This is a genomic window from Alphaproteobacteria bacterium, assembly GCA_015231795.1.
Lineage (GTDB): Bacteria > Pseudomonadota > Alphaproteobacteria > Rhodospirillales > WMHbin7 > WMHbin7.
In genome coordinates, this window is sequence record JADGAX010000007.1 from 114,798 (window position 1) to 172,468 (window position 57,671).

49 protein-coding genes (2 of these 49 cut by a window edge) are annotated in these 57,671 nt (G+C 60.5%); 25 read left to right on the forward strand and 24 right to left on the reverse strand.

The annotated features are described in order from the left end of the window. Window positions 1–862, forward strand: the 3' portion of a protein-coding gene (locus tag HQL44_14270) for a hypothetical protein (protein ID MBF0269747.1). The gene continues 704 nt to the left of window position 1, outside the view; 862 of the gene's 1,566 nt are visible here — the last part of the coding sequence; the start codon falls outside the window, past its left edge; its stop codon occupies window positions 860–862. Here the strand turns inward: HQL44_14270 and HQL44_14275 are convergent. Genes HQL44_14275 through HQL44_14300 form a run of 6 tightly spaced genes read right to left on the reverse strand, consistent with a single transcriptional unit; the run spans window position 846 to window position 7,492 of the window. Continuing rightward, window positions 846–1,811, reverse strand: coding sequence for a tetraacyldisaccharide 4'-kinase (locus tag HQL44_14275; GenBank protein MBF0269748.1), 966 nt, complete (start codon window positions 1,809–1,811; stop codon window positions 846–848). The genes HQL44_14270 and HQL44_14275 overlap by 17 nt on opposite strands. Further along, window positions 1,798–3,066 (reverse strand): 3-deoxy-D-manno-octulosonic acid transferase, encoded by a 1,269-nt coding sequence (locus HQL44_14280; GenBank protein ID MBF0269749.1) that lies wholly within the window; start codon window positions 3,064–3,066, stop codon window positions 1,798–1,800. The genes HQL44_14275 and HQL44_14280 overlap by 14 nt, the downstream gene beginning before the upstream one ends. Beyond that, complete coding sequence (locus HQL44_14285; GenBank protein MBF0269750.1) at window positions 3,063–3,803, reverse strand: lysophospholipid acyltransferase family protein; 741 nt, start codon at window positions 3,801–3,803, stop codon at window positions 3,063–3,065. The genes HQL44_14280 and HQL44_14285 overlap by 4 nt, the downstream gene beginning before the upstream one ends. Beyond that, the gene (msbA, locus tag HQL44_14290) at window positions 3,800–5,626 is read right to left on the reverse strand and encodes a lipid A export permease/ATP-binding protein MsbA (GenBank protein ID MBF0269751.1); all 1,827 of its coding nucleotides are present in this window, start codon (window positions 5,624–5,626) and stop codon (window positions 3,800–3,802) included. Before msbA ends, HQL44_14285 begins: the two co-directional genes overlap by 4 nt. A 19-nt stretch (window positions 5,627–5,645) precedes the next feature. Continuing rightward, the gene (locus HQL44_14295) at window positions 5,646–6,707 is read right to left on the reverse strand and encodes a glycosyltransferase family 1 protein (GenBank protein ID MBF0269752.1); all 1,062 of its coding nucleotides are present in this window, start codon (window positions 6,705–6,707) and stop codon (window positions 5,646–5,648) included. Next, entirely contained in the window at window positions 6,635–7,492 is an 858-nt protein-coding gene (locus HQL44_14300; protein MBF0269753.1) for a UDP-2,3-diacylglucosamine diphosphatase, read from the reverse strand. Before HQL44_14300 ends, HQL44_14295 begins: the two co-directional genes overlap by 73 nt. Before the next feature lie 206 nt (window positions 7,493–7,698). Between HQL44_14300 and HQL44_14305 the strand changes: the two genes are divergently transcribed. Then, window positions 7,699–8,595, forward strand: coding sequence for a YegS/Rv2252/BmrU family lipid kinase (locus HQL44_14305; GenBank protein ID MBF0269754.1), 897 nt, complete (start codon window positions 7,699–7,701; stop codon window positions 8,593–8,595). A 3-nt stretch (window positions 8,596–8,598) separates the two neighbouring features. On the opposite strand, the gene HQL44_14310 is transcribed toward HQL44_14305, so the two are convergent. The 4 genes from HQL44_14310 to glgB are packed head-to-tail and all read right to left on the reverse strand — an operon-like array spanning window position 8,599 to window position 16,482. After that, window positions 8,599–9,933: a TldD/PmbA family protein gene (locus tag HQL44_14310; GenBank protein ID MBF0269755.1), complete on the reverse strand. Its 1,335-nt coding sequence runs from the start codon at window positions 9,931–9,933 to the stop codon at window positions 8,599–8,601. A gap of 8 nt (window positions 9,934–9,941) precedes the next feature. Beyond that, the gene (gene malQ, locus HQL44_14315) at window positions 9,942–12,140 is read right to left on the reverse strand and encodes a 4-alpha-glucanotransferase (protein ID MBF0269756.1); all 2,199 of its coding nucleotides are present in this window, start codon (window positions 12,138–12,140) and stop codon (window positions 9,942–9,944) included. Further along, on the reverse strand, window positions 12,137–14,272 hold the full coding sequence (gene glgX, locus HQL44_14320) for a glycogen debranching protein GlgX (protein MBF0269757.1): 2,136 nt from the start codon (window positions 14,270–14,272) through the stop codon (window positions 12,137–12,139). Before glgX ends, malQ begins: the two co-directional genes overlap by 4 nt. After that, the gene (glgB, locus tag HQL44_14325; protein MBF0269758.1) at window positions 14,269–16,482 is read right to left on the reverse strand and encodes a 1,4-alpha-glucan branching protein GlgB; all 2,214 of its coding nucleotides are present in this window, start codon (window positions 16,480–16,482) and stop codon (window positions 14,269–14,271) included. The genes glgX and glgB overlap by 4 nt, the downstream gene beginning before the upstream one ends. Window positions 16,483–16,748: 266 nt before the next feature. On the opposite strand from glgB, the gene HQL44_14330 reads away from it, so the two are divergent. After that, on the forward strand, window positions 16,749–16,937 hold the full coding sequence (locus HQL44_14330) for a hypothetical protein (GenBank protein ID MBF0269759.1): 189 nt from the start codon (window positions 16,749–16,751) through the stop codon (window positions 16,935–16,937). A 98-nt stretch (window positions 16,938–17,035) separates the two neighbouring features. On the opposite strand, the gene HQL44_14335 is transcribed toward HQL44_14330, so the two are convergent. Next, window positions 17,036–17,545 carry a cold shock domain-containing protein gene (locus HQL44_14335; GenBank protein ID MBF0269760.1) on the reverse strand — a complete coding sequence of 170 codons (510 nt, stop codon included), beginning with the start codon at window positions 17,543–17,545 and terminating at the stop codon, window positions 17,036–17,038. Between the two features lie 293 nt (window positions 17,546–17,838). On the opposite strand from HQL44_14335, the gene HQL44_14340 reads away from it, so the two are divergent. From HQL44_14340 to HQL44_14355, 4 genes are all read left to right on the forward strand, one after another. Beyond that, a complete protein-coding gene (locus HQL44_14340; protein MBF0269761.1) occupies window positions 17,839–18,522 on the forward strand; it encodes an SCP2 sterol-binding domain-containing protein in 684 nt (227 codons plus the stop codon). After that, window positions 18,519–19,517 carry a U32 family peptidase gene (locus tag HQL44_14345; protein MBF0269762.1) on the forward strand — a complete coding sequence of 333 codons (999 nt, stop codon included), beginning with the start codon at window positions 18,519–18,521 and terminating at the stop codon, window positions 19,515–19,517. The genes HQL44_14340 and HQL44_14345 overlap by 4 nt, the downstream gene beginning before the upstream one ends. After that, window positions 19,514–20,422 carry a U32 family peptidase gene (locus HQL44_14350; GenBank protein ID MBF0269763.1) on the forward strand — a complete coding sequence of 303 codons (909 nt, stop codon included), beginning with the start codon at window positions 19,514–19,516 and terminating at the stop codon, window positions 20,420–20,422. Before HQL44_14345 ends, HQL44_14350 begins: the two co-directional genes overlap by 4 nt. A gap of 131 nt (window positions 20,423–20,553) precedes the next feature. Continuing rightward, complete coding sequence (locus tag HQL44_14355) at window positions 20,554–22,572, forward strand: HAMP domain-containing protein (protein ID MBF0269764.1); 2,019 nt, start codon at window positions 20,554–20,556, stop codon at window positions 22,570–22,572. Here HQL44_14355 and HQL44_14360 read toward each other — a convergent pair whose 3' ends face one another. Then, a complete protein-coding gene (locus HQL44_14360) occupies window positions 22,573–22,935 on the reverse strand; it encodes a nucleotide pyrophosphohydrolase (GenBank protein ID MBF0269765.1) in 363 nt (120 codons plus the stop codon). It abuts the gene before it with no gap. A 243-nt stretch (window positions 22,936–23,178) separates the two neighbouring features. On the opposite strand from HQL44_14360, the gene aprB reads away from it, so the two are divergent. From aprB to HQL44_14380, 4 genes are all read left to right on the forward strand, one after another. Then, window positions 23,179–23,601: an adenylyl-sulfate reductase subunit beta gene (gene aprB, locus HQL44_14365; GenBank protein ID MBF0269766.1), complete on the forward strand. Its 423-nt coding sequence runs from the start codon at window positions 23,179–23,181 to the stop codon at window positions 23,599–23,601. A 28-nt stretch (window positions 23,602–23,629) separates the two neighbouring features. Further along, the gene (locus HQL44_14370) at window positions 23,630–25,549 is read left to right on the forward strand and encodes an adenylyl-sulfate reductase subunit alpha (protein ID MBF0269767.1); all 1,920 of its coding nucleotides are present in this window, start codon (window positions 23,630–23,632) and stop codon (window positions 25,547–25,549) included. 94 nt (window positions 25,550–25,643) lie between these two features. Next, on the forward strand, window positions 25,644–26,606 hold the full coding sequence (locus HQL44_14375) for a YkgJ family cysteine cluster protein (GenBank protein MBF0269768.1): 963 nt from the start codon (window positions 25,644–25,646) through the stop codon (window positions 26,604–26,606). 127 nt (window positions 26,607–26,733) lie between these two features. Continuing rightward, window positions 26,734–28,050 carry a diguanylate cyclase gene (locus tag HQL44_14380; protein ID MBF0269769.1) on the forward strand — a complete coding sequence of 439 codons (1,317 nt, stop codon included), beginning with the start codon at window positions 26,734–26,736 and terminating at the stop codon, window positions 28,048–28,050. Here HQL44_14380 and HQL44_14385 read toward each other — a convergent pair. The 3 genes from HQL44_14385 to HQL44_14395 all read right to left on the reverse strand — a co-directional run bounded on the left by HQL44_14385 (window position 28,047) and on the right by HQL44_14395 (window position 31,863). Continuing rightward, window positions 28,047–29,744, reverse strand: coding sequence for a diguanylate cyclase (locus tag HQL44_14385; protein ID MBF0269770.1), 1,698 nt, complete (start codon window positions 29,742–29,744; stop codon window positions 28,047–28,049). The genes HQL44_14380 and HQL44_14385 overlap by 4 nt on opposite strands. Before the next feature lie 170 nt (window positions 29,745–29,914). Further along, window positions 29,915–30,877, reverse strand: coding sequence for a flippase-like domain-containing protein (locus tag HQL44_14390; protein MBF0269771.1), 963 nt, complete (start codon window positions 30,875–30,877; stop codon window positions 29,915–29,917). Beyond that, window positions 30,874–31,863 (reverse strand): NAD-dependent epimerase/dehydratase family protein, encoded by a 990-nt coding sequence (locus tag HQL44_14395; protein ID MBF0269772.1) that lies wholly within the window; start codon window positions 31,861–31,863, stop codon window positions 30,874–30,876. The genes HQL44_14390 and HQL44_14395 overlap by 4 nt, the downstream gene beginning before the upstream one ends. Window positions 31,864–31,960: 97 nt before the next feature. Here HQL44_14395 and ispH point away from each other — a divergent pair, with 97 nt between their 5' ends. Beyond that, entirely contained in the window at window positions 31,961–32,929 is a 969-nt protein-coding gene (gene ispH / locus HQL44_14400) for a 4-hydroxy-3-methylbut-2-enyl diphosphate reductase (GenBank protein MBF0269773.1), read from the forward strand. Next, a complete protein-coding gene (gene hpnH / locus HQL44_14405; protein ID MBF0269774.1) occupies window positions 32,926–33,948 on the forward strand; it encodes an adenosyl-hopene transferase HpnH in 1,023 nt (340 codons plus the stop codon). The genes ispH and hpnH overlap by 4 nt, the downstream gene beginning before the upstream one ends. A gap of 2 nt (window positions 33,949–33,950) precedes the next feature. Here hpnH and HQL44_14410 read toward each other — a convergent pair whose 3' ends face one another. Together HQL44_14410 and HQL44_14415 are read right to left on the reverse strand one after the other, a co-directional pair. Then, entirely contained in the window at window positions 33,951–35,327 is a 1,377-nt protein-coding gene (locus HQL44_14410) for a HAMP domain-containing protein (GenBank protein ID MBF0269775.1), read from the reverse strand. Continuing rightward, a complete protein-coding gene (locus HQL44_14415; GenBank protein MBF0269776.1) occupies window positions 35,324–36,052 on the reverse strand; it encodes a response regulator in 729 nt (242 codons plus the stop codon). The genes HQL44_14410 and HQL44_14415 overlap by 4 nt, the downstream gene beginning before the upstream one ends. Before the next feature lie 145 nt (window positions 36,053–36,197). On the opposite strand from HQL44_14415, the gene HQL44_14420 reads away from it, so the two are divergent. Beyond that, complete coding sequence (locus tag HQL44_14420; protein MBF0269777.1) at window positions 36,198–36,656, forward strand: Spy/CpxP family protein refolding chaperone; 459 nt, start codon at window positions 36,198–36,200, stop codon at window positions 36,654–36,656. An 84-nt stretch (window positions 36,657–36,740) separates the two neighbouring features. Here the strand turns inward: HQL44_14420 and HQL44_14425 are convergent, their stop codons facing one another. From HQL44_14425 to hpnD, 4 genes are all read right to left on the reverse strand, one after another. Then, entirely contained in the window at window positions 36,741–37,379 is a 639-nt protein-coding gene (locus HQL44_14425) for a phosphorylase (protein ID MBF0269778.1), read from the reverse strand. After that, window positions 37,369–39,351, reverse strand: a complete 1,983-nt coding sequence (gene shc / locus HQL44_14430) for a squalene--hopene cyclase (GenBank protein ID MBF0269779.1) — start codon at window positions 39,349–39,351, stop codon at window positions 37,369–37,371. Before shc ends, HQL44_14425 begins: the two co-directional genes overlap by 11 nt. A 486-nt stretch (window positions 39,352–39,837) precedes the next feature. Further along, a complete protein-coding gene (locus HQL44_14435) occupies window positions 39,838–40,263 on the reverse strand; it encodes a DUF2946 family protein (protein ID MBF0269780.1) in 426 nt (141 codons plus the stop codon). Between the two features lie 86 nt (window positions 40,264–40,349). Continuing rightward, complete coding sequence (gene hpnD, locus HQL44_14440) at window positions 40,350–42,404, reverse strand: presqualene diphosphate synthase HpnD (GenBank protein MBF0269781.1); 2,055 nt, start codon at window positions 42,402–42,404, stop codon at window positions 40,350–40,352. A 131-nt stretch (window positions 42,405–42,535) separates the two neighbouring features. Between hpnD and HQL44_14445 the strand changes: the two genes are divergently transcribed. Continuing rightward, the gene (locus HQL44_14445; GenBank protein MBF0269782.1) at window positions 42,536–44,326 is read left to right on the forward strand and encodes a diguanylate cyclase; all 1,791 of its coding nucleotides are present in this window, start codon (window positions 42,536–42,538) and stop codon (window positions 44,324–44,326) included. Here the strand turns inward: HQL44_14445 and HQL44_14450 are convergent. After that, on the reverse strand, window positions 44,319–46,334 hold the full coding sequence (locus HQL44_14450; protein ID MBF0269783.1) for a diguanylate cyclase: 2,016 nt from the start codon (window positions 46,332–46,334) through the stop codon (window positions 44,319–44,321). The genes HQL44_14445 and HQL44_14450 overlap by 8 nt on opposite strands. 132 nt (window positions 46,335–46,466) lie before the next feature. Then, window positions 46,467–46,838, reverse strand: a complete 372-nt coding sequence (locus HQL44_14455) for a hypothetical protein (protein ID MBF0269784.1) — start codon at window positions 46,836–46,838, stop codon at window positions 46,467–46,469. Between the two features lie 204 nt (window positions 46,839–47,042). Here HQL44_14455 and HQL44_14460 point away from each other — a divergent pair, with 204 nt between their 5' ends. The 9 genes from HQL44_14460 to HQL44_14500 all read left to right on the forward strand — a co-directional run bounded on the left by HQL44_14460 (window position 47,043) and on the right by HQL44_14500 (window position 55,573). Next, entirely contained in the window at window positions 47,043–48,152 is a 1,110-nt protein-coding gene (locus HQL44_14460; protein MBF0269785.1) for a 4Fe-4S dicluster domain-containing protein, read from the forward strand. A 4-nt stretch (window positions 48,153–48,156) separates the two neighbouring features. Further along, complete coding sequence (locus tag HQL44_14465; GenBank protein ID MBF0269786.1) at window positions 48,157–48,633, forward strand: cyclic nucleotide-binding domain-containing protein; 477 nt, start codon at window positions 48,157–48,159, stop codon at window positions 48,631–48,633. 4 nt (window positions 48,634–48,637) lie between these two features. Beyond that, on the forward strand, window positions 48,638–49,483 hold the full coding sequence (locus HQL44_14470; GenBank protein MBF0269787.1) for an FAD/NAD(P)-binding protein: 846 nt from the start codon (window positions 48,638–48,640) through the stop codon (window positions 49,481–49,483). Between the two features lie 2 nt (window positions 49,484–49,485). Further along, window positions 49,486–50,265 (forward strand): oxidoreductase, encoded by a 780-nt coding sequence (locus HQL44_14475; GenBank protein MBF0269788.1) that lies wholly within the window; start codon window positions 49,486–49,488, stop codon window positions 50,263–50,265. After that, on the forward strand, window positions 50,258–51,553 hold the full coding sequence (locus tag HQL44_14480; protein ID MBF0269789.1) for a Ni/Fe hydrogenase subunit alpha: 1,296 nt from the start codon (window positions 50,258–50,260) through the stop codon (window positions 51,551–51,553). The genes HQL44_14475 and HQL44_14480 overlap by 8 nt, the downstream gene beginning before the upstream one ends. Further along, entirely contained in the window at window positions 51,540–52,004 is a 465-nt protein-coding gene (locus HQL44_14485; protein ID MBF0269790.1) for a hydrogenase maturation protease, read from the forward strand. The genes HQL44_14480 and HQL44_14485 overlap by 14 nt, the downstream gene beginning before the upstream one ends. A gap of 50 nt (window positions 52,005–52,054) precedes the next feature. Then, window positions 52,055–52,462, forward strand: coding sequence for a response regulator (locus tag HQL44_14490; protein MBF0269791.1), 408 nt, complete (start codon window positions 52,055–52,057; stop codon window positions 52,460–52,462). A gap of 26 nt (window positions 52,463–52,488) precedes the next feature. Beyond that, window positions 52,489–55,002, forward strand: coding sequence for an EAL domain-containing protein (locus HQL44_14495; GenBank protein MBF0269792.1), 2,514 nt, complete (start codon window positions 52,489–52,491; stop codon window positions 55,000–55,002). Window positions 55,003–55,066: 64 nt separating this feature from the next. Next, window positions 55,067–55,573, forward strand: coding sequence for a hypothetical protein (locus tag HQL44_14500; GenBank protein MBF0269793.1), 507 nt, complete (start codon window positions 55,067–55,069; stop codon window positions 55,571–55,573). Between the two features lie 27 nt (window positions 55,574–55,600). Here HQL44_14500 and HQL44_14505 read toward each other — a convergent pair whose 3' ends face one another. Further along, window positions 55,601–56,935, reverse strand: a complete 1,335-nt coding sequence (locus tag HQL44_14505) for an SPOR domain-containing protein (protein ID MBF0269794.1) — start codon at window positions 56,933–56,935, stop codon at window positions 55,601–55,603. Window positions 56,936–57,118: 183 nt separating this feature from the next. Here HQL44_14505 and HQL44_14510 point away from each other — a divergent pair, with 183 nt between their 5' ends. Further along, window positions 57,119–57,671, forward strand: partial view of a CHAD domain-containing protein gene (locus tag HQL44_14510; GenBank protein MBF0269795.1) — the 5' portion only. The gene runs 935 nt beyond the window's last position; 553 of the gene's 1,488 nt are visible here — the first part of the coding sequence; it begins with the start codon at window positions 57,119–57,121; the stop codon falls past the right edge of the window.

Genomic DNA, 57,671 nt, shown 5'->3' on the forward strand with positions numbered 1-57,671 from the left:
GCCAGCGGCTGGCAACTGGGATGTGTCGGCGGCCTATTTCGCCCGTATGATCCAGGGTAGTGGTTCCTATGGCGGCGGCGCAGCCACCTTCGTCGATTGGGCCGCCTATCCCGGCAACTTGGCCAAGGTCTTCGCAGGCAAACCCGTATTCTTGGCTCTTCTCGTTCTGTCCCTGTTGGCCTTGGCTTTCAGGTGGCGTTTGGGGGTTGCGCGCAGCACTTCCTGGCGGGCGCTGGAAGGGATTGTGGCCGCGCAGGTGGCGATGGCGCTGCTGGTCGCCAAACACCCTATCGCCTATTACATGGTGGCGGCGGTGTCGCTAATTGGCGTTCAGGCCGCCTTGCTGATCGTGCTGGGCGAGGAGCTGACAGGCGCTAGGCGCTGGTGGCGTCCGGCGATGGCTGGCCTTCTGATCGCGCTGGGGATCAGCCGCATCGGCGCCATTTACAAGGATGCGACCGAATTGGCCGATTGGCGGGACAAGGCGCAGTCGCTTGACATGCAGGCTTATGATTCTTGCACCCAGGTCTATTTCGATTTCGCCACCAGCCCGACTTACGCCCTTTATATGGGCGACATGATGGCGAAATGGCGGTGGGCCGAACGCCTTGCCAGGATGTATCCAGCATCCAATCAAGTGTTCATGAATTTCTTCACCGGCGATCCCAGACGTTGGGGCGAACGGATCGATCTGCAAGCAGAAATCGCCAAACGTCCGTGCCTGGCTTTGCGCGGCGCATGGGACGGGGCGATGAAAAGTTACCTTTCGAAACTGGCGCCGGATGCGAAAATAACTGGCCAGTGTCTGGCGGGGCAGGAATTTCTGCTGACTGTCGGCATCGAAGCTAAATGCAGCCGTTGAGAAGGCGCGCAGGCGCGTTTTCGTCTTCCCAGCGAAGCGTTATGTTCAAGACTTCGACGCGATCCTGAATATCCTTGGGCAGACGCACATGGTCCTTGGCGGTGGTGACCAGCCTTGCCTGCAAGTCCTTGGCCTGCTCGAGCAATGCCTCGATTTCGCATTCGGTGTAGGCGTGATGATCGGGGAAGGGGAAGGCCATCGCGATCTTCGCCCCTTGTTCTTGCAAGGTGGCGAAAAATTTCTGAGGGCGTCCGATTCCCGCAAAGGCGACCACGGATGAATCCTTAAAGGAAACGTTGGTCGCGTCGGCGATGATGCTGGCCTTGAAGACCGGCAAGGCACCCATCCGCGACAAGACATCGCATTTATCCTGACCGATCAGCACGACCGCCTTGGCGCGCTTGACGCCGTCGGCCACGGGTTCGCGCAAAGGCCCTGAAGGAATGACGCGACCGTTGCCGAAACCCGTTTCGCCATCGACGACAAGGATCGGCAAATCCTGGAACAGGCTGGGATTCTGAAAGCCATCATCCATCACGACGACATCAGCGCCTTTTGCAATGGCGGCATGGGCGCCCTTTGCCCGGTCGGATGATATCCAGGTGGGAGCGATGGCGGCGTGCAGCAGCGCTTCGTCGCCGACTTCCCTGGCCGTGTGGCGGGCGGGATCAACTTGCAAAGGGCCAGTCTCGCAGCCGCCATAGCCGCGCAGCAAGATGGCCGGTCTTTTGCCAAGTGCCTGCAGATGGCGGACCAAGGATTGCACGACAGGCGTTTTGCCCGCTCCCCCCGCCACCAGATTGCCGACGCAAATCACGGGCACGCTGGCTTTCTCAGGTCTGGAGAAAGCGCGCTTCATGCGCCCTCCCGCCGCATAGAGACAGCCCAGCGGGGCCAAAATGTTTCCCCAGGCGCTTTGTTTATGCTGCCAGAAATCAGGCGCGCGCATTCATGCGCTCCAGAAGCGGCGACAAGGCTGCTAGAATGCGATTGAGCACGCCCGCCTCGTTGCCTGCAAAGGACAAAGCCGCATCGGCCAAGCCCCGGCGCTCGATCTCGTGATCGAGAAGATGGGATACTTCGCGGATCAAACCTTGCTCGTCGGCAACTTCGCGGGCGGCGCCCGCCACCAGCAGCCGGTAGGCCACATCGCGGAAATTGTCCATTTTCGGCCCCATCAGGACGGCAACGCCCAGCTTCGCCGGTTCGATGGGATTTTGGCCGCCCGAGGACAAGATGGATTTTCCCATGAAGGCGATGTGGGTCAGCCGGTAGAACAGGCCCATTTCACCCATCGTGTCCGCCAGATGGATATCCGTCTGGGCTGTTATTTCATCTTGCTTCGAGCGTCTGGCGACAACCAGACCCATGTCGCGCAGATCGCTGGCGATCTCGTCGGCGCGTTCCGGATGCCTGGGTGCGATCAAGGTCAACAGGTTGGCGTGACGCGATTTCAAGGCCAGATGCACGCGCCCGGCCATCATCTCCTCGCCCGCATGGGTGCTGGCGGCGATCCAACTGGGGCGATGCAGATGCGAGCTTTCCAAAAGGCGCAACTCGTCGGAATCGACGGGCAATTGCGGGGCGGAGAATTTCAGGTTGCCGGGTGTTGCGACGCGCCTGGCGCCCAGGGCATGCAGGCGTTGGCTGTCTTCTTCCGTCTGTCCAAGGCACAGGTCAAAGGCGCCCAACAGATGCCGCGCCAGGTTGGAGAAGCGCCGCCAATTGGCAAAACTTCTGTCCGAGACGCGCCCGTTGATCAGCGCCATCGGGATGCCGCGATTGGCCGTTTCGGCAATCAGATTCGGCCATAATTCCGATTCCAACCACAGGGCCAGATCGGGTTTCCAGTGGTCGAGAAAACGGCGTACCCAAGGTGCCCGGTCGACGGGCACGAACTGGTGAATGGCGTTGGCGGGAAGGCGGCTGGCCATCATACGAGCCGAGGTGACGGTGCCGGTAGTCATCAGTACCGTTTGGCGCGCCGCCAGCTTCTCGATCAGGGGCAGCGAGGACAGCGCCTCGCCCACCGACGCGCCGTGAATCCAAATCAGCTTGCCTTGCGGGCGCTCATGCGTATAGCGGCCCATGCGCTCGGGCATGCGCAACGGGTCTTCCTTGCCTCGGCGCTTGCGGCCAGCCAGATAAACCGGCAGCGCGGGGCCGATGGTGGTCGTCAAACCGCGATAGAGGCGCAGCATCATGGCGAAGCCTCGTTGTTCAGGGGGGCCGGTTCGATGGGAACAAGGCCCATGCGGCGGTCGGCTTCAGCGCTAATGACGTTCAGACGGTCTTCAAGCAGTTGGTTGAGGGCCGCGATCTGATCCTTGTCGGCATCCCGTGGAACCTCGACCGGTTCGCCCCAGACGAATACTATACCCTTTCCGAAGGGTCGGGGCAGCAGGAAACGATCCCAGGTGTTCATGAAACGGCTGGGGGCGGCGGAATAGGTGACAGGCAAGATCGGCACACCGGAAAGGCGCGCGATGTTGATGACGCCGTCACTGCAGCGCATGCGTGGACCCTTGGGGCCATCGGGCGTGATCCCGACGCACCCGCCTTCCTTGATCTTTTTGATGATGGCGCGCACGGCCGGACCGGCGCCGCGCGTCGTGGACCCGTTGATGGAATCAATGCCCAAATGGGCCACCGTGCGTGAGATCAGCAATCCGTCGCGATGCTGCGATGCCAGCATATGGAACGAGTGTTTTTTTGGCCAAATATAGGGCATCATCAAAATGCGACCGTGCCAGAACGCCATGATGAACGGCTTGCCCTGGCTCCAGAACGCTTCGGGGATATGGATGTTTTCCGTCGTCACCTTCTGGGTGGCGTGGATCAGGCGGATGTAATTGGCCGCCAGCCAGCAGGCCAGATAGCGGACGACATCGCTTCTCAGAATGCTTTTCCTCAGCCGCTTGTAAAATTCCCGGGCCGTCATGGCGAAGCGCTGCCGTTGGCATGCGGGATGGCCTGCAAGGCATGCAGGCGGGCATAAAGCCCGTTTTGCTCAAGCAGGCCAGCATGCGTCCCGCTTTCGGCGACGCGGCCCTGATCGATCACGAAAATCTTGTCGGCATGGGTGATGGTGGACAGACGGTGCGCGATTACCAAGGTGGTGCGGCCTTGCATCAGCTTGTCGAGCGCCGTTTGCACGGCGCGCTCGGATTCGGTGTCGAGCGCGCTGGTGGCTTCGTCAAGCAGCAAGATGGGGGCGTTGCGCAGCATGGCCCTGGCGATGGCAAGCCGCTGGCGCTGGCCGCCCGACAGTTTCACGCCATGTTCGCCCACCGTGGTGTCGTAGCCTTGGGGAAGGGCCGTGATGAAGTCGTGCGCCGCCGCCGCCCTTGCCGCCGCCTCGATCTCGTCTTGCGAGGCGCCCAGGCGGCCATAGGCGATGTTGGCGCGGATGGTGTCGTCGAACAGCACCACTTCCTGGCTGACCAAGGCCATTGATGAACGCAGGCTGGCCAGTTGCACCTTTTGCACATCCTGGCCGTCGATGGCGATGGTTCCTTCCTGCACGTCGTAGAAGCGGGGAATCAAATTCTGGATGGTCGATTTTCCAGCACCCGAAGGCCCCACCAACGCCACCGTCGCCCCTGCGGGAACCTCCATCGACAAGCCGTGCAACGCGCCTTTCTCGGCATTGTAGGCGAAGTGCACATTCTGGAAGCGAATGGCGCCCCCCTTGATCTCAAGCGGCTTGGCGTCGGGTGCTTCTTGGATGCTGGGCACTGTGTCCAGCACTTCGAACACGCGCTGGGCCGCCGACAGCCCTTCTTGCAGATTGGCGTTCAAATTCGCCAAAGCCTTCAAAGGCTGATAGGCCATGAGAAGCGCCGTGATGAACGAGAAGAAGGCGCCCGCCGTGGTCGCCCCTTCGATCACGCGGCTGCCGCCATAGACGATCACCACCGTGACTGCGGCGCCGCCCAGCGTTTCCATGATCGGGCTTGACCACGAGCGGGTGCGCGAAGCCCTGAAGTTCAGCTTGAAGATGTTTTCGACGATGTTGGCGACGCGGCTGGATTCATATCGTTCCATGCCATAGGCCTTGACGACCCGGATGCCCTGGAAACATTGCTCGATCAACGTGGTGAACAGGCCCCATTCTTCCTGCGTGTTGGCGGTGACGCGCCGAATGCGTCTGCCCAGTTTGATGATGGGCAGGATGGTCAGCGGGAAGACGAAGAATGAAATGCTGGCCAGCATCCAGTCTTGATAGAACATGACGGCGACCAGAAAGAGGACCGACAGCGAGTCCTTGCCGACGCTGACCAGAGCGTTCGAAACGGCGGCGCGGATCAGATTGACGTCGGTATTGAAACGCGACAGCAGGCGGCCCGTGGTGGTGGCGTGGAAATAGGCGATGTCCTGGGTCAGCATGTGGCGGAACAGCCGGTCTTGCAGATCGGCGATGATGCGCAGACCCACGAAGCTCATTTGCACCGACGAGCCGTAGCTGGCCAAACCCTTGACGACGGCGGTGGTCAGCACGGCCAGCCCCACCGGCCACAGCATGTCCATGCGCCGTTCCACGAACACTTTGTTGACGACCGGGTCCATCAGCCAAGCCGAGGCGGCGGTGGCGGCCGCCACCACGCCCATCAGGATCAGCGACAGAACGATCTTGCCGGCATAAGGGCGAATGCTGTCCTTCGCCAAGCGCCGGATCAGGCGCAGCGACGATTGGTCCAGCTTGATTTTCTTCTTCTTTGTCAAAAGACTAGGCTCCAGCCCCTGCCGTGGGGCCAGGACCATAGCATGTTGGGAAACCAACTTAAAGCGGGGCCAAAGCCGCCGTTTTCGGGCTGGCCGGTTCGGGAAAGGCCCGTCCGGAATCGAACGGGTCCAGATTGGCCAGGAATTGGCGGGCCGAGACTTCCCAGGAATAGTCCAGGGCATGGGCGCGGCACAGGCCGGGTTCGATGGTCACGGCGGTCAGGCTGGCCTTGGCCAGATCATCGTCCAGGCATCCGGCGGGCGAGCCGCCCAGCACGTCTTGCGGTCCAGCCACCGGATAGGCGGCTACCGGCAGGCCCGAAGCCAGGGCTTCCAGCAAGACGAGACCAAATGTGTCGGTGCGGCTGGGAAAGACGAACAAGTCGGCGGATCGGTAATGCCGCGCCAGATCTTCGCCCACTTTGGCACCCAGAAATCTCGCCTTGGGGTAATGGCCCTTCAATTGCTCGAGCTGCGGGCCATCGCCCACCACGACCTTGGTGCCGGGAATATCCAACGCCAGAAAGGCCTCGATGTTTTTCTCAACCGCTACCCGCCCGACATACAGGCTGATCGGGCGCGCCCAGGGATAAAGCTCGTCATCCTTCAAACCTGGGCGAAACAGCGCCGTATCGACGCCCCGCGTCCAGCGGCGGATGTTCTTGAAGCCGCGCGCCTTCAACTCGTCCTCGATCGATTGGGTCGCCACCATGACCGCCGAGGCGGGTGCGTGAAACCAGCGCACCAGTTTGTAGGTCATGCCAACCGGAATGCCGGAGCGGGCGTGGATATATTCCGGAAAGCGGGTGTGGTAGGCGGTGGTGAAGGGCAGGCCGCGCTTCACGCAGTATCGCCGTCCGGCTAGGCCCAGCGGGCCTTCGGTGGCGATGTGAATGGCGCAAGGTTGATGACGCTCGATCAGCTTGGCCATCTTGCGCCCAGGCAACAGCGACAGGCGGATTTCCGGATAGGTGGGGCAGGGGATGCTTTTGAACTGGTCCGGCGTGATGGCGATCACTTCATGGCCCAGCTTGGAAAGCTCTTCGCTTAAAGTAACGAGCGTACGGACGACGCCATTGATTTGAGGATGCCAGGCGTCGGTGATGACGAGGATACGCATTCCGGTTCCTTTGTTTGGAAGAGTGAAAGTTGACGCAAGGCCATCCAGTGCAGGATTTCCAGGCGTCCGTCCTTGTGTTCGACCAGCGCCGTGCAGCTTTCCACCCAGTCGCCGGTATTGGCGTAGGTGACGCCCGACAGATCGCGCAGCTCGGCATTGTGGATATGGCCGCAGACGATGCCGTCAACGTCGCGGCGCACCGCCTCGCTGGCCATCGTCTCTTCGTATTTGGCCATGTATTGAACGGCGTTCTTGACCTTGTGCTTCAAATAGGCCGACAGCGACCAGTAAGGTAGGCCCATGCCGCGCCGGACGGCGTTGAACCACTGATTGACCTTAAGGGCCAGCGTGTAGGCCCAATCGCCCAGCAAGGCCAGCCATTTGGCGTATTTGACCACGCCGTCGAAAGCGTCGCCGTGCAGCACCAGCAACCGCCGACCGTCGGCTGTTTCGTGAACGGCCTCCTCCATCACTTCGATGTCGCCGAATGTGTGTTCGGTGTAGTCGCGGGCGAATTCGTCGTGATTGCCGGGGATGAAGACAACTCTGGCGCCCTTGCGCGCCTTGCGCAGGATTTTCTGCACCACGTCATTATGGGCCTGCGGCCAGTACCACGAGCGCTTGAGACGCCAGCCGTCCACGATGTCGCCCACCAGATAAAGATGGTCGCTTTCGGTGTATTTCAAGAAATCGAGAAGGAATTCCGCCTTGCACCCGCGGGTGCCCAAATGCACGTCCGAAATCCAGATGGTCCGGTAATGCTGCATGTCGGAAAGGGCGTTCATCGTCAAACCGGGCTGTGGATAAGCTCTTAAAACCATTTCTTGTAGTCTTATTCCAACTGGAAGCAAGACTTTGTAGGTGTGTCATTAATATTTAACACCCGTGTCTTTGTGTTGTCATAATGGTTACTTACATTGCTGGCTGACATTGATTTGAAACAGAGCGGGTTATAGGCGGCATGACCTACGATTCCATGATTTCCCCCGAGATGAAGCCCTTCAGCGAAGTCAAACCCCGGCGCGTCGCCGTTATCTTCAATCCCACGGCGGGCCGCCGTCATGGCTGGCGCTTTCAGGCCACGGTGGAAAGACTCGAAGGCCATGTGACGCTGTTCCGCACGACCAAACCCAATGACGCCACCGAGATGGCGCTTGGCATGGTGGGCGATGGGGTGGATGTCGTGGTGGCGGCGGGCGGCGACGGCACCATCAACGAGGTGGTGAACGGCTTGGCGGGCAGTTCGGTGGCGATGGGCATCATTCCGCTGGGGACGGCCAATGTGATGGCGCATACGCTGGGCATCGGCACCAAGCCCACCCGGGTTTCGGCGGCCATCAATCAGGGCAAGCGTAGGCGTTTGCATTTGGGGCGCATCACATCGCCAGACCAGCCGGGCGGGCGCTTGTTCGTGCTGATGGCGGGGGCGGGGTTCGACGCGCAGGTGGTGGCCGACGTCAGTTCGGCCCTGAAGCGCCATACCGGCGCCCTGGCCTATGTGGTCGAAACCCTGGGCGGGGCGTTCAAATACGCCTTTCCGCCTTTGTCGATCAGCGTCGATGGCAAAGCGCATCAGGCGGTGACGGCGGTGGTCTGCAACGGCCCGCTTTACGGCGGTCCGTTCACGGCGGCCCCCAGGGCCGATCTGGAAAAGCCCGGTTTCGAAGTGCGGCTGCTGCAACGTTCAGGGATCAAGAATGTGCTGCGCTATGGCGCGGCCCTGGTGACGGGTCGCTTGGACACGTTGCCCGACGCTCCCAGCGTGCTGGGTACGTCGGTCGTCTTCGCAGGTCCAGAAGGTCTTCCACTGCAGGCCGATGGCGACATCCTGGCCCATCTTCCCGCCACCATCACGCTGGCGGAAGAAACGGTGGACGTGCTGGGGTAAGCCCTATCCGCCAGCTACCGTCATGCCTTCTATGCGCAGGCTGGGGCTGTCGGTTCCCGCCTTGAAGACCAGATCGCTGGCGGGCGTCAGGTTCAAGAACATGTCCTTCAGATTCCCGGCCACCGTCATTTCGTTGACTGGAAAGGAAATCCGCCCTTTCTCGATCCAATAGCCCGCAGCACCCCGGCTGTAATCGCCGGTGATGCCGTTCACGCCCATGCCGAAAAGATCGGTCACGTAAAATCCGTCGTCGATGTCCTTGATTAGATCGTCAAGGGAGAGCGTCCCAGCCTCAAGATACAGGTTGCTGGGCGAAGGCGAGGGCGGACTTGACGTTCCCCGCGAGGCGTGACCGGTGCTTTTCAAGCCCAATTGGCGGGCCGAGCGCAGATCGAGCAGCCAACTGGTCAGCCTTCCGTCCTCGATCAGGTGCATCCGCTTGTTGGGCAGCCCTTCGGCGTCACAGGGACGCGATTTCAGTCCGCGCAGACGGTGCGGGTCATCGACGATGCGAATGCCGGGCGCAAAGACCGGCTGGCCCATCCTATCTTTCAGAAAGCTGGTGCCCCGCGCGATCGATGCGCCATTGATGGCGCCGACGAAATGGCCCAGCAGACTGCGGGCGATGCGCGATTCGAAAACCACCGGCACTTTGGCGCTGGGCATTTTGCGGGCGTTCAAATGCCTGACGGCGCGTTCGCCCGCTTCGTGCCCCGTCTGTTCGGGCGGCGGCAGATCCTTGAAGTGAACGGCGGTGGCCCAATCGTAATCCCTGGACATGCCAAGTCCTTCGCCCGCCAACACGGCGGCGGATTGCGAATAGGAAGTGACGGTGCTTTCGCGCAACATGCCGTTCGAGCCTGCGATGACAAAGCTGGTGCGCCCCCAACTGGCGTCAGCGCCTTCCGAATTGTTGATGCCGGGCACGGCCCTGGCCGCTTCTTCGCAGGCCTTGGCGCGCTCGATCAGCAATTCGCTGGATGGTTCGAACGCATCGGCCAGGTCAAGGTCGGCCAGATCGGTCGCCAGTTCGCCAGGGTCGGCCAAGCCGCAGAAAGGGTCCTCGGGCACGGTGCGCGCCATGGCCACCGCGCGTTCGGCCAGTTCCCGAAGGGCTGCGGGCGAACGATCGGAACTGGAAACCAAGGCCTGACATTTTCCGATCAGCACCCGAAGGCCAATGTCGCCCGATTCAGAATGATCCAGCCGTTCCAGCTTGCCCAGGCGCCAGGCCACGGCAGCCGACGCTTGATCGACCAGCACCGCATCGGCGCCATCAGCACCCGCCTTCAAGGCGAGGTTGACCAGATCGGCAAGAATCTCCTGGTTTCTGCTCATGGCGCGGCCTAGCTCTTGACGAGGGAGGGTCTGGATTGGCTCAAATGAAGGGCGATGGATTTCGCCAATCCATCTTGCCGCCAGTCCTCAATGCTGCGCGCGTAGCGCCTGCGCCAATTCGGATGCTCGGCCACCGTTCCCGGCAGATTCATCGGCTCTTCTTGAAGCAGCATATCTTCAAACTGGGCCATCATGACCTGGGTGGGGGATTCGCACAGATAGCGATGCACGCCAAGGCATAATTGGCCAGCCAATTCCTGGTCGAGATGGCCGTCGGCGGGAAAGATGGGGTCGATGCAGCCCAGTTCCGAAAGCGCCCAGACAAGGCGCTGGCGGTCTTCGTGGCGGCCATGGCGTTCATGGCCCGCCGTCTCTGGTTTGGGATACAGGCGAAGCTGTTCGCGCCAGTCAAGGTCGCGCCCCTTCCACCAGCCCGCCAGCGGGGCCAGATCGTGCGTGCCCGCCGTGACCAGGGCCTGCGCGTCGATTTCATGCGGGCGTTTGAACTGGCCGTCATGGCGGCGTTCGAAGGGCAGCAGGCGATAGGCGAACAGTCCTTCGGCCCTCATGCGCTCGCGAAAGCCGTCGGGGACCGTTCCCAGATCCTCGCCGATCACCAAGCACTTGGCGCGTTGGCTTTCAAGCGCCAGCACGGCGAACAGGGCGTCGGCGGGCATGCGCACATAGGCGCCCTGATCGGCGTCGTTACCCTCCGGCACCCAGTAAAGCCGGACTAGCGACATGGCGTGATCGAGCCGCATGGCGCCCGCATGACGCATATTGGCGCGCAGAACCTGCGCGAAGGGGGCATAGCCAAGCTCGTCGAGAGCGACCGGATTGAAAGGCGACAGGCCCCAATCCTGGCCTTTCAGATTCAAGGGGTCGGGTGGGGCGCCGACGCCGATGCCCAGGGCCAGCGCGTCTTGCAAGGACCAGGCTTCGCCGCTGTCGCCGGGAATGCCGACCCCCAGGTCGCGATACAGGCCAATCGCCATGCCATGCTTGCGGGCGGCAGCTTCCGCTGCACCCAGTTGCCGGTCGGCCAGATATTCCAGATATTGGAAGAACAAGATCCGTCGCTCATGTTCCATGGCGAAATGCGCCACGTCCGGCGAATTCGGGCTGCGGAAACCTTCAGGCCAGCGTCGCCACCAGCCCATCTCGGGCGCTTGCTTCTGGAAATGCTCCTGCAGGGCCTGGAAGCGGGCGAAACGTTCAAGCGAAGCGCCTTGCTCACGCACATAGGCCAGAAAATCCCGGCCCCGTTCCGTCGGTTGCTTGCCCAATTCGTTCTTGTGGAAATGGCCGAACATTTCCTCCAGCAGCGGGAACTTCATGGCCGCTACTTCGGGATAATCGATCAAGTCCGACTTTTCCGCCTTTTGGCGTTGGCCTTCCATTTTATCGGCCTGCGCCTTTACTTGGGCGAATTCCGGCAGGGCCTGAGGGTCGATATAGATGGCGTCCAGAAACAGCCTGGAAGAAGGCGAATAAGGGCTGATGCGATCAGGCTGCGACATGAAGCGGGCATGCAGGGGATTAAGGCCGACGGCCCCGGCGCCCAAGTCTCCCGCCGCCTCGACAAAATCTTGAAGGGCTGTGAAATCGCCGATGCCAAAGCCCTTGTCCTGGCCACGCCTCAAGCCGTAAAGCTGGGCCGACACGCCCCAGACGCGTCCGCCGGAATGCAATGGTTCCGGGATATAGGCCGATGATGGGGCGACGATCAGCGAGGTTTCGGTCGCCATGCCCGGCCCCAATTCGACCGACAAGCGGTGGTAGCCGATTTCCAACGGCGCGGGGCAGGCAAGCAGGCGTTTGAAATATAGTTTGCCGTCGATCCAGCGTTCTTCGACCTGAACAAGGTCGGCGGCGTTGAATTCGCCCGTCAGCAGATTTCCCGATTCCTCCAGAACGCGCCAGCGGCCGCGCCCGGCCTGCTCGTGAAGGGCGATGGGAATCGGCGGCGCATCCTGGCCAAGACGCACGATATGGGTGGCCGGAGCGCCGCGCCGCCAGGTCCGTTCCTCAAGCCGTTGCAGGCTGGCGCTGGCCTCGGCGTCGCTGTCGGCAGTCAGTCCCATCGACTTCAGGAAGTGACGCTTCGTCTCGTCGGTCACTGGGCGCCACTGGCCGAAGAAATCCCACCAGCCAGGCTCGATGCCGGCCATTTGGGCAAGACGGTCAAGATCGCGCATGTCGTTCATTCAGCACCCCGGTTTGCCGATTTTCGTTTCAGAACGGCCATCGAGCGGCCTTTCATGACGTACTGTTCGCCCGCCTCGGCGATTCGACCATGCCCCAAGCCATCTTGCAGGGCCGTGTCGATCACGATTTCCCAAACCAAGCCGACCGATGGCGGCGGCAGCACATAGGGAATGGCGTCGTGATAAGCGTTCATGATGACGATGAACGTGTCGTCGCGCATGCCGGAACGCCCATCGTTGCTATCATGCAACGTGACTTCTCCGTTCAGCAGGAATGCCAGCGAGCGGGCATAGGGCACCTGCCAATCGTGCGGCGTCATTTCCTTGCCCTCGGGCGTCAGCCAAACGAGATCCTTGACGTGATTTCCGATCTCGGTTCCCTTGAAGTAACGAGGGCGGCGAAAGACGGGGTGGCGGGCGCGCAGCCCAAGCAGGACGCGCGTAAAGGCCAGCATGTCCTCGTCGATGTCCATCCAATCGATCCAGGCCAGTTCCGTATCCTGGCAATAGGCGTTGTTGTTGCCGTTCTGACTCTTTCCCATTTCGTCGCCCGCCAGCATCATGGGAACGCCCTGGGACAGCAAAAGCGTGGCCATCAGATTGCGTCTTTGCTGATGGCGCAACTTCAAGACGGACGCGTTGGCCGTCGGCCCCTCGACGCCGCAATTCCATGAATAGTTGGCGTCCGTGCCGTCGCGGTTTTCCTCGCCGTTGGCGTCGTTGTGCTTGCGGTCGAAGCTGGTCAGGTCGGCCAGGGTGAATCCGTCATGCGCGGTCACGAAATTCATGCTGGCCCAGGGCCTGCGTCCGCCCCATTCGAAAAGGTCCGACGATCCCGTGACGCGCGAGGCCATGTCGCCGATCAAGCCGCCATCTCCCCGCCAGAACTGGCGGACGGTGTCGCGAAAGCGCCCGTTCCATTCCGACCAACCGGGGGGGAAGCCGCCCAGCCGATAGCCGTCGCCGCCCAAGTCCCAGGGTTCAGCGATCAGTTTGACGCGCGACAACACCGGGTCTTGGCGCATGGCGTCCAGGAAGCCCGAACCGCCGTCGAAACCGGCGCGCTCGCGGGCCAGCGAGGCCGCCAGATCGAAGCGAAAGCCGTCGACATGCATTTCCTCGACCCAGTAGCGCAAGGAATCCATCACCATCTGAAGAACGCGGGGATGGCGCAGGTTCAGCGTATTTCCACAGCCAGAATAGTTTTCGTAATGCCGCTCGTCGCCCGGCACCAGACGATAGTATGACGCGTTGTCGATCCCCTTGAAGCTGAGGGTCGGCCCCATATGGTTGCCTTCGGCGGTGTGGTTGTAGACCACGTCCAAGATCACTTCGATGCCCGCTTCGTGTAGGTTTTGCACCATACTCTTGAAATCGCCCAGCGCGTTGTCGGCGATGAACCGGGCGTCGGGAGCGAAGAAGCCGATGGTGTTGTAGCCCCAGTAATTGGACAGGCCACGCTTGACCAGGAACTGTTCATCGACTGCTGCGTGCACGGGCAGGATTTCAAGAGACGTCACGCCCAGATGGGTGAAATATTCAATGACCGAAGGATGGCCAAGGCCCAGAAACGTGCCCTTCATTCTTCCTGGCACCTGGGGGTGTTTCTTGGTGAAGCCCTTGGCATGCAGTTCGTAGAAGACCGCGCGCGGAAATGGGATGGCGGGCGGGCGATCGGCGCCCCATGTGAAGGCCGTATCCACCACCTGGCATTTGGGCATGTATTTCGCGTTGTCGCGCTTGTCGAAAGACAGGTCGCCCATCGGGCTTCCCACCTTGAATCCGTAATGGGCGTCGCTCCATTTCAGGTCGCCGTGCAGCGCTTTGGCATAGGGATCGAGCAGCAATTTGTGATGATTGAAGCGGTGCCCATGCTGCGGATCATAGGGGCCGTAGACGCGATAGCCGTAAAGTTGGCCGGGGCGAATGTCAGGCAAGTGCGCGTGCCAGACTTCGTCCGTGTATTCGGGCATCAAGACGCGTTCGGTTTCGTGATGCCCATGATGGTCGAACAAGCACAGTTCGACCTTCTCGGCATGGGCCGAGAAGAGGGCGAAGTTGACTCCCTTGCCGCTCCAAGAAGCGCCAAGCGGATAGGGGCTGCCAGATTTCAAACTCTGGCTTCGGCTCATCCCTTGCACCGAAGAGCGATGGTAGATAGCGGCGGCAATGTCAAATCCAGCGAGAAGGATTGCCCATGCCAGGGAATTTCCTCGGCTTGGCGTCCGCCGCCGTTTCCGGCGTCCGATCCGCCGTAATAGGCGGAATCGGTGTTGAGGATTTCTTGCCAGAAACCGGCCCTGGGCACGCCGACGCGATAGCCGTGGCGCAGCACCGGCGTGAAATTGCTGACCAGCAACACCACGTCCTGCTCGCCCTTGCTTTTGCGCAGCCAGGAAATCACGCTGTTGTCGCGGTCGTTGCAGTCGATCCAGCTGAAACCCGCCGGGTCGCAGTCAAGCTCGTGCAGGGCGGGCGTGTCTCGGTACAGATGGTTGAGGTCGGCAACGCAGCGCCTAGCCCCTTCATGCATCGTATCGCCCATCAGATGCCAGTCCAGCGACGTCTGATAATTCCATTCGTTTTCCTGGCCGAATTCGCAGCCCATGAACAGCAGTTTCTTGCCGGGCTGGCCGTACATGAATCCATAATAGGCGCGCAGACTGGCGAAACGCTGCCAGCGGTCGCCCGGCATGCGAGACAGGATCGATCCTTTACCATGCACCACTTCGTCGTGCGAGAGCGGCAAGATGAAGTTTTCGTGCCAAGCGTAGAGCAGGCCGAAGGTCAGGTCGTCGTGATGATAGCGCCGGTGAACGGGGTCCTTGCTCATGAAGCGCAAGGTGTCGTGCATCCAGCCCATGTTCCATTTCAGGCCGAACCCCAGTCCGCCCAGCCAAGTGGGGCGCGACACCATCGGCCAAGCCGTCGATTCCTCGGCGATGGTCATGACGCCCGCATGCTGCCCATAGACCAGTTCGTTCATGCGACGGATGAAGGAAATGGCTTCCAGATTTTCATTGCCGCCGTAGCTGTTGGGAATCCACTCGCCCGGCTCTCTGGAATAATCGAGGTATAGCATCGACGCCACGGCATCGACCCGCAGCCCGTCGATATGGAAGTTTTCCATCCAGAACAGCGCGTTCGACAGCAGAAAATTTGCCACCTCGTTGCGGCCGTAATTGTAGATCAGCGTGTTCCAATCCTTGTGGATGCCCTGACGCGGGTCCTCGTGCTCGTACAGATGCGAGCCGTCGAACCAAGCGGGGCCGTGGGCGTCCGAGGGGAAATGGCCAGCCACCCAGTCGATGATGACGCCGATACCGCGCCCATGCAGGTAATCGACCAGATAGGCGAAGTCGTCGGGCGAGCCGTAGCGCGACGACGGAGCGAACAGGCCGATCGGCTGATAGCCCCACGAACCATCGAAGGGATGTTCGTGTACGGGCAGGAATTCGATATGGGTGAATCCCATTTCCTCGACATACTGCGCCAGCTGATGCGCCATCTCGCGATAGGTGAGCGGGCGGTTGCCTTCTTCCGGCACGCGCTTCCACGATCCCAGATGCACCTCGTAAATGCTGACCGGGCGGTCCAGCGCATTCATGTCCTGGCGCTTCTTCATCCACTGTCCATCGTGCCAGTCGCGCCCGCCGACCTTCCAGACGCGGCTGGCGCTTTTGGGCGGCACTTCGGCCCAGAATCCGCAAGGGTCCGACTTTTCGGCCATCAGCGCGCCCGATTGCGCCTTGATCTCGAATTTGTAGACGTCGCCGACATGCACGCCCGGAACGAAGATTTCCCAAACGCCAATCCCCGGATGCAGGCGCATCGCATGGCGGCGTCCATCCCATTGGTTAAAGTCGCCGATGACGCTGACGCGTCTGGCATTGGGCGCCCAAACGGCAAAGCGCGTTCCGGCAACGCCGTCGATCTCCATCGGATGCGCGCCCAGCACGTCGAACGAACGCCAATGCGTGCCTTCGCCCAACAGGTGGCGGTCCATGTCGCCGAAGGTGGTGCCGAAACGATAGGCGTCCTCGACCTCGGCCATGGCGCCGCCGCTTGAATGAACGCGCAACCGCCATCCCTTGGCGGGCGGCGTGTCCAACTCTGCCTCGAAGATGCCGCTGTCGTGGATGCGGCCCATCTCGGCCAAGGGCTGCCCCGTGCCTCGATCGACCACCTCGACGCGTGAGGCGCCCGGCTGGAAACTGCGCAGCGCATGGCGTCCATTTTCCCCCTTGTGCAGGCCGAGATAGCCGAAGGGGTCGGAATGGTCGCCAAGAGCGATCAGATCGGCGGGGTTGGGCTTGCGGCTTTTGGATGAACGGTTGGGCATGATCCGGTTTCTTGTTTGTTGCGGGCTAAGCAGTCTTTCCCTTCAAGAGCTTCAGGGCAAGAGACGATTGGTGGACAGGCTTCGTAGCATGAGGTTGTCCATCATTTGTCGTTTGATCTATATCAAAGCAAAGACTATATGAGCACATCAGAGAACTTGAGCACATCAGAGAACTATAGACAAACGGGGCGGGGCGTAGTACCTACGTCGAATGTTTTATCCGGCTCCTGGGGGAGCCTAGCCGGACTCGATGGAGGGTTTTTCGCATGAACGCTACCGCCAAGACGCTGGGCACGCTTGTTCTGGCCCTTGTTGTTCTCGCTCTTTACTTCAGCATTTTCGTCTTCAAGTTCTTCCTGCCGCTCTATCTGGCTCTGGCCCTGGCTGGTCTTGGCTTGGTCGTCGTGACCATCCTGGCTGGAAATGCCGGCGGCGGAAACGAGGAAGCCCACTGACGTCAGCTTCGGCTTCGCCGACTGAATGAAAACACCCCGCTCGAAGGCGGGGTGTTTTTTTGTCTGCCGGGGTGCTTTGCTTGGTCGACGAGGAAGGGTCAACCCAGATCGATCCAGGTGGCTTCGCGGCCCTTGGGCGTGCTGGTGGCGACCACCTGAACCCGCTGGCCTTCGGCCAGGGTTTCGATGCCGCAGCGGCGCAGCACGCTTTTATGGATGAAGACATCCTTGCCGCCGTCGTCGGCGGTAATGAAGCCAAAGCCCTTCTCGGCGGCGAACCATTTGACGGCGCCGGAAAGAGAGGGACCGTCGGCCGCCGGGGGCGGCTCGGGCTGAGGCAGGTTCGTGGTGTCGGCATCCAGGATGCTCAAAACCTGCTGGCCCTTGGCGCCCTGCGCCACCTCGCACAGGATTTCCGCCCCTTCGGGCAGAATGGCGAGGCCGAATTTCTGAAGCACCGAGACGTGCAAGAAGGCGTCGGGCGATCCGTCCATCGGCGCCACGAAACCAAATCCCTTGTCTGGATTGAACCATTTCACGCGGGCTCGAATTTGGAACCCTTGCTGGGGAGCTCTTGGCTTTCCCCCTCCGAAACCGTAATTGGACACTTGTACCGCCCCTTCATCAACTCAAATCCCCGTCCGGACTCCTCTCGGGGTTCCAGACCCTGAATTTGTCTCACGACTCGGGCTTCTTTTCCAGAGATTTTCTCGTGACCGTTCCAAATCGTCCTGCGATTGCAAGCGCTTCTTGGATTTTACACCCTCCAACGCCTGTCTTTAGGGGGAGGGGAGGCGCACACCCCCCAGCGCTTGTGGTATCGGGGAGGCGGCCGGTAATGTTGACGGGGCGGCGTCTGAAGGTGCAAAGTCTAGTGCTTAAGCATAATCGGATATGTGCCATGTCTCAGACCACCCGCCATCTCGAACTTCCGGCCCGGCTGGCAGGGCTTGCCCTGCGTCCCATGCCGCCCAAGGCGCTGGAGCCTTTGCTGGGCCTTGCCATGCGTCTGGTCGAACGCCGCCACCCCCGCCTGATCGAAAGATTGGCGGAGTTGGCCCCAGCTCGGATTGTCATCGAACCCCGGGACACCCATCATCGCTTCCTGATCGACATTAACGAAGGAAGCGCTCCGGTGCGCCTGATGTTGGCCCACGAGGACGACGAGGCCCAGGCCACAATTTCAGGGCGTCTGGCTACCTTGATCGATCTGATGGAAGGACGCATCGACGGCGACAGCCTGTTCTTCACCCGCGAATTGACCGTCACCGGCGACACGGCGCTGATCGTGGCGCTGCGCAATACGCTGGACGGCGAGGAAATATCGGTTCTCGACGACGTTCTGGCCTTTTTGGGTCCCTTCGCCACACCCGCCGCCCGTCTGATCGCCGTGGCCGACGACATGGCCAAGCGCCTAGCGTTGCGAGCGCAGGATGGCTTGCGTTCGCTTCACGACATGGCGCACGACCAGCGCGGGCCGGAAGCGGAAGCCGATGCGTTGCGCGCCGAAATTTCTGGTCTGAAGACCCGTCTGTCCAAGCTGGAAACCCGCGCCGCCAAAAACAAGGAAGCGGCCCCGGCATGAACGAGCCTTATCTGGAATTGGTTTGTCCGGCGGGAACGCCGGCAGCTTTGCGCGCCGCCGTCGATGCGGGCGCCGATACCGTCTATTGCGGCTTTCGCGACGAGACCAATGCGCGCAATTTCCCCGGTCTCAATTTCGACCGGCGCGAAATGAAAGAGGGCATCGCCTACGCCCACGCCAAAGGCCGCAAAGTGCTGATCGCCATCAATACCTTTCCCAAGGCGGGCAATGCCCAGCCCTGGCACAGGGCGGTGGACGACGCGCACAGCCTGGGCGCCGACGCCATCATTCTGGCCGATATCGGCCTATTGGACTATGCGCATAGAACGCATCCCGGACAGCGGTTGCATCTGTCGGTGCAGGCGGCAGCCTCGAACGCTTCCGCCATCGCCTTCTATCGCGACCGTTTCGACGTCAAGCGCGTGGTGTTGCCGCGCGTTCTGACGGTCGATGAAATCGCCAAGCTGACCCGCGAGATCGGCGTCGAAACCGAGGTTTTCGCCTTCGGCGGATTGTGCGTGATGGCCGAGGGGCGTTGCGCGCTGTCATCCTATCTTACCGGCACATCGCCCAACAGCCAGGGCGCTTGCGCGCCCGCCAGCCATGTGCGTTATGACGAGGAAGGCGGCAAGCTGCTGTCGCGCCTGGGCGGCATCACCATCAACAGTTTCGAGAAGAACGAACCGGCTGGCTATCCGACGCCTTGCAAGGGCCGTTTCGTGGCCGATGGAAAAACCTCGTATCTGTTCGAGGACCCGGTCAGCCTGAACACCATCGACATTCTGCCGCAATTGAAAGCGGCGGGTGTCAAGGCCTTGAAGATCGAGGGACGACAGCGTGGCAAGGCCTATGTGGCGGAAGTGGTGGGCACCTTCAGAAAGGCCATCGATCAGCTTGCGGGCGGCCATGGTGGCGCGGTTGGCGCAGGGGCGCTTTCACAACATTCCGAGGGCGGACGCCAGACCACGGGCGCTTATAAAAAGAGCTGGCGATGACATCTTCCCAAAAACTTTCCATCGGGCCGCTTCTGTTTCATTGGACGCCCGAAAGACGGCGCGATTTCTATTTCCGAATGGCCGACGAAGCCCCGGTCGATAGCGTGCATCTGGGCGAAGTGGTGTGTTCGAAGCGCTCACCCTTCTTCGATCCGATGATTCCGGAAGTGGCCGAGCGTCTGCAAAAGGCGGGCAAAGAGGTGGTGTTGTCCACCCTGGCCCTGGTGACCAGCGAGCGCGAGATGGAGGCGCTGGCAGGGGCTGCCGATGCCGGTCTGATGGTCGAAGTCAATGATGTGGCGGGCATTCCCGCCCTGAACGGTCAGCCCTTCGTGGTTGGCCCCTATGTCAATCTGTTCAACGAGGACACGCTGAAGGTTTTCGCGGGCCTGGGCGCTGTGCGGGCCTGCCTGCATGTCGAAGCGTCGGCCCAGATGGCGGCTCTGCTGTCGAAGGCCAAGGGCGACATGGAATTGGAAATGATGGTGTTCGGTCGCCTGCCCTTGACCGTTTCAGCGCGCTGTTACCATGCCCGGGCGCACGGCTTGGCCAAGGATTCCTGCCAATATGTTTGCGGATTGGATGCCGACGGCAAGCCGGTCGATACGCTGGACGGACAGAATATCCTGATCGTCAACGGCACCGAAACCATGTCGCACGGTTATGTCGAACTGGCGGCTAAATTGCCCGAGCTGCGAGAGATCGGCATCGGACGCATGCGTTTGATGCCCCAAGATGCCGACATGGTGGCCGTTGCTTCTCTGTGGAGAAACGCGCTCGACGGGAAGATTTCGCCCGATGAGACGGGATCAAGACTGCGCGAACTTTGTCCTGATGTTCCCTTCGTTGATGGTTATTGGCAGGGCCGCGAAGGTTTGGCTTGGAGCGGAGACGAGGCTGAGTAGCCTTATGACTGGCGGTTAATGATCCCCCGTTAACTTTCGCTTGCAATAAACAACACCCTGCATAATCATTGTCACCGGAGTGCAACCGAACTGCGCATGAACTGCGCAGCCGTATGTCATGGGGGCCTCCGATGCTGGATAGCTACAAAATCGATAGAAAACTAACCCTGCTTTCGTTGGTCTTCGTGATCCCGGCTGCTTTTCTGGCGTGGCTGCTGATCGCGCAAAGCAATAAGGACATCGATTTCGCCGCCAAGGAGGAATTGGGCAGCCAATATATCGCAGCCCTGCGGGGGCTTGAGATTGAACTGGCGGGCGGTTTTGCCGCCGACAAGCTGGACGCCAAGGCCTTTAGCGTCGGACTTGAGCAACTGGCGACGGTTCACCGCAGGGTGGGGAGCGATGTCGGCGCCGAGGAAGTTTACGGCCCCATTCTAGCGACGGTGAAGAAGTTGAAGGAGGCTGGTCAGGCTGGCCCGACGGAGCGGCGCGACTCCTATAGGGAGGCGGTGTCCGCCGTGCGCGCCGCCATCGCGCGGGTCGGCGATGCGTCGAACCTGATCCTCGATCCGGATCTCGATTCCTACTACGCCATGGATCTGGTTGTGATCAAGTTGCCGGAACTTGCCGACAGTTCTGCCCAGGTTCTGGAAACCGCGCAGGAAGCGGCTGGTGGCGCGGGCGAACTTGCCAAGGCGGCTGAATTTCTGAAACGCCGGGCCGGTTTCCAGGCCGCCATGGATGGAACGGCCGCATCGCTCGATGCCGGTTATCGGGGGAATGCCGACGGTTCGATGAAGTCCGCCCTGGACAAGCCCTTCGCAGGACTGAAGGCGGCGGTCGATGCCTATGGGACGGCTTTGGATGCCCTAAGCCCGATGGCTGGCGCCGCTGCCGTCAAGCCAGACGCCAAAATGCTGGTCGACCTTCAGGGCAAGGTGGTGGCGGCCACGGACGCGATGTGGTTGGCGTCGCTGGCCGAACTTGATCGCCTGCTGGCGCAGCGCATATCGGGATTCAAGGGCAAGCTGGCGCTTAATCTGGCCGCCGCAGCCCTGGTGCTGATGGCGGCGTTAGCTTTCTCATTCTGGTTGGGACGTTCGATCAGTCAAAGCCTGGCGCGGCTAAGCCAAGTCATGAGCGAACTGGCCGATGGAAAGCTGAATGTCGTTGTGCCGTTCAACAAGCGCCAAGACGAAGTGGGAGGCATGGCTCGTTCCGTCGAGATTTTCAAGAGCGGCTTGCAGGAAGCCGAACGATTGGCGGCGGAACAAGAATCCGAACATCGCCAGCGCGCGCAACAAGCGGAAAAACTGCGCGGTCTGGCCAAGACATTCGAAACCCAGGTGGCGGGCATTCTGTCGTCGTTGGGCCAGTCGGTAAAGCGCATGGAAGAGACGTCGGGCGACATGAGCCGGACGGCGGGCGATACAGGCATGCAGGCAGGCACTGTCGCCAAGGCCGCCGAAAACACTACAAGCAGCGTCCAGGCGGTGGCGGCGGCGGCCGAGGAATTGTCCGCCTCGATCGATGAGATCGCCAGACAAGTCAGCGAATCGTCTCAGGTGGCCGGTCAGGCGGTGGATCAGGCGCATGCGGCCAACCAAACGGTTCTGGGTCTATCGACGGCGGCTCAGCGGATCAGTGAAGTCGTCACCTTGATCAATGACATCGCCTCGCAAACCAATCTGCTCGCCTTGAACGCCACCATCGAGGCGGCCAGAGCGGGCGAGGCGGGCAAGGGATTCGCCGTGGTCGCCAACGAGGTGAAGAATCTGGCCAACCAAACCGGCAAGGCAACGGAAGAAATTACGCAGCAGGTGCAAGGCGTTCAGCAGGCCACCGACGAGGCTGTGCGGGCCATCCAGTCCATCATGGAGATCATCCAGCGGATCAGCGAGATTTCCGGGGCCATCGCCTCGGCGGTCGAGGAACAGGGGGCGGCCACCCGCGAGATCGCGCGCAATGCCGAGCAAGCCGCCAACGCCGCCGATGGCATGAGCGCGACCGTCGATCAGGTTCACGTCGTCGCCGAACGAACCAAGGAAGCGGCGGGCGGCATCCAGGGCATTTCTTCCGGTCTGTCCAAGGAAGCGACCGGCATCCAGGCCTGCGTGCAAGATTTCCTGAAAGGGGTCAACGCCGCCTGATCACAGTTCGGTATATTTCTTGGCTGTGCCTTTGGACTTCTCGACCGGATATTTGGCCCGGTTGCGTTCGATCTTGTCCGCCCCCGCCTGGGCCAAGTCGAATCCCGTCCGCTCCGCAATCAATAATAGATAAAGGAAGATGTCGGCACATTCTTCGCGCAGCCTTTCCTGGACCTTGGGGTCGTGCAGGCGGGCCTCCAACTCCTCGTCGGTCTGCCACTGGGCCAGTTCCAGAAGCTCGGCGGCTTCCAGGGACAGGGATAGGAGTAGGTTTTTCAGGGTGTGAAACTTCTTCCAGTCGCGTTCGTCGCGAAAGGCGGTCAGAAGGGCTGTCAGGTCGGATAGGCTGGGCTTTTCAATCATCCCCGTACTTTGCCCGGCTCTGAAAGGCAGGGCAACCCTTTACAGTCCTTACGAAAAAATACCCTTCTAAGAAAGATGATTTCTCCCTTTGACAAACTTGCGCAATTCAGCATATGTCTATCCCATAATATTTAGGGGAAAACCGGCGGCTCTGACGAACCGGAAAATACCGGGGAGACAGGGCAAGACGCCGGAATTTGCCTTACGCGCAACACTTTAGAGAGAGGAAGGGGAGGACCGGGTATGCCCACCTTCGTGCACACTGATAAATGCGATGGCTGCAAGGGCGGCCAAGTCACGGCTTGTATGTACATCTGCCCCAACAACCTGATGAAGCTCGACACCGAGCGGATGAAGGCCTTCAACCAAGAGCCCGATCAGTGCTGGGAATGCCAGTGCTGCGTCAAGGCTTGCCCGCAGCAGGCCATTGAAGTCCGCGCTTATCAGGACGTGGTGCCGATGGGCGGCGCCGTTATCCCCATGCGCACCGACAGCACCATCATGTGGACCATCAAGTTCCGCGATGGCGAAGTGAAGCGCTTCAAGTTCCCCGTCCGCACCACCCCCGTCGGTTCGATCGAACCCTACGCGGGCAAGCCGGAAATCGGCGACCTTGACAGCATTCTTCTCTTCACCGAGGCGGGCAAAACCCTGCCCACCATCTGATCCGCTGTACGAATAAAGGAACCGACACATGAGTGGTACTTTCGGCAATCCCGAGATCGTCGACGTTACAACCGACATTCTCATCATCGGCGGCGGCATGGCTGCCTGCGGCTGCGCTTACGAAGCCCGCCGCTGGGCCCCCGACGCCAAGATCACCCTGGTTGACAAGGCGGCTTTGGACCGTTCCGGCGCCGTCGCCATGGGCCTTTCGGCCATCAACACCTATCTGGGCGAGCAGAAGCCTGAGGACTATGTCCGCATGGTTTCCGCCGACCTCATGGGCATCACCCGCGACGATCTGGTGTACGACGTCGGTCGTCACGTCGACGACTCGGTCCACCTGTTCGAAGAGTGGGGCCTGCCCATCTGGAAAGACAAGGGCAGCGAAGACGTTCTCCTGAAGGACGGCGGCAAGCCGGTCCGTTCGGGCCGCTGGCAGATCATGATCAACGGCGAAGGCTACAAGACCATCGTCGCTGAAGCCGCCAAGAAGGCTCTGGGCATCGAGAACATCATCGAGCGTTGCTTCATCGTCAAGCTGCTGCTCGACGAAAAGGAACCGAACCGCATTGCCGGCGCCGTGGGCCTGTCTGTCCGCGAGCACAAGCTGTTCGTCTTCAAGGCCAACACCATCCTGCTGGTTGCCGGTGGCGCCGTGAACTGCTTCCGCCCGCGTTCGACGGGTGAAGGCAACGGCCGTACTTGGTACCCGGTGTGGAACGCCGGTTCGACCTACGCCATGGCGGCGGAAGTCGGCGCCGAGCTGACCATGATGGAAAACCGTTTCGTGCCCGCCCGCTTCAAGGACGGTTACGGCCCGGTCGGCGCTTGGTTCCTGCTCTTCAAGTCGCAGGCCCTGAACGGCTTCGGCGAAAACTACGTGACGAAGAACGCCCACATGCTGGCCGACTTCGCCCCGTACGACAAGGCCGCCGTGGTTCCGACCTGCTTGCGCAACCACGCCATGCTGCATGAAATGAAGGAAGGCCGTGGTCCCATCATGATGGACACGCCGACCGCCATGAAGAAGCTGGCCGAGACGATGACGCCCAAGGAGATCAAGCATCTCGAAGCCGAAGCCTGGGAAGACTTCCTCGACATGTGCATCGGTCAGGCTGGCGTTTGGGCCGGCATGAACATCCGTCCGGAAGTGACCGCTTCCGAACTGATGCCGACCGAGCCGTACCTGTTGGGTTCGCACTCCGGTTGCTGCGGCATCTGGGTGTCGGGTCCGGAAGACCTGTCCAGCCCGGCCAATTGGAAATGGGGCTACAACCGCATGACCACCGTGAAGGGTCTCTTCACCGCTGGTGACGGCGTTGGCGCTTCCGGCCACAAGTTCTCGTCGGGTTCGCATGCTGAAGGCCGCATCGCCGGCAAGAACATGGTTCGCTTCCTGCGCGACAACAAGGGCTATGTCCCCGCTCTCAAGGGCGACATCAAGGCCATCGCTGAGGAAATCTACACCCCTGTGCGCAATTACATGGAGCACAAGGACAAGACGACGGCCGAAGACGTCAACCCCAACTACATCCTTCCGCGCATGCTGCAGATGCGTCTGCAGAAGCTGATGGACGAGTATGTGGCGGGCGTTTCGACCTACTACAACACCAACGCCAAGCTCCTGGCGCAGGGTCTGCATCTGCTGACCATGCTCAAGGAAGACAGCAAGCTCATGCGCGCCAAGGATCTGCACGAACTGATGCGCGCCTGGGAAAACTATCACCGCATCATCACCGCCGAAGCCCATCTGCGTCACATTCAGTTCCGTGAAGAGACGCGCTATCCGGGCTTCTTCTACCGCGCCGACTTCCCCAAGTTGGACGAAGCGAACTGGAAGTGCTTCGTCAACTCGAAGATCGACGTGGCGACCGGCGAGTGGACGTGCTTCAAGGTTCCTCACAAGGATCTGGTTGAGAAGCACTACAGCGGTCAGGCCAAGCACTAAGCTCGGTCTACGTCAAAGGGTGGGGGGCGCCGGTTGCACTGGCGCCCCTTTCTCTTTAGTATCGGTGCCCCAACGTTCTGAAGGCAGGCAGGCTATGAGCAGCGACAAAGAAGAAGACAGAATCGGTTCCGAGGAAGATGGCTTCGATCTGGACGAGGAAGGTTCGTCTTGCGGGCCGCAGCCCAGAGGCGAGGAATTCAACCTCTTCGAAGCACTGCGCGATTCGACCGGCAATGCCGACCCCGTAACGCCCGTGCGCCTGCTGCCGGAAGACACCTTCCAGTTCCGCTGCCACAAGGATGTGTCGTGCTGGAACCGCTGCTGCCATGGCGCCGACATCACCTTGACCCCTTCGGACATTCTTCGCCTAAGCAAGCACTTCAATCTGACGGCGTCCGAATTTCTGGCCCAGCACACGGTGCCCGCCTTTTTTCCGCGCACCAATCTGCCGGTTGCCAAGCTGAAGATGGGAGGCGACGACGGCAAGGGAGCGTGTCATTTCATGAACGCAGACGGTTGTTCCGTCTATGCGTCGCGCCCGCAGACCTGCCGCTATTATCCGTTGGGCCTCGTCTCGATGAAGATGAAGGACAGCCCCGACAAACAGGATTTCCATTTCCTGGTCCGCGAGGAACATTGCAAGGGGCATGATGAGAAGCAAACCCAGAACGTCGCCCAATATCGCGAACAGCAAGGCGTTCTGTCGTCCGAGGCGATGGACCGCGGTTGGATCGACATTCTGATGAAGATGGCGTCCTGGAGCAGCATGGGCGGCCCGATGGGCAAGGCGCCGACGGCACAAACCCAGAAGATGTTCTTCATGGCGACCACCGACGTCGAGGGCTTTCGCCGCTTCGTTCTGAACACGAAGTTCCTTGAGACCTACGAGATCGACGACATGGCGGTCGACGATATCAAGAACGACGACGAAGCCGCCCTGCAACTGGCCTTCGACTGGCTGAAGAACATCTTGTTCAACGAGCCGACGATCATGCTGAAGGAACAGGTGCTTCAGCAGGCCATCGCCAAGGTGCGCACGGATTTGGGGGCAGGATAGAACCATCCCGGCTGTATGCGGTCCTTACCCAAAGGAGAAGACTGCCAATTGCTTTGAGGTTGTGGTGCCGAAACTTCTGTCAGTCGTTTTTTCCGCTCTTTTTTCGTGTTTTTTTTCTGCCCAGTTGCTGGGGGCTGAACTTACCCCTGAGGAGCGGCACTACGCGCAAGCGAATGCTCCTTTCACATTTTGCGTCGATCCTGACTGGGCGCCCTACGAAATCATCAATGCCCAAGGGCAGCACGAAGGAATTTCCGCCGATCTCTTGCGGCTGGCCGCCAAGCGCGCCGGGGTGACCCTGAAATTGGTTGTTACAAAGAGTTGGGATGAGAGTCTTGAGGCATCCAAAAGCGGCAAGTGCAAGATTCTTAGTTTTCTCAATCAAACCCCAAAACGCGACGAATGGCTGGTCTTTACCGATCCCATCTTCGTAGACCGCAATGTGATTGTGACAAGGGAGGAGCATCCATATATCGAAGATCTGGCGGGCATTCGCCGGAAAACGTTGGTTCTTCCAAGCGGCACGTCGATCGAAGAACGCGTGCGCCGCGATTTTCCAGAACTGACCATTCTGACAACCGGCAGCGAAGCGGAATCCTTCTCCATGGTTTCCGGCAAGAAAGCCGATATGACGATGCGCTCGTTGATCGTGGCCGTCTATACCATCAAAAAGGACGGTTGGTTCAATCTGAAAGTCTCGGGTCAGGTTCCGGGTTACGAGAACAACTTGCGGATCGGCGTTCGCAAGGAAGACGGAATGCTAAGAGACATCCTGAATAAGGGGATCGCCGAAATACTGCCTCCCGAGAGAACGGAAATCGCCAACCGGCATGTATCGATCAAGGTGCAGACCGGAATCGATTACGACCTGCTTATCAAAATTGTCGCCGTTTTCGCCATCATTCTGCTTACCAGCCTGTTCTGGGCGGTCAGGCTGAAGAAGTTGAACGAGAGGCTGAGGCGGCTGTCCAGAACGGATAGCCTGACGGGTCTGAGCAATCGTGGCGACCTGAACGAAAGAATGGACGCGGAAATTGAACGCTCGCAGCGCTATGGCCGTCCGTTCTCGGTCATCATGCTGGATCTGGACCACTTCAAGATGGTGAACGACGAACTTGGCCATCAGGCGGGCGACCATGTCTTGAAGGAATTCTCAAAGCTGGTGAAAACGCATCTGAGAACCCATGACATGTTGGGACGCTGGGGCGGGGAAGAGTTTCTTGTTCTGTGTTCCGAAACAAATGCCGAGCAAGCGGCGGTGTTGGGTGGGCGCATCTGCGATGCGGTTAGAAACTGCGAATTTATCAGCGGCAGGCGTCAAACCGTCAGCGCCGGCATTGCCGCCTACCAGCCTGGAGACGGCCAAGACAGCCTGCAGAACCGCGCAGACCAAGCCCTGTATGCGGCCAAGAACGAGGGACGGGACAGGGCCGTATTGCTTTAAGTGGATGCGCAAACCTTGTTGCGTCCGCTGCGTTTGGCTTCATAAAGGGCCTCGTCGGCCCGGTTCAGCAACGCCTCGATTGCGTGATCTGATGGCGCCAATTGCGCCACGCCGATGCTGCAGGTGAAACGGACGGTTCCCGCGGCGGAAGAAACCTGCGTTTCCGCCAGGCACGCGCGCAACCGTTCCGCCAACGTGACGGCGCCATCGATCACCGTATCGGGAAGAATGATAGCGAATTCCTCGCCGCCCAATCGTCCCTGCGCATCGCCCTTGCGCAACAAGCCCGCACAGGTCTTCGTCAATGTCTTGATCACTTCATCGCCGGTGGCGTGACCGTATGTGTCATTGACCTTCTTGAAATAGTCGATATCCAGCATCATCACCGACAGGGCGTGAAAATAGCGGCGCGCCCGCTCGAATTCCGCCTCGGCGATTTCCATGAAATGCCTGCGGTTGTTGACCCCAGTCAGCGGATCCGTGGTCGCCAGTCGGCGCAATTCCTCTTCCATCCGCTTTCGTTGCGTGATGTCCAGCAAAACGCCGATGGTGCCAGAATATTGGTGGCCATGGCCCATCCAACCCTTTTCGCTGACGATGACGTTTCGTTCATCCTCGGCGATGCGAAGCGCCGTTTCATACTCGATTTCCGGCTGCGATTGTTCGAACGGCAAGGCTGTCTGGCGCGGGGCGTTCATGTCGCTGGCGGGCAGAACCGCGTCCATCCGTTCGCCGATCCAAGACTGCGTTTCGACGCCGAAGAATTTCTGGAAAGCGCGATTGTAGCCAAGGAAACAGTCCTGCACGTCCTTCCACCAGACGGGCGTTGGAATGGCTTCCAGAAGCGTTTCAAGAAAGGCGTTGGCGTTCGCCAGATCGGTCGTCCGTTCGCTGACGCGTCGTTCGAGCGATTCGTTGAGCGAGCGCAGCGCCGCCACGGCCCGGTTGTGCGCGCTGATGTCCCTGGCCTCGATTATATATTCTAGTTCGCCGGGCCTGGAAGGAAGCCTGGATATCAGAACCTGCGCGTCGATCGCTGTGCCGTCGCAGCGCATCATGCGCATGGGAAGATAGGAAGGCTCAGCCAGAACGTCCATAAGGCCGTCTCTGACGATGTCCTTGTATTCGCCCGCGAAGAATTCCGAGACCGGCCAACCGACAGGCTGGCAGTCGCTGCTGGCGCCTAGCATCTCGGCGCCGGCGGGATTGATGTAGTCGATCCTGTCGCCCCGACATTGGCAGACCAAATGCATCGACCGTTCGACCAGAATTCTGAATCTGTCTTCTCTGCGCTTGGCGCTTCTGGCCAATTTGGCCTGCTTGCTGATGTCGCGCCCGGTCACGACGGTACAGTTGGGGCCAATCTCGCGGGCCGGATGAACCAGCAATTCCACCTGGCGCTTCTGATTGCCGAGAAATTGAAATTCCACCGGAACCGGCGTGGTCTCGATGGTCTGCAAGCTAAGCAGCTGGCGGCCCATATCCGCATAGTCGCTGGTTAGAAAATCTCCAAGATTCCGCCCGATCAGCTGTGACTTCTCCAGCCCTAGCAGCTTGGCGCCGGCGGAATTGATGTCTTCGATCCTGCCATCGCGGCAAAGCGCTACCATCTCGCGCGATATCTCAAACGCGGCCATCGAGTTCGTTGAAAAGCGCGGACCTATGTCGCGCCTGCAAATGGCGGGCTGGTTCATTCTAATATTGTTTTAGTTTTTGTCTCAGGCAATGGATTTTCACTGATTATCATACAATTTTTGCTTTTTTGGCAAGCGCGCTTAGAACGGCAGGGTTTATTCGCGTCCACCTCTTAATCAACCTGGTAGGTGAATTTATATGAATGGGCCGAGTGCCTAAGGGGGCTGGATCAAGGCTTAAATTTTCTAGCGCCAATCCAGGCCAGCAGGCCGAGCAGGCCGACGCCGATCTCTCTGGCCCGCTTGACCAGGGCCAAGGCCAAGGCGCTTTCCCCTGAAATGCCGACCAGGGAACCCAGGGCCAGAAGGGCGCCTTCCTGCACGCCCAATCCGCCCGGCACCAGAAAGGCGGCGGTGCGCAGCATGGCGGCCAATGATTCGATGATCAGAGCGGCGGCCAGCGATGCCGGGCGATCCATCAAATAAAGGATCAGCCAAACTTCGCCCACGCGTGACGCGGTTGACAGGATGTGCCAAAGCAAGGCGGCCTGCAGGTCGCGGGGTCTGGCGTAAAGGGCGGCGATGGCTTGGTCCAGGTTGCTGGCGCCCGTCATGGCCTTGTCGAGCGCCGCCCCCCTGCCGATGAGGGCCACGAAGCGAGCCAGCAGACTGAAAAGGCCGCGCTTCTGGATCGCCCAGAAAGCGGCAACGCCTATGGATGTCAGCAGAAGAGCGGCCGCCAGCGGGCCGCCATAGCCGCTGTCGCCCTGGCTTAGCAGCAAGGCCAAAGCCAGGATGACGAACAGAATTTGCACCACCAGATTAAGCGTGATGTCGACCACCACGGCAGCACCCGACTGCGCCCCCTGATTTGGTCTTGCCGCCAGCTTGGCCCTGACCAGATCGCCGCCGATCTGGGCGACCGGCAACAGGCTGTTCACAGATTCGCAAATCCAGCGCAGCAGACTCATGCGCGCCAAGCCTTGGCGCTGACCGGCAGGGTACAGTAGACGCCAAGCCTGGGCCGCAGTCACCAGTGAGACGGAACGATACAAAAGCACCAGCAGCAAGCCCCAGCTCAGCGCCGCCACGCCTTGCAAGATATCCGCCGCGCCATGGTCGGCGATCAGGAATACCGCAACTGCCAGGCCCGCCAGACCCGCCAGAATCAGCCAGGGATGCGTGCCTTTCATCCCAGATATCCGTTGGTTTTGAACCATGCCACGGCATCGGCGATGGCCTGGCGGGCGGGCCTGGCGCGGTAGCCCAGTTCTGCCTCTGCCTTGGCTGACGTGAAGAACATCTTCTTTTTCGCCATGCGCACGCCGTCCAACGTCGCCATCGGCTCGCCACCGAAGATTCTGGCCCAGATTTCCGAGAAGAAGGCGATGGGCATGACGGCTGAATGGGGCAGGGAGATGCTGGGCGGCTTGCGTCCCATCAGGCGGGCGACCTCGGCCAGAATGTCCTTTAGCGCCATGTCTTCTCCGCCCAGGATATAGCGCTCGCCGACGCGGCCCTTCTCGAAGGCCAGCAGATGGCCTTCTGCCACGTCATCGACATGGACGACATTCAGGCCCGTATCGACATAGGCGGGCATGCGCCCCCTTGCTGCCTCGACGATCATGCGGCCGGTGGGGGTGGGCTTCACGTCGCCCGGTCCGATGGGCGTGGATGGGTTGACGATCACCACAGGCCAGTTCTTTTCGGCCACTGCATGGCGGACGGCTTTTTCTGCCAGGAATTTCGACTGTTTATAGGGGCCGATCATGTCGGCCAATGAGGATGCCGTCTCTTCGCTAGACGGACGTCCATCGGCATGCAGGCCCAGAACCGCCACGCTGCTGGTGTAAACCATGCGAGACAGGCCCTCGTCGGCTCCGGCCTCCAACAGGGCCAGCGTGCCGTCGATATTGGTGCGCATCATGGCGTTGGGATCGGGCACCCACAGCCGATAGTCGGCGGCCACATGGAACAGGGCCGAGCAACCCTTGACCGCCCGCTTCAGGCTTTGGGGATCGTCCAGGCTGCCCTCGGCGATCTCGGCAGTTAAGTCCTTCAAATTGCGTCGATCCGAGCCGGGACGGGCCAGCAGCCGCAAGCCATGACCCCGCGCCGCCAGGGCGCGGGCCACGGCGGCACCCACGAATCCGGTGGCTCCGGTCACCAGAATGGTCATAACGGCTCCTTTTTGCATGCGGCCATGCAGCGATTTCCCCTTGGCGAAGCGGGCGATGCAAGCTATCTGCTAGGGGCCAATTTAACAAGGGCTTGCCATGTCTTCGTCCTCTCTGAATGTTCTTCTGGCCCAGCCGCGCGGATTCTGCGCTGGCGTCACCCGCGCCATCGACATCGTCGAAAAGGCGTTGGAGCTTTACGGTGCCCCCATCTATGTCCGCCACGAGATCGTGCACAACAAGCGGGTGGTGGATACACTGAAGGCCAAGGGCGTGATCTTCGTCGAGGAATTGAACGAGATTCCCGAGGGTGAGGTGGCCATCTTCAGCGCGCACGGGGTCTCGGACGCGGTGGAAAAAGAGGCCGTAAGCCGCGGCCTGCCAGTCATCGACGCCACCTGCCCCCTAGTGACCAAGGTTCATAAGGAAGGCGGGCGCTATGCCGTCAAGGGCGCGCATGTGGTGCTGATCGGACATGCCGGCCATCCCGAGGTGGAGGGTACGATGGGCCGCATTCCGGGCGGCGTGCATCTGGTGACCCGGCCCGCCGACGTGGACAAGTTGGAAATCCCCAAAGGGGCCGAAGTGGCCTATATCACGCAGACCACCTTGTCGATCGACGATACCAGGGGCGTCATCGAAGCCTTGAAAAGCCGCTTCCCTTTGATCCAAGGCCCAGATGTGCGCGACATCTGTTACGCCACGCAGAACCGCCAGACGGCGGTGCGCAAGCTGGCGGCGAAAAGCGATCTGATCTTGGTGGTCGGGGCCAAGAATAGTTCGAATTCCAATCGTCTGCGCGAGATCGGGCTTGAGCTGGGCAAGACCAGCCACCTGATCGACGACGCCAACGATCTCGATCCGGCGTGGCTGGAAGGCGTTTCAACCGTGGGCATTACGGCGGGGGCCTCGGCGCCCGACGTGCTGATCGACGAGTTGCTGGCCAAGCTGGAATGTTTGCGTCCCATCGAGTTGAAGGTGCTGGACGGCGTCGAAGAGAATGTCAGCTTCAAGATGCCGGAACATTTTCCCGACGCCCCCCTGCACAAGAAAAAGGCCAGTTCATGAGCGTTCCCCTGATCCAGCAATGGCGTGTCGGCAGCTACATCATGAAGCAGCGCCTGCAAGGCAATGCGCGTTATCCTTTGGTGCTGATGCTGGAGCCTCTGTTCCGTTGCAACTTGACCTGCCCTGGCTGCGGCAAGATCGATTATCCCGACGAGATTCTGAACAAGCGTCTGACCGTGGCGGAATGTTTGCAGGCCGCCGACGAGTGCGGCGCGCCGGTGGTTTCCATTCCGGGCGGCGAGCCGTTGCTGCACAAGGAAATAGAAGAGATCGTGGCGGGGCTGATCCAGCGCAAGAAATTCGTTTATCTTTGCACCAATGCTTTGTTGCTGGAAAAGCGCATCGATCGCTTCAAACCAACGCCCTACCTGACATTTTCCGTGCATCTGGATGGCGGGCGCGAGGAACATGACCGCGCCGTCGCCCAGGAGGGCGTGTTCGACCGCGCCGTTTCGGCGATCAAACTGGCCAGGGAGAAGGGGTTCCGCACCAACATCAATTGCACGCTCTATGAGGGCCACGATGTTGGGAAGCTGGCCGACTTCATCAGCTATGCCTGCGACGATCTGGGAGTCGAGGGCGTTACGGTGTCGCCGGGCTTTTCCTACGAGCAAGCGGCGAGCAAGGACAAGTTCCTGAACCGTCAGAACACCAACGCGCTGTTCCGCCAATTGTTTAAGATCGGACAGGGCCGCAAATGGCGATTCTCGCAAAGCACCTTGTTTCTCGATTTCCTGGCGGGCAACCAGGATTATGCCTGCACGCCCTGGGGCACGCCGACCCGCAATGTATTTGGCTGGCAGAAGCCCTGCTACCTGCTGGCCGACGGCTATGCCGCCAGCTACAAGGAATTGATGGAAAGCACCGACTGGGACCGCTACGGTGCCGGGCATGACCCCCGCTGCGCCGATTGCATGATGCATTGCGGCTACGAGGCCACGGCGGTGGCCGACACGGTGGCGCACCCATTGAAAGCGCTGAATGTCTTCATCAAGGGGCCTGGCCTGACGGCAAGATAACGTCAGGGCTGCGACGGCAAACTCGCCGTTACTCGCAATCCGCCTTCTTTGCGGTTGGCAAGCGTGATGTCGCCGCCATGGCCGCGCAGCACGCTGCGCGCCAAGCTCAGGCCCAAGCCGACGCCGCCAGTTTCCTTCGAGCGCGATCCTTCGACGCGAAAGAAGGGGGCGAAAACTTGTTCATGCAGCTCTTGTGGGATGCCCGGTCCTTCATCCTCGATCACGATGTCGAAATGTCCTGGTGATTGAGCGAGCGTGATCGCTGCCAAGCCTCCATATTTCAAGGCATTGTCGATCAGGTTCGACATGGCGCGCTTCAACGCCATGGGGGCGGCTTGCACTTTCGCTTCTGAAAGTCCCTGGAAGGTGACGTTTTGCCCGGCCTCGGCGGATTCAGAGGCTAAGGTTTTCAGCATGGCCGCCAGATCGACCGGCACGCGTTCTTCCGTTTTCGCTTCATCGCGAGCAAAGGCCAAGGTGGCGCCGATCATGGCTTCCATCTCGTCGAGATCGGCCAGCATCTTGGCGCGCATTTCCTCGTCTTCCACGAACTCGGCGCGCAGCCGCATGCGGGTAAGGGGGGTGCGCAGATCGTGCGAAATGGCGGCCAGCATGCGTGTGCGGTCGTCAACGAAGCGCCTTAGCCTTTCTTGCATGCGGTTGAAGGCGCCCGCCGCACGCCTGACCTCCAAGGGTCCGCTTTCGGGCAAGGGCGGGGCTGAAATGTCGGTGCCCAGCCGCTCGGCTGCATTGGCGAACAGGCGCAGCGGCAGCACGGCGCGCCTGACGGCCCAGGCGGCCAGAAGCAGCGTGACCAGGGTGGTGGCGGCGAAGCCCAGCAGGAAGCGGCCTCTCCACAGCGCATCCGGGGGAGCGGCGGCGGCCAGAACATTCAGCCAGCTTCCGTCCGACAGCTTCAGAGAGATCAGAAAGGATCGTTCATGCATAAAGCCTGGGCCGCCGCCTGGGCCGCGCATGCCTAGCCTTGGACCCTGTGTTCCCATATCCTCGAAACGCGCCGGTTGGACGCGCACTTCCATGGCGGGAGAGGCCAAACGGCGCAATTCGTTGGCAATGGCGTTGGAGACGCCGCGGTCGCGCTCGCGGGTCACCATGGGGTCTTTCGACCAGACGATCATCAAACCGTGGCGGCTCATCTTGCGAGACAGATTCTCGCGCTCAATGGGCGTCGCTTCCTCCATCGCCGAGGCTAGGCCCACGATCCGCTCGGCCGTCTGGCGTCCGCCCAGCGACGACAAGGCTTCGTCTCGATTGCCGGAATATAGCGCCAGCGCCGCCAGATGCGACGCCACCAGACCGATCGACAGCACGGCCAAAGCGCGCCCCAGGATGCTTTGCGGCCATAACTTGATCTTCATGCGCCGTTCCTTTCGACCTGGACCGAGAGCACGTAACCGCCGCCACGCACGGTCTTGATCAGCTCGGGCGACTTGTCGTTGCTTTCGATCTTTTTGCGGATGCGGCTGATTTGGATATCGACAGAACGGTCGAAGGGACCGGCCAGGCGTCCTCGCGTCAGGTCCAGCAATTGGTCGCGGGTCAAAACGCGCCCGGCATGTTCAACCAAGGCCTTCAGCAGATCGAACTCGCCGCCGGTCAAGTCGATATTCTGGCCGTCCGGGCCGGTCAGGCTTCTGGCCTGCGCATCCAGAACGAAACCCGCGAAGCGCCATGATTGGCTGTGCTGGCTAGGTTGAACCGCAGCCCGGGCGCGGCGCATCACCGCCTTGATGCGGGCCAACAGCTCGCGGGGATTGAAGGGCTTGGGCAGGTAATCGTCGGCCCCCATTTCAAGGCCGATGATGCGGTCTGTTTCCTCGCCCATCGCGGTCAGCATGACGATGGGAATGGAAGTTGTCTGCGCGTCGGCGCGCAACCGCCTGCAGATCGACAAACCGTCCTCGCCCGGCAGCATCAGGTCCAGAACGATCAGGCCGGGGCTTTTCAAGGATAGATGGCGGTTCAATTCCTGGCCGTCCCTGGCCGTCGCCACCTTCATCCCATGTTTGGTCAGGAAGCGCGCCAGCAGGTCGCGAATTTCGCGGTCATCGTCGACGATCAGAATTTCTGCATCCATCTCCATGACGCCGATGATAGCGCGCCTGCCTGGCTTCGGCCATGCGCCGTTACACTTCGTTACAAGAATGCGCCGCCACCGACATATCCGCGTTACAGGACGGGGCTATCTTGTCCTCATGTACGGTTTACCCCATCAACAGGAGCTTGCCATGAAACGCTTAACCAAAACCCTCTTGGCCACTGCGGCCATCCTTGCCGTTGCGGCGCTGCCTGTCATGGCGGCGGGTCCGGGCGGCGGCTTCGGCGCCGGCAAGGGCGATTGCCCCGGCTATGGCCAGCAGATCTCCGAGAAGTTGAAGCTGACCGCCCCCCAGAAGGCGGCCTACGAAGATTTTCTGAAAGTGGCGACGGCCCAGCGCGAGGAACATTGGAAGACCCGCCAAGCCATGGACCCGGCAGCCATTCAGTCCATGACGGTCGAACAGTTCCGCGCCCACCAGACCGATATGATGCAAAGCCGCATCGAATCGAAGACCAAGGTCTTCGAGGCGCGTCAGAAGTTCACGGCGACCTTGACCGCCGAGCAGAAGAAGCTGTTGGACGACAGTTTCGGCCCCGGCATGGGCAAGGGCAAGCGCGGCCCCCATGGTGGCGGCTGGATGATGTAATCGCTTAAAATTAAGCCGATGCCAAGTCTCCTCCTTGGCCGTCGGTGATGAAAGGCCCGGTTTCCGCCCCCCCGGAACCGGGCCTTATTTTGTCAGAAGAACGGGCAGGGCGGCTTTCAGGGCGGCAAAGGCCTTGCCGCTTGTGCGCGCCAGACGGATCAGGTCGGGCAGGGCGGCAGGTTTTCTTGCAAGCCCCATGAGAATAATGCCGATCCGCGTCTTGCCTTCCGGCGTCGTGGCGTCGGCGATGAAACCGGGAAGCGCCATGTCGGCAGTGTCGGCCACGGCGCGCAAGACCAGGAAAGGAACGCCCTTTGCTTTTGCCACGCGGGCCACGGCATGACTTTCCATATCGACCGCGACGGCGCCGGTGCGCGACCTGATTTGCGCCTTCTCATCAGGCGAAGCAAGCAGGACGTCCGATCCCGCCATCGGCAGGCAAATTGCGTTTAGAAAATGATGGCTGGCGTCGCAAGCGAAGCGCTGGCCGTCGGGTGCTACGATCTCGCTGGGGACCAGTAGTGTTCCCGCCGCCAAGGTTGGATCAAGGCCGCCCGCCAAACCGAAGCTGACCAATAGATCGCAGCCATGTTCCAGCAGCTTGATCGCCACCGCTTCGGCGCGTTTGGCGTCGGCGCCGGAGCAGAAAACGGGGTAGGGGGAAGGAATCAGCGCGGCTTCGCGTTCGACGCCGACAACGAAGCCGGGACGCTTACATCCCATAGGCCGTGCGGCGGCTATTGGCGCGCTTCAGGTTCTTGTAGCGGGCCAACGCCCACAGCGGGAAATAGGCGCTGTAGCCGTGATAACGCAGATAGAAGACCTTGGGGAAGCCCACGGCGGTATAGCGTTCCTCGTGCCATTTGCCATACATGTCGCGCGGCGTGTTCATCAGATAGGCGATGCCCTTGGCGACTTCGGGCGAATCGACTTCGCCAGCCGCCATCAGGCCTAGCAGCGCCCAGGCGGTTTGCGACGGCGTGCTTTCGTGGCACAGGGTCTTGCTTTCGTCCCAATAGCTGGCGCAATCCTCGCCCCAGCCGCCATCCTCGCGCTGGCGATTCTTCAGCCAATCGACGGCCCTGCGGATGTGTGGCGCGTTCATGTCCTCGCCAGCGGCATTGAAGGCGCACAAGGCCGACCAAGTGCCGTAGATGTAATTGGTGCCCCAGCGACCGAACCAGGAACCGTCGGTCTCCTGCTCGATCCTCATATATTCAAGGCCTGCCGCCACCTTGGGGTGATTGGCGTCGTAGCCCAATTGCGCCAGCAGGCTTAAGCAGCGCGCGCTAACATCCAGCGTCGGCGGATCAAGAAGTGCTCCATGGTCGGCGAAAGGAATGTGGTTCAGATGGTACTTTTCATTCTCGGCGTCGAAGGCGGCCCAGCCGCCATTGCCGCACTGCATGCCTTCAACCCACTCGGCGGCGCGTGAGACGGCTTCCCGGCTTTCGCTGGGCTGGGCGCGGTGCAAGGCCAGCGCCACCACGGCGGTGTCGTCGACGTCGGGGTAATAATCGTTGCGGTACTGGAAGGCCCAGCCGCCGGGGCGAAGCCCGGGACGCTGCCAGATCCAATCGCCCTCGACATCCAACACTTGGCGGTCCTTCAGCCAGTCCATCGCCTTGGCGATGGCGGGATGATCGCCCGGCAACCCGGCTTCCATCAGCGCGTGGGCGGCCAGACCCGTGTCCCAGACCGGCGAAACGCAGGGCTGGCAGTAAGCCGTATCGCCATGTTCAACCACCAACAGGTCGATCGATTTGCGGGCGATCTTGAAGTTGGGGTCGTCGCGGTCGTAACCCAGCGCATCCATCGCCATCACGCTGTTGGCCATGGCCGGGAAGATGGCGCCCAGGCCATCCTCGCCGTTCAAGCGCTCGAGCGTGAATTCCATGCACTTGTCGATCGACTTTTTCTCAAGGAATTTGGGGAAGAAAAATTCGACGGCGCGCAGAAACTTGTCGAGAACCAGAAAGAAATTGCCCAGGCGCGACCCGGTGGGATTGTTCTGCCAGTCGCGAATCTTTTCAGGATCGGCCAGGAACAGCTCGCGCACGCCGACGCCGCCCTTGTTGCGCGCCTTGGGCTTGATCGTGCAAAGCACGAACATGGGCACCATCACGGTGCGCGACCAGTAAGAAACCTTGGAAATATGGAAAGGAAACCATTCAGGCAACAAAATGGCCTCGGCCCTTGTCACAGGCACGGCCCGCCAAGGAACCTGTCCGAACAAGGCCAGCGCAAAGCGTGTGAACACGTTGGCTTTCTCGGCGCCGCCCAAGGCATGAATGCGTTCACGGGCCATTTTCATGTGTGGGGCGTCGATGTCGTCGCCAACCATCTTCAACGCGTAATAGCCCTTTACCGATGCCGATATGTTGGACGCACCCTTATGAAACAGGGGCCAGCCGCCGTCTTCGTTCTGGATGCTGCGCAGATAGCGGGCCAGCTTGGCCTCCAGCTCCGGCTGGGGCGTGTCCAGATAACGGTTGAGGAAGATGTATTCCGCCGGGATGGTAGCGTCGGCTTCAAGCTCGTAGACCCAGTGGCCGTCCGGCTTTTGGCGCTTCAAGATTCCCTCGGCCACCGTCTGCACGGTGCGTTCGACGGCGTCCAGCGACAAGCCATTGTCCTGGCGGTCAACGGCTGTCTCGAGGCTTTCGGGTGAAGTCCTTAGGGCAGTGACGGTCATGGCGCGTTGGAATCTCTCAATAACCCAATAATTCCCTGGGTATTTCGCACCGCAATATGTCGCTGATTCGCTATTCCGTCAAGGGGAGCGGTTGATAAATAGCGCTATCCCAGCTCTGTCCAGAGATCGAGATCTCCCATACTTCTGAAATCAGAGAAAACCCATCGTCGTTGAATGAGAGAAATGATCTGAAACATCAATGCTGTGTGATCGCCGAAAACCAATCGTTCAGCGACCTGCGACAGTTGTTGGGGCTGCGTGAGACTTGAGTTTAAAAAAACCCGGAGAGGTTTGGCCTCTCCGGGTGATGTCATTCTTCTGGGTGCTCGCTCAGAAGAAGACGGTTGAACCTTGATTTCTGTAGCGATCCTGGTGCGCGCACTTGGGTGGCGGGCATGCTGGGGCGGTGATTGTGCAAGACGACATTGCTTGAATAGCCCGCAAGGACCGAGGGGCGGTCTCTCAGGTCTTTCGCTGGGCTTGATTTCAGGCGAGGGAGGGCGGCGCCCTGGGAGAGGCCTTGCCGGGCGGCAAAGGCTGCGGGACGAATGCGGTGTCCGCTGGAGGAACAGCGGGTTCCCCAATCTGTCGCAAATGAGTGAGATAGGCGATGTTCTTCGGCTGCTGTCCGGCATGCAGCAAGGGCAGGCAGAAAACGCAATTCGCGCCGTCCTGCCTAGCAGGATTGGAAGAAGGCGCTGGTTGATTGTCGTCGCCCTGCGGCAGCGCCATGCCCTGGGCCGTACAGATGGCGGCCTGGGAAATATCCATATTCATGGGCGAAGAAAGAGCGCTTGCCAGGAGATTGAACATCAGCAGCGACAGGGCGAGAAAACCCGTCAAGCGCCGCCCAAGGCCATGCCGACTTGGCTGGCTACTGAAGGCGGGATAGATCGGCTGATGCTTATCCATAGCGCCATGCTAAGGAATTCATGGCTTATCGCGCAATGAAAAAATAGCGGAAAACCCCTTGATATTTGTCAATAATAGCTGCGAATTCAGCTGGTTGGCGGACCTGCCGACAACGCGCCATGCAGCGCCGCCCACAGCTTTTCCCCTTTGGAAATTTTCAAGGGGGCGGCAGGGTTGCTCCAACCCCGGTCGATCAGGCGCTCCAGAATCAATTTGTAGACGGCCATCATGGATAGCGCAGGACGCAAAGGCCTGGAATCAGTGCTTGCCATCAGGGCGGCTGCTTGGGTGAAATGGTTCTTGGCTTCCGTGGACAGAATCAGGCACACGGCCTGCAAATGCGGATGCGCCAATACGCCAGCCGGATCTCGTTCCTGGATGCGGCATTTGGCCAGCACGTTGCTGGGCAGATACAGGCGGCCCAGTTCGGCATCTTCCGCCAGATCGCGCAGGATGTTGGTGATCTGTAGCGCCTTCCCCAGGCTGTTGGCCAGGGAATCGGCGATTTTGACGGGCGCTCCCATGACGCGGTTTGACAATCTGCCCACAGCGCAGGCCACGCGATCGATATACTGGTCGAATATCTCGCGCGAGGGCGCTTGAATGGGGTCTCCGGCATCCATCTCCATGCCGTCGATGATGGCTTCGAAATCGACCTGACGCAGGGCATAGCGGCGGATGGGTGCTCGCAGCGCTCGCAGCAAGGGCATGTCCTCGGGCAGATCCTTGTCTTCGAAAGCAAGCTGAATGCCGTGGCGCCAGCGGGCCAATTCCTGGCGCTTGGTCTCGGGCGCATCCTGGGAATCGGCGATGTCATCGACGGCCCGGCAAAAGGCGTAGATGGCGAACATGGCCTGACGGCGCTCCTCGGGCAGCGTGCGCATGGCCCAATAGAAGGACGTTCCCGCCTTTTCGACGATCTCGGCGGCCATTTGCAGCGAAGCGCGGTCGCTATCGGGGTCGGCGAACCCGCCGCTATGGCTGCGGCCCTTCCAGGCCGATCCGCGCCGAAGGCCCGAATCAACGGTCATCAGGGCATACAACAATCCCGACAGCGGCAAGGTAAGCGCCCAGGGAATCGCGGGTTTCAAGCCGTACATGGACAAGGTGGGCAAATAGGCGATGGTCATGCACAGCCATCCCAGCGTTCCCGACAAGGTCAGGAAACCGTTGCCGCTGATGATGCCCAACGCCAGAGCGACCGGCGGCGCCATGTAGAGCAGCAGCATTCCGGCCACCGCTCCGGCCAGCAGAAGCCAGGAATGGCGAAGCTGCACGAAGGCGGTGCGGGCCACCATCGACCAGATGCTGGCAAGCGAAGGATATGGGCGCAGACTTTTCGATTCGTCGCTCTGGGCCAGCCCCAGCCAGATCGGTCCCTGCGGCTTTAAAATAGATGCCAGGGCGCAATCGTCGATGATGCGATCACGTATGGCTTGAATGCCGCCGGCCGATTCCAAGGATTCCTTGCGCACCAACATGCAGCCCCCGGCGGCGGCGGCGGTGCTGGAAAGCGGGTTGTTGACGTCGGCGAAGGGATACAGTTTTTGGAAAAAGAAAACGAAGGCCGGGATCAGCAGGCGCTCCCAAATGCCGGTGCAATTGAGTCTGGCCATCAACGAGACCAGACTGGCATTGCGATCCTCGGCCTGGGCGGCAAGGCGGGACAAGGTGGACGGGCCGTGCGCAATGTCGGCATCCGTCAGCCAGTAATAGACCGTTGTGGGCGCCAGTTCCCTGGCTTTGTCGACGCCTTGGGAAACGGCCCACATTTTCCCTGCCCAGCCTTTGGGCAGATCGCGGCCTTGCACGACGTGCAGTCTGGGGTCGTCTAGCGTTTGCGCCAGTTGGGCCGTGGCGTCGGCGCTGTGATCGTCGACCAGGATGACGTGGGAAAGTCCGGCGTAGTCCTGGGCCAGAATCGAGCCAATGGATTGGAGAATGGTCGCCGCCTCGTCGCGCGCCGGAACGATGGCGACGATTTGCGGCGGATTGCGGCCCGGAAAGCGGCTAAGCGAGGGTAAGGCCTGATCGGCGCGCCAAAAACCGTGGCGGCCCATCAGCAGCCCAAGCCAGACGGCCAGCGCGATCAGGGCCGGCACCAGAAACAGCGTCACGATTGCTCCCCAATGTGATGACATTCTTCTGAGACGTTTCTATCACGTCCGGAAATTGTGTGACAGGTCTTTGATTGGCCTTTGTTTCAGAAAAGCAAAGCCTTATGATTGGCTCTTGGCGAAGTGAGAGGTCTGCGTTGTCACTGGCGGAAACCATGAAAAGGGCCGATCCGGCCCATGCGATCGAGATCGCCGACCGGGTGTGGTGGGTCGGACATTACCTTCCCGGCGATGCTTTCCAGTGCCATGTCTATCTGCTTGAACACGGCGATCAATCGGTTTTGTTCGATCCCGGTTCGATGCTGACCTATGAACATACGCTGGCCAAGATCGCCGAAGTCACGGATTTTTCCAATATCCGCTGGTTCGTTTGTCATCACCAAGACCCCGACATCACCTCGGCCATGCCCAAAATCGACGCGCTGATCACGCGCGACGACGCCAGACTGGTTTCGCATTGGCGCGGCCAGGCCTTGATCAAGCATTACGGACTGAAGCTGCCATTCTGGATGCCCGAAGAACATGACTGGAAGCTCGATCTGGGCGGCAGGAAACTGAAATTCCTGTTCACGCCCTATGCGCATTTTCCGGGCGCTTTCGTTACCTTCGACGAACAAACGGGGGCGCTGTTTTCCAGCGACATCTTCGGGGGCTTCACCGAAGGATTCTCGCTGGTGGCCGAAAGCATGGATTATTTCGAAAGTCTGAAACCTTTCCACGAGCACTACATCCCCAGCCGCGACGTGTTGCTGCATTCCTTGACGCGCATCGAAAAGCTCGATCTGAAGATGATCTGTCCACAGCATGGCTCGATCATTCCCGATCATTTGGTGCGGCCCATCATTGAGCAGCTAAAGACCCTCGATTGCGGATTGTATCTGCTGGCCAAGGAAGACACCGACATTCATCGCCTGTCGCGCCTGAACCAGATGTTGTCCGACATCACCAAGACGATGACCGTTTACCGCGAATTCCAGGATGTGGCGCGCGCCCTGCTTGAAGTGGCGCAGAGATTCGTTCCCGCCAGACTGATCGAATTCTTCGCCCGTTCGCAGGGTCATGACGACAAGGTGCTGCATCTGGGGCCTGAAACCCGCTACAAGGGAAATCTGACCGATCCGCCGCTGCTGGCCGCCATGACGCTGGGTAAGGACGCCAAAAGCTGGGGGCGGCGCCACAAATGGAACTTCACGCTGGTGGGACCCGAAGACGCCGGGCGGCGCATGCATGCCTTGGCCGTTCCCTTGTTCTCGCCGGAAAAGGGCACCATCGAAGCCTTGGCCCTGATCCATCTGGACAAGCGCATCGCCATCAATTCCGAAGTCGTCGAGATGATCCAGCAATTGAACATTCCGTTGCAGGTGGCGGTCGAGCGCGAAACCATTTACAGAACCCTCGATCTGGAGCGCAAACAGTTCTATGAACGCTCGATCCGCGACGCCCTGACCGGCCTTTACACGCGCTTTTACATGCAAGATATGGTCGAGCGCCTGTTCGCCATCCATGATCGCGACAAGGGGGCGGGCGTATCGGTGGCGATGGTCGATATCGACCATTTCAAGTCGGTCAATGACACCTACGGCCACAATCAGGGCGATATCGTCTTGAAGCAGGTTGCCGCAGTCCTGACCGAAACCAGCCGACATGGCGATCTGCCGGTGCGCTTGGGCGGCGAGGAGTTTGCGGTCTTCGTGGCTGGCCGTTCCGCCAGCGAGATCGGAGCCTTTGCCGAACGGTTGCGCGAGGCGGTCGAGGGGCTGGAGTTCGGCCCTCCGATGGAGGGACGCAAGGTGACGGCCAGCGTGGGCGTGGCCGAGCGTCGCCAAAAGGAAAGCCTGATCGATTTCCTGGGCCGGGCTGACGCGGCGCTTTATCGCGCCAAGCAAAGCGGGCGCAATCAGGTGTGCTGCTTGCTGGCGCAGCCCTCGGAACCCAACATCAATTGACTGGCTTTAGATATCTTCTGACCGGAACCGGGTGATCGGGCAATTCGCGCCCCGCCATGCGGATAACCCCGGATCCTGACTGTTTGGCGCGGTACATGGCCTGATCCGCCTGCTCCACCAGACGCGCCGCGTCCTCGGCGTCGCTGGGATACAAGCCAACGCCGATGCTGCATCCCACTTGGCATATATGGCCCTTGACCTGGATATCCTCCTTGACCCGTTCGATCAGGATGGTCGCCACCGAAAGCGCGTCATGGTCATGCTCGACGCCCGGCAGCAGCACCACGAATTCGTCGCCGCCGAAACGCGCCACGGTATCGGCCTCCCGCAAGGCGTCTTGCAATCTCTTGGCGATTTCGCATAACAGGATGTCGCCCGCCTCATGGCCCAATTCGTCATTGACCGGCTTGAACTTGTCCAGGTCGATGAAGAGAACGGCGGCTTTCTGCCCCGTACGTTTGGCGGTGGCCATGGCAACCTCCAGCCGGTCCATGAACAAAGCGCGGTTGGGCAAGCCGGTCAGGGGATCGTGATGGGCCAGTTTCAGCAGGGCCTGCTCTTCCAACTTGCGGTCGGTGATGTCGGCGAAAATCTCGATATAGTTTTGCAGCCGCCCCCGGTGGTCCGTGATGCGCCCGATGGTGACGAAGGCCGGAAAGGCCTCGCCGCCCTTGCGCCGGTTCCAGATTTCGCCTTGCCATTGCCCCTGATCGTCTACCTGCTTCCAGATCGCCTCCTCGCGTTCCGTCTCTTCCTGATGCGCCCTTAATGACCGCTCGCCTAGGCCTGTCAACTCGCCGGGCAGATAGCCGGTAATGTTGGAAGCGGATTGGTTGGCCGACAGGATATGCCGCTTGGGATCAAGGATCAGCACGGCGTCGTGCGTGACTTCCATGACCTTGGCGGCTTGCTTCAGACGTTCGTCGGAACGAATGCGCGCCACCCGCATCGCAGCATAGCTGAGCGAAAGCACGGCGATCAGCAGCAGGGCGAAACCATAGGCGGCGTGCAGTTCGAAATTGCGCTGGACAAGGCTGGCCAGCCGATCTTCCGGAATGTGCGATATCAGCCGCCATACGTAATTGGCTCCAGAAATGCCACCTGTGGAAATCACGGCGTTGCCTTGATCCTTGTCGCCAAGAAAGGACGGCTGCAAGAGTGCGGAGCTGTACAGCCCCTGACTGGTGCTGACCTGAACCTGCCCCGCTTTCATCCTGTCCCAGGCCTGCTTGTGCAGGTTGCTGAAACGTTTGCCGCCCTCCAGTTGAAAGCCCCATTCCTCATCCGGGCGCGGGCTGAGCAGCCAAAAGCCGTCGCCATTCACCAGCATCAACTCGCCTTGGATGCCAAAAGAAGCCTCGCGCAGTTTGTTCAGGAGATTTTGGGCCAGATAATTGACGACCAGCACCGCCCTGCGGTTGCCCTGGCGGTCGAAAACGGGGGTCGCCAAACGGATCGTGGGTTTTAAGGGGCGTTCGATCTCGCCATTCTCGACATTCAAGTCCATGGGCGAAAGGAACACCTTGCCGCGGGCCAGATTGACGCTTTCCTGGAAGTAATAGCGCTGGGATTTGTCCTGCAGTTCCATCGCCGGGACGACATGCGGCTGGCCGAAGCCGAAATTAACCCGAACCAACTCCTTGCCTTCCATGGACAGCAGGCGAATCTGGTCGTACAGGCGCTTGGTGCGGGCCACCAGCAGGAAGTGGTTGTTCAACTCGCCAAGCGTCGCCACAGAGGGGCGTTCCAACCAGTCGAACAGCGCTTGATCGCTGGTCAGAAGGGTAATGTCGGTGGCGGTTTCATTTAGTAAGGCCTGGGTTGCGTTTCTGGCCGATTCGATGCGAATCGCCTCGCTTCTGTAAAGCGCCGTCAGGTTGTTGGATCGTTCAACCCATGAATAGACGACAAGGAAAACGATAAGGGAAAGGGAAAAGGGGAGGAAGGCCGCTAAAAAATGGTGCAGCAATTCTGAGATATAAGGCCGCAATTCCTGAAGCCTGATCATGCCGACCCCCTACCAGGCCCCCACCCAAGTCTTGTAGGAGATTACACCTTCACTTAATCCGAGTGAAAGTTAAATATTCTTCCTTAAAGATATTTTTGCCTTCATCTTTAAAAGGGGAATTCAACCTCTTATCTAAGCGGCTCGGTTCAGAATTCGGCTCATCCGCCGCTGGCGGCGGGCCAGCATGTCGGCATGTCTTTCGCTGGCGCGATGCTCTTCGGCCAGTGCCCTTAGCCGAGCCAGCATTTTTTGTTCCTTGACGGCCAGCACGCGCTCTTGCACCAGCCCGGCTTCGCCCAGGATCAGTCCCAGAATCAGAATCGGCCAGCCCGGCGATATTTCAAGCCACAGGCCGCCCACCGGCGCGGTTGCGCCCAGATGGTTTAGCAGCCCGCCGATGGTCAGACCCTGGTCCAGGTTTGGCAGGATCAGGCTGGCGGCGCTGACACCCAGCAGGGCGAGGCCGGTCAACAACAGGGGTGGGGAGAGGGCGATCAAACGCACGGCACACCTCGAGAAAAGAAGGACGCGGGGAATTTTCCAGCGTGTAAGCCGAGTATGACCTTTCTTCGAATTCCTTCAGTGACGAAGCGCACAGGACCTGCCCAATTGATATATAACTTTCATTATGCAAGGACATTTCCTGGATGCATTGCAAACCTTGCCGTGTCATAGTTTGCCCACATTCATCCGCCCGCAGAGGTGTTCATGCCGGACCGTCAGGCCGTTATAGATCGCAATGATCTCGGCACGTTATTCACGCTTCTGGCCGATGAGGGCTATCAGACGATCGGCCCCAAGCTGTATGACGGCGCCATCGTCTACGCCCCCATTTCATCGCCAGAAGAATTGCCGAAAGGGATTGGAGACGAGGAGGAAGGCGGTCATTACCGTCTGACCCAGCGTGGCGACGCCAAGCTGTTTGGCCACACAAAACCCGTGCAGGGATTGAAGGCGCATCTGTATCCAGCGCGCCAGAAACTATGGTCGGCGGAAAAGGCCGGTCACGGCTTTCGCGTGGTCAAGGATGCGGCCCCGCAGCCCCGTTACGCCTTCATCGGCGTGCGCGCCTGCGAATTGTCGGCCATGCTGGTGCAAGACCGGGTGTTCGAGGGCGGCCCCTATGTCGATAAGGGCTATGCCGAGCGCCGCAAGAACTGCCTGATCGTCCTGGTCACCTGCGATCATGCGGGCAATGCCTGTTTTTGCGCTTCGCAGGGCACGGGACCGGACGCTGCTGAAGGATACGATCTCAAGCTGGCGGAAGTCGTCGATGGTGCCCGCCATGTTTTCGTGGCCGAGGCGGGCAGCGACAAGGGCCGCGCCATTCTGTCCAAGCTGGCCAAGCAAGACGCCCAGGCAGGCGATCTCAAGGCCGCTGCGGCAAATCTCGAAGCCGCCGCCAAGGGACAGAAGCGGGCCATGATCGCAGGCGTGGCCGAGCTTTTGGCGGCCAAGCTGGAAAGCCCGCATTGGGAAGACGTGGCCAAGCGCTGCATGTCTTGCGGCAATTGCACCATGGTTTGCCCCACCTGTTTTTGCTCGACCATGGAGGATGCGACCGATCTTTCAGGCCTGAGGGCCGAGCGGACGCGCAAATGGGGCAGCTGCTTTAGCATCGATTATTCCTACATCCATGGCGGGCCGGTGCGAAATACCGCCGGGGCGCGCTATCGACAATGGATGACACATAAACTTTCCCATTGGGTTGAGCAGTTCGGCGTTTCGGGCTGCGTTGGATGCGGGCGTTGCATCATCTGGTGCCCGGTGGGAATCGACATCACGGCCGAAGCCAAGGCCATCGAGAGGGGAGCGTAACGTCATGGTGCAGGTGGACAATCTGGGCCGCGTCCTGGAAGAACATCCCTTTGCCCAGGGGCTGGAGCCGGCGCTGAAGGAACTGATGATCGGCTGCGCCGCCAATGAGCGGTTCGAGGCGGGGCAGTTCCTGTTCCGCGAAGGCGGCGACGCCAAGAAATTCTATCTCGTCCGTTCGGGCGTGGTGGCGGTCGAGGTGCATGCGCCCGGGCGTCAGGCACTGACCGTCGAAACGGTGGACGATGGCGGCGTTCTGGGCTGGTCGTGGCTGGTGCCGCCCCACAAATGGACCTTCGACGCCAGGGCGCAGACCTTGGTGCGCGCCCTGTCCTTCGACACCACCTGCCTGATGCGCAAAATGGATAGCGATCCGATCCTGGGCTATCAGGTCTTGAAGCGTTTCGTGCCCGTGATGGCGCATCGTCTGCACGCGGCCCGCATGCAGATGTTCGATCTTTACGGCCCGGGCAAGAAGGGGTGATGGCATGAACGTTGCCATGCAACAACTGGCCGATCCCATGGACATCCGGCCCTTCCGCATCGAAAAGATACGCAAGGAACTGGCTGATACCTTCACCATGGAACTGGTGCCCGAGGGCGGCGGAAGTTTTGCCTTCAAGCCCGGACAGTTCAATATGCTTTACACTTTCGGCGCGGGTGAGGTGCCGATCAGCATTTCCGGCGATCCCGCCGATCCGTCGAAGCTGGTCCACACCATCAGGCGCGTTGGCTCCATCACCCAGGCCATCGGCAATCTGTCAGAGGGCATGGCGGTCGGCGTGCGCGGCCCCTTCGGAACGCCCTGGCCGGTCGAGGAAGCCTTCGGCTCGGATCTGGTGATCCTGGCCGGCGGTTTGGGTCTCGCCCCCTTGCGCCCCGCCATCTATATGGCGCTGGCCAATCGTCATCGCTTCGGCAAGGTCGTGCTGTTGTACGGTTCCCGTTCGCCTGCGGAAATCCTGTTCCCCAAGGAACTGGAAAAGTGGCGCGGCCGTTTCGACACCAAGGTGCGTGTGACCGTGGATCGGGCCGAACCGGGCTGGGGCGGCCATGTCGGCGTTGTGACCAAGCTGGTGACCGGCGCCGGTTTCGATCCCATGCATACCGTTGCCTTCGTTTGCGGTCCCGAGATCATGATGCGCTATGGCATTCAGGCGCTTGAACAGGCGGGCATCGATTCCTCGTCGATCTATGTTTCGATGGAGCGCAACATGAAATGCGGCATCGGCCTTTGCGGCCATTGTCAGTGGGGCGCCCCCTTCGTCTGCAAGGACGGACCGGTGTTTCGCTTCGACGAAGTGGCGGACGCCTTCAAGGTGCGGGAGCTGTAGACATGAGCGCACGTGAAAAACCACGCCTTGGCGTTTTCAAGTTTTCCAGTTGCGACGGCTGTCAGCTGTCGCTTCTGGATTGCGAACTGGAATTGCTGGCGGTGACCGACGCCGTCGAGATCGCCTATTTTCTGGAAGCGACGCGCAAGGACATGAAAGGCCCGTTCGATGTGGTGCTGGTCGAAGGATCGATCACCACGCCGCATGAAGCCGAACTGATCCGCCAGATCAGAAAATCCGCCAAGGTGCTGATCACCATCGGCGCCTGCGCCACGTCGGGCGGCATTCAGGCCCTGCGCAATTTCGCCGACGTCAACGGCTTCCTGGACATCGTTTACGCCCGCCCCGATTACATCGAAACCCTGGATACGGCCACCCCGATCGCCGATCACGTCCAGGTCGATTTCGAACTGCGCGGCTGCCCGATCAACAAATACCAGTTGCTGGAAGTGCTGAACGCCTTCCTCAATCACCGCAAGCCTAACATTCCAAACTATGCCGAATGCATCGAGTGCAAGCAGCGCGGCACTGTCTGCGTGATGGTGGCCAAGGGCGTGGCCTGCCTGGGGCCTGTCACGCAAGCTGGTTGCGGCGGTTTGTGTCCGGCGTCGCATCGCGGCTGTTTCGGCTGCTTCGGGCCGATGGAATCCCCCAATACGACGGCGCTTGCCGACAGGTTCCTGAACGAACTGGGCCAGGACAAGGGAACCGTTCTCAGGGCCTTCCGCAGCTTCAACGCCAATGCGCCCGCCTTCCGCGAGGAGAGCCTGAAACATGAGTAACCGTGTCATCAAGGTCGATGCGCTGGCCCGCGTCGAGGGCGAAGGGTCGCTCTATGTGCGCGTCAAGGACAATGAGATCAAGGAAGTCCGCTTCGGCATCTTCGAGCCGCCGCGCTTCTTCGAAGCGTTCTTGCAAGGCCGTCACTTCATGGAAGTGCCAGACATCACGGCCCGCATATGCGGCATCTGCCCGATCGCCTATCAGATGGGCGCCATTCAGGCGATGGAAAACGCTTTCGGCGTCGAAGTTCCCGGCCCCATCCGCGATTTGCGCCGCCTGATCTATTGCGGCGAGTGGATCGAAAGCCATGCGCTGCATGTCTACATGTTGCACGCTCCCGATTTCCTTGGCCTGTCAGACGCCATTCAGCTTGCGAAGTCGAATCGCGATCTGGTGCAAAAGGCGTTGCGCCTGAAAAAGATCGGCAACGATCTGTTGGAAGCCGTGGGCGGCGGTCGCGCCATTCATCCGGTCAATATGCGGGTCGGCGGTTTCTTCCGCACGCCGCGCAAGGCCGAAATCCGGGCGCTGATTCCCGATCTGGAATGGGCCATTCAGGCCAGCCACGACACGATTCGCCTGGTCGGCGGCTTCAATTTCCCGGATATCGAGCAGAACTACACCTTCGTTTCCCTGCGCCATGACCGCGAATACGCCATCCATGAAGGGCGCGTGGTTTCTAATCGCGGGCTTGACATCGGCCTGCCCGAATTCCTGGACCATTTCGACGAGGAACATGTCAAACATTCGAACGCGCTGCATGGTTTCCAGAAGCCAGGCAAGCAGCCCTATCATGTCGGTCCCCTGGCCCGCTATGCGATCAATTACGACCGCTTGCATCCGGAGACGCTGAGCGCCGCCAAGTCGGCGGGCCTTGGCCCGGTGGTGCGCAATCCCTTCCAGAGCATCGTGGTTCGCTCGCTTGAGATCCTGCAGGTCTGCCTGGATGCGCTGACCATCGCCAAGAATTACGAAGAACCTGATCAACCCCATACCGAACCTGTGGTCAGGGCCGCCGTCGGCTACGGCGCCACGGAAGCACCGCGCGGGCTTTGCTTCCACCGCTACGAAATCGACGATCAGGGGCTGGTCAAAACGGCGCGCATCATGCCGCCGACGGCGCAGAACCAGAAGATTATCGAAAGCGATCTTTGGAAGGTGGTGGCGGCGCATCTGTCGCTGCCTGACGAAGATTTGAAATGGCGTTGCGAGCAGGCGATTCGCAATTACGATCCCTGCATTTCATGCGCGACCCATTTTCTGAAGCTGACCGTTGACCGCGAATGACGCCCTGATCATCGGAGTCGGCAACGAATTCAGGCGCGACGATTCTCTTGGCCTGCAGGTGGCCGCGCGGATCGAGGCCAGAAATCTTCCCGGCGTCGAGGTTCTGACCCACCATGGCGAGGGAACCGGCCTGATGAGCCTGTGGCGGGGCCGCTCGCTTGTCGTCGTCATCGATGCGGTTTCCTCGGGCCAGGACGGCGGAACCCTGCATGTCGTCAACACAAGGCTGGAGCCGATTCCCGCTGGCTGGACCCTTTTTTCCAGCCATGCTTTCGGCCTGGCTGAAGCGGTCGAGCTGTCTCGCGATTTGGATGAGTTGCCGCCCGCCTTGTGGATCGTAGGTCTGGAAGGCAAGGATTTCTCGCATGGTCAAGAGCTTAGCTCAGAAGTCGCCCATGCCCTGGAGAGTGCCGTCACAAAGGTTATAGAACTCGTCAGTCCCATGGCATGACAGGCTTGTGACAACCTGATAAAACTAGCCGTCGCAACCACGGGATCGATATGCAAACGCGTCTGGGCGATCTGAAGATATTGCTGGTGGATGACGAGGAATTCGTCCGCGCCATCATGCGCCGGATGCTGCATTCCTTTGGCATTCAGGTTATCGAAGAGGCGGGAGACGGTCAGGCGGCGCTGGAGCTGATGCAGACATTCCTTCCCGATCTTGCCTTCGTCGATTTGTCGATGGAACCCATGGATGGGCGGGAATTGTTGCGCAGCATGCGTACTCATGTCCGGCCCGATCTGCGCAATGTGCCGGTCTTTATTCTTACGCTTAATTCGGATGCCGATATGATCAAGCAGGTTGTCCCCATGGGCGTGGAAGGCTACCTTGTGAAACCGGTGGCGCCAGACGCCTTGCGGGCAAAAATCTTGCAGGCAGTTGGCATTGAAGGAGTTGTGAAGTGACTGAGGATCGCACTATCGGCAGCATCATGCGCACGGACGTCCTGTGCTGCGAACCATCGACGCCGCTGGTCGAAGCCGCCAGGATGATGCAGGAAGGCCGGTGCGGCTCGATTCTGGTGCTCGATGGCGAGCGCCCGGTCGGCATCTGGACCGAGCATGACGCGCTGGCGCTTGATCTTGAGAATTCCGGCTCGCTTGACATTCCCATCGCCAAGGTGATGAGCGCCCCCCTTGTGACGTCGGGACCCAACGTCACCGTCTCGGAGGCGGGACGGCGCATGAAGGAAGAGGGGCTTCGCCATCTGGTGATCACTGGTGCGCAAGGCAAGCTTCTGGGCATCGTCAGCCAGACCGACGTCATCAAGCATTTCGGCATCCAGCATTATATGTATCTGCGCGACGTGCGCTCGGCCGTGCCCCGCGCCCTGGTAACCGTGAAGGCAAGCGTTCCTTATACCGATGCGATCAGGGCCATGCGTCACGAGCGTTCGGATGCCGCCGTGGTGGTCGACGACGCCAACCGCCCCATCGGCATAGTGACCGAGCGCGACATCCTGCGCCTGATCGCCAGGCGCGATCCGATCAAGCCCGTGGAGGAGATCGCCAGCAAACCCCTGTTCACCGTTTCCTCGCAGACCACGCTGTTGTATGCGCGCGACATTCTGGAACAGAAGGGATTTCGCCATCTGGGCGTGATCGACGATACAGGGGAGTTGGCTGGCATCTTGTCATTCTCCGACATTCTGACCAGTCTTGAGCATGAATATGTGCGCCGCCTGGAAGACGCCTTGCATCAGCGCGACCGAGCGCTCGAGGAATCGAAGCGCCATCTGAACTTGGCGCATAAGGTGATCGAGGCTTCGCTGGACGGCATCATCATCACCGACAACGAGGGTGTGATCGAGGCGATCAACCCGTCCTTCAGCACCCTGACCGGCTATACGGCCGAGGAAGTGATCGGCCAGAAGCCGGGCATGCTGAGATCGGGACGCCACGATCAGGAATTCTACAACCAGATGTGGGAATCGATTACCACCAAGGGCCATTGGCAGGGCGAAGTGTGGAACCGGCGCAAGAATGGCGACATTTTTCCGGAATGGCTGACCATCACCCGCATTCAGGACATGGAAGGCGGAGCCATTAAATATGCGGGAATCTTCAGCGACATCACGGAACGCAAGAAGGCCGAGGAGCGCATCCGCAATCTAGCCTATTTCGACGTGCTGACCGGGCTTCCCAACCGCCGCCTGTTCAACGACCGTTTGTCGATGGCCATCAATTCGGCCCGCCGCCACCATCAGCGACTGGCGATCTTGTTCCTCGATCTCGATCTGTTCAAGCGTATCAACGACACGCTGGGCCACAGCGTGGGCGACCGCGTGTTGGAGGAGATGGCGAATCGGCTTAAGGTTTGCATGCGCGAGGCGGATACCGTGTCGCGCATGGGTGGCGACGAATTCACCATTCTGATGAGCGAGATTCAAGACGTCGAGGATGCGGCGCGTCTGGCCAGACGCATCGTCGAAAGCATCCGCGAGCCGTTCCTGGTCGAAGACCGCGAATTGTTCGTCACCACCTCGATCGGCATCAGCGTTTTTCCCGAAGACGGCGACAGCCCGGAAGTGCTGGTCAAGAACGCCGACATCGCCATGTACCGGGCCAAGGATCTGGGGCGCAACAGCTACCAACTTTACACGCCCCAGATGAACGCCAAATCCTTCGAACGTTTGGCGATGGAAAACGAATTGCGCAAGGCGCTCGAGCGCGACGAATTCCTGCTGAACTATCAGGTGAAGATGAATCTGGACACCGGCGGCATTGCCGGGGCCGAGGCCTTGGTGCGCTGGCGCCACCCCGATCTGGGGCTGGTGCCGCCCGCCGACTTCATCCCCCTGGCCGAGGATACCGGCCTGATCGTTCCCTTGGGCGAGTGGGTGCTGCGCGCCGCTTGCGTGCAGAACAAACTCTGGCAGGATAGGGGTTTGCCACCCATCCGCATGGCGGTTAACATCTCGCCGCATCAGTTCAATCAGGCCGATCTGGTGGGGCGCGTGCGCCAAGTCCTGTCCGAGACCGGGTTGGACCCAAAATATCTGGAACTGGAAGTCACCGAATCGGTGTTGATGGAGCATATGGACATCGCAGCCCATATGCTGAACGAACTGCGCGCCATGGGCGTCGTAACCTCGATCGACGATTTTGGCACCGGCTATTCCAGTCTGGCTTATTTGAAGCGCATTCCCATCGACGCCCTGAAAATCGACGCCAGCTTCATGCACGACCTGACCACCGACGACAGCGACGCCGAGATCGTGTCGGCCATCATCAGCCTAGCCCATAATCTTCGGCTTAAAGTGGTGGCCGAGGGCGTCGAGACTGAGGACCAGATCGCCTTCCTGCGCAGCCATGGCTGCGACGAGATTCAGGGCTACTTGGTCAGCCGTCCGGTAAGTGCCGAAAATTTCGAGAGTTTGTTTGTTCAAGACTTGCTGTTCCAACCGCCGGGCATCCGGACACCGCCCAAGAAACGCAATAAGTAGTGTATCGTTGGTTGGCCCACGCTCTCTTTTGTGTTAGAAGGGCTGCATGAGGGATAACGGCGAAATGAAGATAGGCCTTGCGAAAGCCCTGTTGGGGGCTTGCTTGCTGACGCTGTCCGCCTGCGGCGGCCCGACGCTCACGCCCAGCGCGCGCAGCGAAAAGGAAACGATCAGCCCGCATTTCAGCGATTTTACCGATATCCCGCGCCCCGCCAGCGCCACCATGGATCTGGATCGCACCCTGATTTTCGGCAATGCCGATAGTTGGGTCGGGCGTCTGGCATTCACCAGTCGCATGACCACCATCGAACTGTTCGATTTCTTCAAGCAAGAGATGCCGCGATTCGGCTGGGAAGAAGTGACCAGCGTGCGCTCGACGGTCAGCGTCCTGTCTTATCGCCGCATGGACCGCGTGGCGATGATGCAGATAAAAAGCGGCACGCTCTACGGTTCGTCGGCCGAATTGACCGTTTCGCCCAAGGGCGCGCCGGTCGGTTATTCTCCGGGCGGCGGTTACGGTTCGGGAAATCAGCAGGGCGGCGGCGTCATCACCACACAGCCGTTGCGCTGAGCCTTTCCGGCGGCCTCGTTTAAACGCTTATTCGAAAACGCTGGGTTCGCAGAATTGGCGACTGGCCTTCAGCTTGGCGCAAAGGGCGGCAGCGGCCTTGGCATTGGCCAGCGGACCGGCCTTCAAGCGCCAGTAAACGCCCTTGCTGCCCAGATCCGCCTTGATCGCCAGCATGCCCAGCTTGGCCAGTTCCGGGAACTTCTTCTTGAAAGTGGCGATGTCTTTTTCCGCCTGCTCGCGGCTTTTGTAGGATGCCAGATGCACGGCGGGCTTGCCTTTGATGTTGGCAGGCAGGGCGCTGGCTGCCGCTGTGCCCGAGGCCGCTTTCGGCGAAGAAGCCGTCGTCTGGTTGGCCGTTGGCGGCGGGGCTGGCGGCTGGGCGATGCGGTCCAGTGCCTCGCGCTCGCGGGCATATTCGTCGGCGGTCAGCAGGCCTGCCGTTTTCAACCGCTCAAGCTGGCCCACGGCGGTAGCGGCGGACATGAAATCCTTGGGGGCGGGCAGCGGATTGGCGCGGTTGCGGGGCTGGGCTGGCAGCAGACCGTCCAGGATCATCTGGCGCTCGGCATTCTGCTCGGCGGGCGAAATTGCGCCGCGCTCCAGCGAACGGGTCAGTTCCTGCAGGCGAGAAATGATCTGTTGGCTGGCGGGCGAGGGGCGATCAAGCCCGGCGCCGGGCGGCGGTTGGGTCAGCGGCAGGATGGCGCCGATATTGGCCTGACGGCGCGCCCTGAACTCGTCTTCGGTGATCAACCCGTGTTCCGCCAACTCGCGCAAGGTGGCGAAACGTTGCGCGGCGGTTAGAACCGGCGAGGCTCCCCCCGCCATTTGCGCCGCGGGCAGAGGGGCGCTGGCCACCGACATCGCTGGCGGCGGCCCTTGGAATGTTTGCGAAACGCCCAGAACGTCGGCGCGACCGGGCTGCGCGGACAGCGCTTGGCTGGCCAATTGGTCGGCGGGCTGGCCGGACAGATAGCCCAGGTTGATGTTGGATAGTTCGGAAAGGCTGCGCGGCACCAGACGTTGGCCCGGAGGGAAGGTGGTCACGGCGGTCACGCGCCCGCCCATCAGTTCCTGATAGGCTTGGCGGGCCAGATTGGGCCGCCCGGTATTCTGATACAGAAGGCCCGCCGCCAGCAGAGCGTAGGGATCGCGCGGCGTCTTGCGCAAGGCCATGCCGACCTGGGTCTCGGCCCCCGGATAATCGCCCTTGGCCAGGGCCGCCAGGGCCATGTCGGTGGGGTCGGCTGTCCGGCCCGAACCGGCGCCAGCGGAAAAGCCGGGCAGGGCGCTGTCGGGGTCGAAGGCCATGCCACAGGCGCCGAGGCTGAAAACAGCCAGCACCACGGGCAGGAGCCGCATTCCTCGCTCAAGCACGACCGATCCCAACAAAACCTGCTACCCCCTATATTTAGCGGTCAGCAAATCTATCCAATACAAAGAGTGGGCGCAAGCCGAAGGGAAGGAAATGTCACAAACCAGCAGGGGACAGGCAAAGCGCAAGGCATTACAGTCGCCTATGACGGTTCCGTTTCAGGCTTGATCATGGTCGCTGCCCGCCCCGCCATCGTTTTATTGTTCGACTCGGACGGTTTTTGCCGCCTGGAGAGCAGCCCGCGTCTGGCCGGTCTGAGCCAGGAAAGCGCCCCCCGCTTTCATCGTCTTGTCTCCCGCTATGACAGTCAGGCCTTTGAACTGGCCAGCAGCGGCGTGGGGCTGGCCTTGTGCAAGGATGCGTCTGCCGCCGCCGGAATGCAGGTCGTCAGCAGCGAGTCCGTTCCCTTCGGGCGTTGGATGTTGCCGCTGGAGGGAGACGAGCCGGACTTGCGCTTGCTGGAGGTGCAAAACTCCCTGGCCGGTCTGCGTCGGTTGGATATGGCCCCTTTTGCCGTCGAGACTTTGACGGTTGTTTGCAAGCAGGCGGGAAACGGGGCGTCCCGGCTGTCGATATCGCTGGAAAGCGGGCGGATCGAAACCGTGGAGGGGGAGAGACAGGCCCAGGTTTTCAGGGCCGTCCTCAGCGCTTCGCCGCAGCGCTGGCGCGCCTTGGTTCAGTTGGCGCGCCTGCTGATCGAGATGGCTCCCGCCGACTTGGTTC

Coding starts and splice junctions, on each gene's coding strand:
- HQL44_14285 (MBF0269750.1), bottom strand. CDS start 3,803: ATGACGGCCCGGGAATTTTACAAGCGGCTGAGGAAAAGCATTCTGAGA.
- HQL44_14480 (MBF0269789.1), top strand. CDS start 50,258: ATGAGTAACCGTGTCATCAAGGTCGATGCGCTGGCCCGCGTCGAGGGC.
- HQL44_14360 (MBF0269765.1), bottom strand. CDS start 22,935: ATGATTGAAAAGCCCAGCCTATCCGACCTGACAGCCCTTCTGACCGCC.
- HQL44_14415 (MBF0269776.1), bottom strand. CDS start 36,052: ATGGAGATGGATGCAGAAATTCTGATCGTCGACGATGACCGCGAAATT.
- HQL44_14300 (MBF0269753.1), bottom strand. CDS start 7,492: ATGAACGCCCTTTCCGACATGCAGCATTACCGGACCATCTGGATTTCG.
- HQL44_14395 (MBF0269772.1), bottom strand. CDS start 31,863: ATGACCATTCTGGTGACCGGAGCCACCGGATTCGTGGGTGCCGCCGTG.
- HQL44_14305 (MBF0269754.1), top strand. CDS start 7,699: ATGAAGCCCTTCAGCGAAGTCAAACCCCGGCGCGTCGCCGTTATCTTC.
- HQL44_14275 (MBF0269748.1), bottom strand. CDS start 1,811: ATGCGCGCGCCTGATTTCTGGCAGCATAAACAAAGCGCCTGGGGAAAC.
- HQL44_14280 (MBF0269749.1), bottom strand. CDS start 3,066: ATGATGCTGCGCCTCTATCGCGGTTTGACGACCACCATCGGCCCCGCG.
- HQL44_14445 (MBF0269782.1), top strand. CDS start 42,536: ATGAAAAGGGCCGATCCGGCCCATGCGATCGAGATCGCCGACCGGGTG.
- HQL44_14340 (MBF0269761.1), top strand. CDS start 17,839: ATGTCTCAGACCACCCGCCATCTCGAACTTCCGGCCCGGCTGGCAGGG.
- malQ (MBF0269756.1), bottom strand. CDS start 12,140: ATGAACGACATGCGCGATCTTGACCGTCTTGCCCAAATGGCCGGCATC.
- HQL44_14460 (MBF0269785.1), top strand. CDS start 47,043: ATGCCGGACCGTCAGGCCGTTATAGATCGCAATGATCTCGGCACGTTA.
- HQL44_14375 (MBF0269768.1), top strand. CDS start 25,644: ATGAGCAGCGACAAAGAAGAAGACAGAATCGGTTCCGAGGAAGATGGC.
- HQL44_14295 (MBF0269752.1), bottom strand. CDS start 6,707: ATGCGTATCCTCGTCATCACCGACGCCTGGCATCCTCAAATCAATGGC.
- HQL44_14310 (MBF0269755.1), bottom strand. CDS start 9,933: ATGAGCAGAAACCAGGAGATTCTTGCCGATCTGGTCAACCTCGCCTTG.
- HQL44_14505 (MBF0269794.1), bottom strand. CDS start 56,935: ATGCGGCTCCTGCCCGTGGTGCTGGCTGTTTTCAGCCTCGGCGCCTGT.
- aprB (MBF0269766.1), top strand. CDS start 23,179: ATGCCCACCTTCGTGCACACTGATAAATGCGATGGCTGCAAGGGCGGC.
- HQL44_14390 (MBF0269771.1), bottom strand. CDS start 30,877: ATGAAAGGCACGCATCCCTGGCTGATTCTGGCGGGTCTGGCGGGCCTG.
- ispH (MBF0269773.1), top strand. CDS start 31,961: ATGTCTTCGTCCTCTCTGAATGTTCTTCTGGCCCAGCCGCGCGGATTC.
- shc (MBF0269779.1), bottom strand. CDS start 39,351: ATGACCGTCACTGCCCTAAGGACTTCACCCGAAAGCCTCGAGACAGCC.
- HQL44_14450 (MBF0269783.1), bottom strand. CDS start 46,334: ATGATCAGGCTTCAGGAATTGCGGCCTTATATCTCAGAATTGCTGCAC.
- HQL44_14410 (MBF0269775.1), bottom strand. CDS start 35,327: ATGAAGATCAAGTTATGGCCGCAAAGCATCCTGGGGCGCGCTTTGGCC.
- msbA (MBF0269751.1), bottom strand. CDS start 5,626: ATGGTCCTGGCCCCACGGCAGGGGCTGGAGCCTAGTCTTTTGACAAAG.
- glgB (MBF0269758.1), bottom strand. CDS start 16,482: ATGCCCAACCGTTCATCCAAAAGCCGCAAGCCCAACCCCGCCGATCTG.
- HQL44_14370 (MBF0269767.1), top strand. CDS start 23,630: ATGAGTGGTACTTTCGGCAATCCCGAGATCGTCGACGTTACAACCGAC.
- HQL44_14435 (MBF0269780.1), bottom strand. CDS start 40,263: ATGGATAAGCATCAGCCGATCTATCCCGCCTTCAGTAGCCAGCCAAGT.
- HQL44_14420 (MBF0269777.1), top strand. CDS start 36,198: ATGAAACGCTTAACCAAAACCCTCTTGGCCACTGCGGCCATCCTTGCC.
- HQL44_14495 (MBF0269792.1), top strand. CDS start 52,489: ATGCGCACGGACGTCCTGTGCTGCGAACCATCGACGCCGCTGGTCGAA.
- HQL44_14355 (MBF0269764.1), top strand. CDS start 20,554: ATGCTGGATAGCTACAAAATCGATAGAAAACTAACCCTGCTTTCGTTG.
- HQL44_14385 (MBF0269770.1), bottom strand. CDS start 29,744: ATGAACCAGCCCGCCATTTGCAGGCGCGACATAGGTCCGCGCTTTTCA.
- HQL44_14345 (MBF0269762.1), top strand. CDS start 18,519: ATGAACGAGCCTTATCTGGAATTGGTTTGTCCGGCGGGAACGCCGGCA.
- glgX (MBF0269757.1), bottom strand. CDS start 14,272: ATGAGCCGAAGCCAGAGTTTGAAATCTGGCAGCCCCTATCCGCTTGGC.
- HQL44_14475 (MBF0269788.1), top strand. CDS start 49,486: ATGAGCGCACGTGAAAAACCACGCCTTGGCGTTTTCAAGTTTTCCAGT.
- HQL44_14470 (MBF0269787.1), top strand. CDS start 48,638: ATGAACGTTGCCATGCAACAACTGGCCGATCCCATGGACATCCGGCCC.
- hpnH (MBF0269774.1), top strand. CDS start 32,926: ATGAGCGTTCCCCTGATCCAGCAATGGCGTGTCGGCAGCTACATCATG.
- HQL44_14490 (MBF0269791.1), top strand. CDS start 52,055: ATGCAAACGCGTCTGGGCGATCTGAAGATATTGCTGGTGGATGACGAG.
- HQL44_14425 (MBF0269778.1), bottom strand. CDS start 37,379: ATGGGATGTAAGCGTCCCGGCTTCGTTGTCGGCGTCGAACGCGAAGCC.
- HQL44_14330 (MBF0269759.1), top strand. CDS start 16,749: ATGAACGCTACCGCCAAGACGCTGGGCACGCTTGTTCTGGCCCTTGTT.
- HQL44_14465 (MBF0269786.1), top strand. CDS start 48,157: ATGGTGCAGGTGGACAATCTGGGCCGCGTCCTGGAAGAACATCCCTTT.
- hpnD (MBF0269781.1), bottom strand. CDS start 42,404: ATGTCATCACATTGGGGAGCAATCGTGACGCTGTTTCTGGTGCCGGCC.
- HQL44_14350 (MBF0269763.1), top strand. CDS start 19,514: ATGACATCTTCCCAAAAACTTTCCATCGGGCCGCTTCTGTTTCATTGG.
- HQL44_14500 (MBF0269793.1), top strand. CDS start 55,067: ATGAAGATAGGCCTTGCGAAAGCCCTGTTGGGGGCTTGCTTGCTGACG.